Source organism: Vibrio barjaei (assembly GCF_001639065.2).
Lineage (GTDB): Bacteria > Pseudomonadota > Gammaproteobacteria > Enterobacterales > Vibrionaceae > Vibrio > Vibrio barjaei.
This window is the reverse complement of record NZ_LQXO02000053.1, coordinates 346030-403700: the sequence shown is the minus strand read 5'-3', so window position 1 is coordinate 403700 and position 57671 is coordinate 346030. Positions and strand designations below refer to the sequence as shown.

The following is a 57671-nucleotide window of genomic DNA, read 5'->3' as shown; positions in this document are numbered from 1 at the left end:
ACTGGTGTCGATTCGCACTCGCAAATGATGCCACTTGGTGTGGTGGCCGGGATTTCGCCATTTAACTTCCCTGTAATGGTTCCTATGTGGATGTTTCCTATTGCTATTGCGACAGGAAATACCTTTATCTTAAAACCGTCAGAGAAAAATCCGTCCGCGCCACTGTTTATTGCTGACCTTCTGAAACAAGCGGGATTACCTGATGGTGTGTTTAATGTGGTCCAAGGGGATAAAGAAGCGGTAGATACGTTACTGCAAGACCCAAGAGTCGAAGCCGTAAGTTTTGTTGGTTCTACACCGATCGCAGAATACATCTATTCGGAAGGCGCGAGATACGGTAAGCGCGTTCAAGCCTTAGGTGGTGCGAAAAACCATATGGTGGTCATGCCTGATGCCGATATTGACGGTGCAGTGAATGCGTTGATGGGGGCAGCCTATGGGGCCGCTGGAGAGCGCTGCATGGCGATTTCGGTTGCCGTCGCAGTGGGTGATGAGACGGGGGATGCATTGGCTCGTCATCTTCAAGATAAGTTAGCAACGTTAAAAGTAGGACCCGGTTACGGTCAAGCGATTGAAAACGATATGGGACCTTTGATTACCAAAGAGCATAAGCAAAAAGTTTGCGGATACATCCAAAAGGGTCAGGAAGAGGGCGCGGCTTTACTTGTTGACGGTCGAGATCTAGAACTAGCTAAGTCCAGCGATGGCTTTTTTGTTGGTGGTACCTTATTCGACCATGTGACTACCGATATGACTGTGTATCAAGAAGAAATATTCGGTCCAGTGCTTTGCATTGTTCGAGTCAATACCTATCAGGAAGCCCTGCAAATCATCAACGATCATGAATATGGCAACGGAACAGCCATCTTTACTGCAGATGGCGATGCCGCGCGAGACTTCTCTGCCAATGTTCAGATCGGTATGGTTGGAGTGAATGTGCCCATTCCGGTACCAATGGCATTCCACAGTTTTGGCGGTTGGAAGCGTTCACTGTTTGGCCCTTTGCATATGCATGGTCCTGACGGCGTACGATTCTTTACTCGAATGAAAACCATCACCACACGTTGGCCTGAATCGGATGTGAAAGTCGGTTCAAAGGACAGTACACAGACTCAAGCCGAATTCGTCATGCCAACTATGAAATAACGCATTGACGTGAGGAGGTGTGCGGTAGGTGTGCCTAAATTTGGGCAGTGCGCCAACAAGATAAACTGTCTAATTTTGGATTGATTGGGTAGGCGAGCCTGTCCTCTTCATGTTTTTTAAGCGCTCACTTTTCTATGAGAAGTGAGCTTTGTTTAGTGACCATAAAAAACAAGGAGAAGGCGATGAAAGCCAATCGCTTCATAAAGTCTTTTGAGACTTGGCGTCGCCCTGTTGTGAGCAGTGTATTAGCGGGACTATGCAGTACCTCGTTTATTGCTACAGCAAATGCTGCACAAGGCCCCGGATTGGGTAACCTTACCTACGGCTCATCAGAGGCGTTTACTCATGTATCGAGTCCACTCGTTGACGATACCACCAACTTTCTTCCCCCCGATTATCCCGGCAGAAAACACTATGGCGTAAACGTCATGACCATGCTCAACGGTTATATGGTCGGCGTATTTGCACCTGATAGTGGTGGTGGTCCGGGAGGTTGGATCGCTCTGGATGTTTCTAATCCCAAAGCCATGCAACTTGTTAAAACAGTATATGAACCGGATCTTGCCAATCTAAATCGCACTGGTGATGGGTTAAGAACGGCGGAGTTTAGAGAGCCGCATTCGTTTGGTTTGGGGGAGAACAACACCATTGCGATCCAGACGGGGAAAGGGATAGAAATCTGGGATTGGTCTGACGTGACTAATCCTGTGCGTTTGTCGAAACTGGCGATTTCTGGCGTGAACTTCGGTGATTACAATAACGTCTCTTGGCAGCTTTTTTGGCAAGCTCCCTATCTTTATATTGCTCGCGGTAATGCAGGGTTAACCATTGTTGATACCAGCGACATGAGCAACCCAACTTTGGTGAAAACGGTGCCGAACTCGGAGCTGGGCGGATTCAACATAGGACCACTCTTTGCGCTGGGTAACCGAATGTTCATTTCCAGCATGGAAGGAACGGCGGGTTTTTCCATGCTAAACATAGATGATCCTGTTAACCCAACCTTAGTTAAGACGGTTAATCGCCTGCCAGAGAAGTACTATGCTTCCTGTTGGGATGGCAAATATGCGTATTTCGGAGCGCGAAGCACCAATGACTATTTGCGTGTCTATGACACGACCACTAACCCGATGACGTTAGTTAATGAAAAACTTACCGGATTCGAGAATCTTTATTGTAACGTTCAAGACAACAAGTTGTTTCTGGGTAACCAAGACGATATTGCGGTATTAGATGTCAGTGATATCAACAATATACGTGAACTAGGGCGCAGCTCATTGAATGCCACAAGCAGCAACACTGACCATGGTCAGGTGTTTCCATTTGGTAACTTAGTTTGGGTTGGGAACGACCATGGTTCTGGCAGTGGTTTGATTGCACATCAAAGTATGCCGGACAATGTTCCTCCCTATATCTCTGCGGCGAACCCCGCGATCGACGCGACACTGCAACCTTTATCGACCCGTATTGGTGTGGCGTTATCAGATAGCGTGTTGATGGAATCTGTCAATAGTAGCTCGTTTACTGTCACCAAAATCGGTAGTTCAACGCCGCTTCAAGGGGAGTACAGCACCAACCTCGGATTCATCCACTTTACTCCCTCCCAAGCACTCGAAGCGGACAGTATTTACGAAGTCGTACTTGAAGGTATTGAGGACTTTGCTGGCAATCCGATGGCACGTACTGAATATCGCTTTGCGACGGGTTCGCAAGTCGGCCACGATGTGAGCTTGTCAGCCAATGATAAAGTGACGTTAGGCAGCAGTGTTAATGTGTCTGCTTCTACGACCCCTTTACTGGGTGGCAGTCTTCAGTATTCTTGGAACTTTGGCGATGGTAGTGGTTCGACACCGTTTTCGACCAGCGGAAACGCGAGTTATACCTACAATCAGCCTAACCATTGGTCTGCAGTGGTGACGATTAAAGAAACCACGGCGGATGGTGTGTTTGAGAGCAGTAAATCGGTACCCATCACAGTATATCGTCAACCAACGACAGTCTCGCCAACAGCATCATCAACCATAGTGGAAGCCAATGGTCAGGTTGTTGTGGTTAACGAAGACAACGATACCGTCAGTGCCATCGAAGACACAGCGCCGTACGGCAAATTATGGGAAGCTGCGGTGGGTGATCAGCCGAGAACTCTAGCGGTGGCGCCTAATGGCAATTTATGGGTAGTTAATCAGGCGGATGCTAGTATCACAGTGCTGACAAATACTGGTCAGTTTGTGGATACGATTGTGCTACCAAGAGGTTCTCAGCCATACGGCATCGCTTTCTCACCAGATAGCAGTAACGCGTTTGTATCACTGCAGGCAAGTGGTAAGTTGCTTAAGATCGACCCAAGCACCAAAGCTATAGTGGCATCAGTAGATGTTGGTCATAGCGCAAGGGGCATTGCGGTTGACAGTTCATCATCACAGGTTCTGGTGACACGCTTTGTTTCGCCTCAAACTAACGCGGAAGTTGTCGCGGTTGATGCATCTAGTATGACCATCGACCAGAGTTATCTTATCGCTAAAGATACCACGACAATTGATGGCCCAGATAGAAGCCGAGGCATTGCTAACTACCTTGGTTCCGTCGCAATTTCGCCGGATGGATATAGTGCTTGGCTGCCATCTAATAAAGCAAACGTTGATCGTGGTCCCTATTTAGAAGGTGATGAAACCAAAACGCTGACGTTTGAAACGACGATTCGAGCTGTGGTTAACCGACTCGATCTCAATTCGAAAACAGTGATGGATAATGCCTTAGATATTGATGATCGTGCACAGCCCAAAGCGGCCGTATTCAGCGATATCGGCGACCTAATTTTTATTGCAGTAGAAGGTCAAAATAGCATTGAGATTCGCAACACCTACAACCTAAACAGAGCAGGGGAGATTTTTGATACTGGTCTAGCGCCAAGAGGGCTCGTACTATCAGGGACGACATTATTTGTTCACAACTTTATGTCAAGAACGGTGTCTGTGCATGATGTCAATGCGTTTTTGACCGATCGAGGTGACATTCCAACCTTGGCACAAGTCTCTGTGGTGGCGAATGAAACACTGCACCCACGAGTGCTACGCGGCAAACAGATCTTCTACAACGCAGCCGATGCAAGAATGACTCAAGATGGCTACATATCTTGTGCCAGCTGTCATGCAGATGGCGATAGTGACCATAGGGTGTGGGATTTTACCGACCGTGGTGAAGGGTTAAGAAATACTATCTCGTTATTGGGTAAGACAGGCACAGGCAATGGTCGAGTGCATTGGACCGCGAATTTTGACGAGATACAGGATTTCGAAAACGATATTCGCTACGCGTTCGGTGGTCGTGGGTTTATGGTAGACGCCTTATTTGGCCTGTCAGAAAACCCATTAGGAACATCGAAATCAGGTAAAAGTGAAGACTTAGATAACCTCGCGTTTTACGTCAGTAGCTTAAATCAATTCCCTAAAAGTCCACACCGAGATTCTTCTGGCGCGTTAACAGCTGAAGCCCTAACGGGGCAGGCGCTGTTCACCTCAAAAGGGTGTGACACTTGTCATGCGGGAGTGTATTACACCGACATGCAAAGGCACGATGTAGGTACCATTGATGCCTCTTCAGGGCAAGGTATCGGAGCTCCATTAGTGGGTACTGGCTTTGATACACCGAGTTTGATTGGTCTTTGGGGTAGCGCGCCATATTTCCATAACGGTCAAGCGGCAACGCTGGATGATGTGTTACAAATTGGCTTGCAGCATAGTGTGGCGGATAACTCAGAGCGCGCTGCATTGGTGGCTTATCTAGAACAGATTGAATACGAAGGCCCCGATATAGTGGTGCCCGAGCCACCGCAAGCAACATCCTATACCTACCTAAGTGATCTTTCGGAAACCAGCGCAACCAATGGGTGGGGACCGATTGAAAAAGACACCAGTGTCGGTGAAAACGCTGCGGGTGATGGTCAAACGATATCCATTGGTGGTAGTGAATTTACCAAAGGACTCGGTGTTCATGCTCATTCAGAGGTGACGTACAGCCTGACGGGTGGCACTTACGATCAGTTTACTGCTTTCATCGGTGTTGATGATGAGACGGGCAGTTCAGGTTCCGTCGTGTTCGAGGTTTGGTTGGATGGCGTGATGGCTTATCAAAGTAGCGTATTACGAGGAAGTGATGTTGCCGAGTACGTGCAAGTGAACATTCCAAGTAGCGCGCAGGAGCTCAAGCTAGTGGTGAGTGATGCGGGCGACGGAGTCGGTAGTGACCATGGTTCTTGGGGAGACGCTAAGCTTCGCACACCAAGTGAAGGGGGCGGTGCCGCTGTTCCTGGGCTGTTTTATGGCACCGTTTCGGGCAATATTAATGAAACCGATGCTAACCCGAAAACATCCATAACAACCTCATTAAGCGAAACGGAAGATACGATTGCTGGTAATACGACCGAGGTGTTTACCGGTTATATCTACGATGCCGACGGTCAGATTTCTTTCAGTGAAAACAATGATGACAAAACGCGTCTATGGATTGATGGACAGTTGGTGCTAAGTAGTGACCTCTGGAGTGATCGGGTCTCGACTGGCAACTTAAACTTATCTCCTGGTTGGCATCAGTTTGAGTTGAGGCTAAGTAATGGCAATGGTGGCAGCGGACCTCATACTGGATTGGCTTTTGCCTATGACCCAGACGGTGGCAGCAATTGGATTCATCCAGCCGATAACGGTTCGGGTAATCTATTTATGACTGAGGATCCAGGAAGCTCGTCCACACCGCCAGCGAGCGTTTATCTTAGTGACTTACAGGAAGACAGCTCGACCAATGGCTGGGGCTCTATCGAAAAAGATATGAGTAATGGTGAGCGAGAAGCGCAAGATGGCACCACCATTTCAATAGGCGGGCAAACCTTCGCCAAAGGATTGGGGGTACATGCGAACTCAACGATCACTTATACCATCTCTGCCGGTCAATACAGTCGCTTTACTGTGAGTGTTGGTGTTGATGACGAAGTGGGTAACTCTGGCTCGGTAGTATTCCAAGTAGAACTAGATGGCGTGTTGTACTATCAAAGTGCGACGTTGACCGGTTCAGATAACGCAGAATCCGTTTCTGTTGATATTCCAGTAGACGCTACGACCATCACACTTAAGGCGAATGATGCCGGAAATGGCAATGGTTATGACCACGCGAGTTGGGGGGATGCGAAACTATTGCAAAACTAGCTTGAACAGGGCTTGCTCCGGCAAGCCCTTTTAATATCTGTCACTTAGGCTTTGTACACGGTTGCACTTAATCAGTAAAAGCAATAGGCTATTCAAAGCATATCGAATACCGTATCAAGGATGAATGTAGCTCTATGACAAGCTCTAGTTCGGCAAATACTACTAAAGGTTCAACCCTAGACCGAGTACTACAAGTGCTCGCCATCGTGGCTCACAGCCGTGGTCAACTCAATAGAGAATCTATTGCCGAACAACTGTCTATGCCAATTGCGTCTGCGAACAAACTGATCAACCAGCTTATCGTTTTAGGTCATCTCCAAGAAAATATCATTGGTCGCGTTATTGCGGGGCCGAACCTGCAGTCTTTATCTCATGATATTTTGAAGAACCAACGCTTTTCTGAACAAAGAACATCGGTGTTGCAACGCCTTGCTGACACGATTGGTGAAACGTGCGGAATTTCAGTGCCTAATGGCATTGAAATGATCTACTTTGAGCGTGTGAACTGCAACTGGCCACTGCAAATCAATTTGGCAGAGGGGAGTCCGGTCCCTATTGCAGCTTCCGCATCGGGTAAGCTTTATCTCGCTTCATTGGACACTTCAATTCGTGAAAACGTCGTACAACATATGGGGTTAACCGAATACACACCAAAGACCATAACTAATGATGGTCTGTTTCTTGAAGAGCTGAGCCGGATTGCTGAACAAGGGTTTGGTGAAGACAATGAAGAATTTGTCGACGGTATGGTGGCGATATCGGTGCCTATTGGCTCCGATGCATTAAGTTTTGGCTATCTATTTTGCCATGCACCGAGCTTTCGTACCTCGTTGGATACACTGAAAACACATCTCCCAGAATTACGCTCAGCTGCGCAAGAAATTTTAGAGTTTACACTCGGCGAGCTAAAGACCGAGTAGTTTGATCTTTGCCAAAAATTACCGTACGGCATTAATTGTTAGTGAGAATTTGTGATTGGTTGAGATATTAATTTTCATCCGTCTCGAGTATGTTAATACTTCCAATCCAAGGGAGCATTAGGCATTGAAAACCAGCAACGCAATGTACCAACCTCATATTCAGCAGCATTTAAAAGACACCACAAAGTTCATTAATGGGTATCTAAAATCAGGCAAAGGAGATTTGACGGCGTCTTTAAATGGCCAAAACCAAATCAAGATCCGCAACGCTGAAGGAGCGGTCGTCAAAACCTATGATGGCGAGAAAATTGCGGAGAAAAAAGCAGGTGTTGATACCTACGTATAAGGAATAGTTCTAGCTTGAAGGCTAGACCTATTTGAGTGGCTTTGAAGTTCGAAGACTTACTTTACATCTGTTCGCTTGGTTGACTCCACATACGCGCTCAGCGTAGGGACCTGTTATTGATGATGTGGACTCTCCAATGCCTTGCAAAGCGTTCGGAGTCAGTGCACGTGCAAACCAGCATTCCAATGGCGCCTGCGTTCTTATTGGTGATAGAACGTTTTGCATGGTCGACAGAAAGAGGAGCTCCCTTGCAAGTGAGATTAAGTTTGCAAGGGAGCATCAGGACTTATCGAAAAGGCAGTTTCCTTATAAGTCTTGATTCTTTTTGTTTAAAAGTTGTACTGAAGACGTACGCGAGCGCCGTATTCAGAGACATCGCCGCTTACTTTGTCAGCTTTTGCGGAGGTGTAATAAGCACCAGTAGACGCTGTCAATGAGTCCACTAAAAAGTCTTTGTGCTCATAGCCAGCGTAGGTAGTGAATAGATTTACATCGCCGACGCTACCATTTTTCACTTCGTTATTGGCTGTTGTATAGAAAGCACCAACGCCGAAGCCATACGCCGCAATGTTAGTACCGAATGTGTGCAGTTTTGTGTCTACACGGGTATTGGTGCCTTTCAAAAGCGGCTTTGATGTCTTGTATGCGTAACTCAGATTTAAGCTCGCTAGGCCAAATTTAACATTGGCTGTCGTTGCTAAACCAAGTTCATCTTTGTCTTTAGAAGCATTGTCAAAACCTTTCTCAAGACCTGCTGAGATTGAGAACGATTTGCTTGGAGTTACTGTTAATACAGGACGTAACGCAACATTGCTGTTCTTATCTTTTTCGTTAACGAAAACAACGTTAGTTTCAAATTTAACTAAATCATTACCAGCGTAAAGCAACGCTGCACCATCAAAACGTCCACGGTATTTGTTACCACGATAGTGACCTGCGAATAGCTCGCCATCGACTAGACTGGCTGTATCAGCATCATCTACGAAAATATCGATTTGAAGAGGGGATAGGTCTAGCGCTTCGAAACGCCCCAACTGCGCGCCAACATATGCATTACCCACGTTCTTAAGGTCCAAATAAGCGTCATCCATAGTAACGGTGCCGTCTGTTTTCAGCAGCGGGTTAACACGAGCTTTTACTTTATACCCATTTTGCTCAACAATATAATCGGCAGTAAATGATAGGCGCCCATTAGTATTAAACGTTGTTTTGTCCGATTTTAGTTTTGTTGTCGAACTCTTTAGGTCAACAGATTGTTTCATAGCATTCATATCAATACGCATATTACCGCCAAGAGTTAATGTACCTGGGCCGGCTTTTATGTCTGCTGCCATTGTTCCAAATGACATAGTCGCACATGCAATACTCACTGCTAATATATTGAATTTCATAATTTACCTTTTGTCCTTTCTTGTGTTTTTATTTAACGATGATTATTTTTATGTGAGAGGCGTTTATTGACAAGCTGCTAGTATTAATATTTAGACTTGAGCAGTTAAATTGCCTTTTTAAGGTGGGAGGTTGTATTTGAATATAATTTCTCTGTCAGGTGGGTTATTTACAATGTCATTTTCTATGTTGATAATGTATTGGAATGTAATAAAGGATAGATAATATAATTAACGAGGCTGCTATATCGCGAGATGGTGAGAGTCGAGGTATTTAATTAAAATAGGTCGAGAATCTCATTCGTAGAGATTTAATAATGAGTTGACGACAATACTAAACGTGATAGGAAACGATAGTAAGGCGATCATCTAAAAGGTGATCACCTTAAGCGTTAAAGCAAAACACAGGTTATTTGTTTTCTTGCCGATTTTCCAACACCTCGTTTAATGTGGCTTCAATCGACAAGCAGTCCTGTTTAACTTGCCATGCCTCATATTTAGCTTGTGCCTCGAGTATGCTATCTATGTCCAGCGCGAAGAAGCAGCACAGTCTCATAGCTAGTTTAGGAGAGAGTCTCGTATTTCCGCATAAGACCATTGCAAGTCCACCATGACTTACACCGATGGACCGAGCCAACTCTCTTGTACTGAGGTTATGTTTTTCCTTCAATAAAGCAAAAACATCGACAGCAGATTTTGGTGGAAAGCTCATAAAGTAACCTTGGTTTTATCTATGTTTATTTGTTGGTTTAGCATTAAATAAACCAACATTGGTTCATTCTTTCTGATAGGTTTAATGAAAAGCAATATTGGTTTACTTAGTTGTTTACCGCAGGTGTTGTATTTCAATTGACATTTTTATATGCAAGTACAAACCTAGGGTAACAGTTTTTGCATAGTGAAGAGCCCAATCTTTTAGTGTGCAGTATCGACCTTTGTTGCATATTAATTGGGTTGTCTTCAAGTTTCTATTGATTGCCTCATTTGTTAATGCTCTCTAATGAAAGAGTGCATTTATTTTTTATGATATATAGCATATCAAGATGATAAATATATTATTTAGACTTGAACGCCATTTTTGATATTCACTGTGATAAGGTTGGTAAGATAATTGTGGGTTAAGTCTATCTAAGTAATTAGTATGTAATTTCTTGTTCACCTAATGTATGTGATTGTAATTACTTTGGTATTATTATCTAATTATCTAATTATCTAATTATCTAATTATCTAATTATCTGTGTCTGAGAGTACCGTCTACTCGTCAGTTAATAATTAATGACGAGTAGGAGAGCTAATATATTCTACGAGTGTCAACGGATTGGTCCGAAAAACGTATTGTACTGACTGACCGTAGCGTATTATTACCATCTCGTCCTAAAAGAGAGTCTCTAACAATCACAACATCATCCTGATAGTTGATGTTGTAATCATTCTTTTCTCCTGAGAACGTAACGGTGGTATTGGAATTATTGCCTGTAATGTTATTGTCAAGTTTATTGACGATCACTTCGACGGGATGGCCTCCTGTCAAAGTTATGTCTTTGAGGTAGCGAGAGTGGTTGGTATAAAGCAAGTCTTCACGATACTGGAGACTAAACGTTCCTTTAAAATTAGGGTCTAGATGGGCGTTATAGGTTAAGTAGGGATGGAAGAATTCTGTCATTAACTGATAGCCCTTTGGATCACGAAGTTCAACTTCGTGTCTAGTTCCAGCAACGTAAAATCCCCACATTCCCCATCCGCCGGTAAACTTGTTCATCATCCTAAAAGATTGCTTCGGATAAGCACCCCACAAGCCGTAATATGAGTCTAGAACAGATGCTAGATACTCTTGAGTTAGACTGTTCTCTGCCGTTAGCTCGTCGATCCAATCTTGTACTTCTGGAGTCATAGCCCAAATTTGTTTGGCATAAGCATTGATTTGAGCATTGCGTATTTCAGTCTGGTACTCAGGGAGAACCCCTATGAATTTGTCATACCCATCTACGCCGATTCCATAATCATGAACGAGGTGCAATATTTCTTCAAAAGTCGCGTCTCGGTGCTGGTAGTTTTGCGCCATGTACCAAGGTCCGCCCTCAACTTGAATTTCCTCTTCATATAAAGGCTGCCCCTCAAGTTCGGCAGCATTATTAGTGCCATCATCTCGTCCGTTTAAAAGGAGTAAAGTAGCACCATTCTCAGCCATTCTATTCGCAACAGCACCCTTATTGCTTCCATACTTAGATCCGGAAAAGTCGGTAAGATAATGAACAAGAACCGATTTGGCTCGAATTATCTGTCCGTCAGACAGCTGGTCTTGAGCAACAATGTGAATCGACTTTCCATTAGGTGCAACAACCGAAGTGTAACGATTAAAGCGTAACTCTGACGAAAACTGTTTTTTCAGTTGTAACGGAACTTCAGTAATACCAAGTGCTTCTTGTTGTGTTGAAATAGAAAAATCAACACTGGATGAACCCGCGTTGACTGCGTTGATATTGAGACAAACTACGGTCATTGCTATAGGAAGGGCTTTGGGATATTGCAAAGTCATAAAAATGGCTCCATAAGAAGTCGCTTGATGCAGCGAGAGGCGGTAAATACGAGCAGAGTTCTAGGCTAAGAAACAAAAACTATTCTGAAGGAACTATCTTTAGCCTATAAATCTGACATACCGTCCATTCTATCGGAAGGGAGGTGAAACAGAGGTGAAATGGTGGCACTCTCGTTTTTTGGAACATTCGGTTCGGCCTGTTGCGAGTACATGACATTATGTTGGCAAGTGAAGAATAGCAATGAAGCCTGTCTCGGTCTTTTTAGTTTCCATAAACCAACCGAGCTTATCGCAAATTCTGAATATTAGATCTTGTCCCAAACCAAATCCGTCTGTTACCTGCAGCTCATGGTCCCCCGTAGTGGTATTTTCAATGATGACGGTGTTGTCTTTGCAGTAAATGCGTATAAGCCCTGCGTGGGTGTATTTGAATGCGTTAACCAAAAGATTACTTATAACGATTCGTATCGGGGTTTCCGGTAATTCTAGTACTGGAGCGTTACTATAATCAGTCTCTAACGACACATCAGAACCGTTAATGAAGTGATAGTACTCGTCGACCAGTTCATTCAATAAAGCGGCTACTGAAATTTCCTTTTGTGGTGGAGGGGTGTTGTGTTTACGAGAAAGCCAAAGCATTGTCTCAACGACTTGTTGCATATTTTGACTTGCTCGGTCTATGCGCACAATCGCGTTTTTTGATGCTTCTGGTAGCGCTATTCTTTCCAATATCTCCATATTAGCTCTGATGATGGCCAGAGGGGTGCGAAGTTCGTGACTGGTATGAGACAAAAAGTCCTTTTCCCGAGCGAGTAAGCGGGCATTTTTCGATAGTGCTCGTTGCAAATATGAAGCGACGCGATTGTATTCCTGAAAAGTAAAATCGGGAGTGGGGTTTGATTCTAAGTTCTCTGATACTAGTTCAGACCAATGAACCAGTTGCTCTGTTCTTTTTCCTATTCGATAGCTATAAAACCAAAGTGCCAACAGCACTATAGAGATATAACCACCGACGATTAGCAAGATAAAATTGAATCGGCTATCAAACCATATATCGATTGTGTCATTGATTAGGTGGTAGTCATATTTCGCGATGACGTATACCGTTCTTTCGTCGTTGCGAAGAAACCTAAATATCCCTAAAGTGATTTCCTTCTCTGGGTCATCGGAAAAAGTTTCATCCACTGAAACCACAGTGAATTCATTGTTGGAAAGTTGAACATTTTCCAAAATATTCGTTCCTTCCACACGAATAACGGGGAGGTCGTCTAGGTAGAATCGAATCACATAAGAACTTGGCAACTCGATATTGGGGTCTAACTGGTAAGCTTCTGAGTAGGCTCGCCACTCCGTTAACATTCTCATCTTCACGGAATCTTCAATGCCGTACTCAAAGTAGCGAACTAGCAGCTCGAAAAGCATGAAGGCAGTGATAATCGTGATTCCAAGAAAAAACGAGGTGAGATGGTTTTTTAATGGAAAGCTCTTATTAAGCATTGCTGGTAACCTGAATTCTTACACCTTGGCCCACAACAGTTTCGATGAGTTTAATATTATGATTCTTATCAACTTTCTGTCGAAGTTGATAAAGTTGAACCTTTAGGTTGTTGGTTTCAGGTATTTCATTAGGCCATAGCGTCTGTTCGATTTCTTCTCTCGAGACCAACTGAGGAGATTTACGCATTAGCAGCTCTAACAACCTAAGATTAAGTCGAGTGAGTTCAACAGGTTGATTTGAACGCGTTACTCGTTTTTGTTTAAGATCATAGGTCAAATCTCCAGCAACGAGTTTAGTTATTTGGCCACTTCGTCTTCTCGATAGAGATTTTATCCGTAAAGCCAGTTCTTTCATCATAAATGGCTTTACAAGGTAATCGTCGGTACCTGAGTTGAACCCAGCCTCTTTGTCTTCAATGGTATCTTTGGCCGTCAACATGAGAATAGGTGTGTCAATACCTGCTTTTCGAAGGTTTTGGCAAACCGTAAAGCCGTTTACCTTGGGTAGCATTAAATCAAGAAGGATGACATCGTAGTAATTCTCGCTGGCTAAATTGTAACCACTCTGTCCGTCGTAGGCGTGATCGCATTTTATGTTTTCGTATTCCAAGTAATCTGCAACCGAAGCTGCCAAGTCTCGGTCATCTTCAATGAGCAATACATGGATAGATAAATCGGAATTCATGTGTTCAATAGTCCTTTATCCTGCCGCATTGATGGTTTGAATCGAAAAGCAGCTACGGGGTGTTAGGTACACCGTTTTGAGGAAATATCCTTAAATTGATAGAGATTATACCCAAATATACTTGATAAAACATTAGTTGAGACTATGGCTTTGATGTTTGGCATTTATTCTGCTGATGTCCCATTTGGAGAGCAGGGGCATGTCGAACAGTCGTTTTATTAAGGAGGATCTTGAACGGTGAGGGCAAAGGGGAATGTGAGTAAAGAACTAAAAAAGGCTTACCGTAAACCGGTTACGATAAGCCTAAAGTTATCTATTGTGCAGACTTGTCGCTAGCTACTTGAGGTTGTTCAACCTCAGTCAGTAAGCCTTTAATCAAACTCACACAACCTAAAATCAGAATCAGTGTAAATGGCAGCGCTGCAATAATGGTTATCGATTGAAGAGCTTGAATCGATTGAGTACCACCGATCCACAACATGACCACGGCGATGACGGCTGAGATCACAGCCCAGACCACTTTCTGCTTGATAGGAAGCTCGAGTTTGCCACCTGCAGTCATACTGTCTACTACGATTGAACCTGAGTCCAAAGTGGTCACAAAGAAAACAATGATCAGCGCAACGGCAATCAGCGATAAGATGTTACCAATAGGGTACGCATCAAGCATATAGAACAAGCTAAGTGAAACGTCTCCGATACCCTGAGCGGCACCAAGTATACCCACATGATCAACGATCTGTTGAATCGCGACACCGCCAAAGAAAGACATCCATGCAGTGGTGACAAGAGTAGGGATAACTAGTACACAAAATAGGAATTCGCGAATTGTTCTGCCTTTTGAAATTCGTGCAACGAACATACCGAAGAATGGCGCATATGCAACCCACCAGGCCCAATAGAACACAGTCCAGCCATGAAGCCATGTGGTGTCTTCACGGCCAGCGCTTTGGCTTAGTGGAAGAATATTTTTCACATAACCAACTACTGCGGTCGAAACTGAATCCAATACCGTTGTGAAGTTCAAAATACCGATAAAACCAAGGAAAACGAATGCGATAATCATATTGAGATTACTCAATACCTTAACGCCGCCGTCCATTCCACGAACAACAGAAACAATAGCCAAACCCATAATGGTCAGGATAATGGCAATCTGAAGCAGAAGGCTGTTTTCTAGTCCGAATACGTGACTGATTCCACTTGCAGCTTGTGAGCCGCCCAGACCAAGTGATGTTGCAAGGCCAAATAGGATTACCAGAACAGCCATTACATCGATAACGTCACCGACTCTTCCCCAAACTCGGTCACCAAGTAGAGGGTAGAATACCGAACGCATTGAGAGCGGAAGACCTTTGTTATAGACAAAGTATGCTAGCGATAATGCGGCCATCCCATAGATAGCCCAAGCGTGAAGTCCCCAGTGGAATACGGCAGCACCTAAGGCTAGTTCTCGCCCTTCTGGTGTAAACGGCTCAACACCTAGCGGTGTACCAAACCAATTGGTATAAAAGGCGGTCGGCTCTGCTACGCCCCAAAAAATCAAACCAATACCCATACCCGCTGCAAATAACATGGCGATCCAGGAAATGGTTGAATAATCTGTTGTGGCATTGTCGCCACCTAAACGAATTTTACCGAGCGGAGATAAAGCAATCAGCAAGGCAAAAATCAGAAGAATGTTTGCGCCCCACATAAAGACAAAATCAAACTTTGATAGTGCAGCGGATTTAACGGCATCGATGGCTGCTTTTGCGTCTTCTGGGGAAAGTACTAAGAGAGTGACGATGAAGAGGATGGATAAGCCCGCGGAAGCGGTAAACACTGTATTGTGAACATCCATGCCCCATTTAGTGATGTTGTCTTGACCGACTTGATAATCTGTAGAATCTATACTGTATTTTTGAGATTTAAAACCCATAATTATGAGGTTTACATATTCGTGTGAACGAATATAAAGACCAACTCCATGTTTAATTAATAACTGATTAGAATTCGAAATTCTTCCAATTAACATTATGTTAATCAGTAGTTTATGATGAAAGTGTCCGTTTTACATCTAATCCTGAAGGACGGATTTTAACACAAATAGGACACCTTTTGGGCGCTATATTGAAAGAAGTCATAACAAAGGGTATTTCTCTTATAGATACTTCTCTGTTTAGTGCTAAATGGTCGAAACGAATTTCACAGCACTACCTGCTTTAGCGTTTCGGTTGACAATTAATCGTCAAACAAAAGGTTAATAGCAATGCCTAACAGCACTAATCCGAAAATTGGACCAAGTACGCCAAGCGGTGCTCGTTCAATATACGGTAGGTTTTCTGCAATCATCAGCCCCCATTCGGGTGAGGGTGGCTTAGCGCCAAGACCGATAAAACTCAGCGACGTTAAGCTTAGCGTAATCACTGGCATTCTAAGTAGTGCATGTCTCAATAATGGCGGAAGCACATAAGGAAGGAGATAGTACCTAAGTATCTTGAATTTGCTCGTTCCCCATATCGGCGCAAGATGCGTGTAGGGCTGCGCTTTAGCCTCGACGATAAGACTTGAGCAGTGAGCCGCAAGAGGGGCCCAAGACACCAAAACAATGGCAATCATGGCACTGTTTGGATTCATCCCCGTCATTCCAGCAACCAATAAGCCAGCGATAATATAAGGAATACCCTTGGTTATTTCGATTAAACCTTGGCTGTATCGAGTGTTGAACCCAAGAACCATACCCACAACCAAACTTAGCACTGTCGCGACAAACCCTGCCCAAAACGTCGATAACATACCAGACCCAATGCGGGCTAGAAGGTCACGTCCAATGCCGTCGCCACCTAAAGGTGCCTGCAAGCTCGGAGCAGCAAGTCTGATGAACTGACTGCTAAACGGGTCGCGAAACAATGACCAGATAACAACAGCCAGCAACAGTGAAAAGATTAAACCCGCCGTCAATCGTTTGTTATTACTCGAGGTAAACGCAAAAGATGAATGACTACTGATAAGCTTACCGTTTCTGAGACTGTGGCCTAACAACAACTGTTGAACAAGCAAGCTCAAGCTACTGATGAAAATCGAAATAAATAGAAGTACTAACAAACCACCTTGGAGCACTGGTAGATCTTGTGCTTTCGCTGCACCTAAAATTAGTCGTCCTATTCCTGGGATGGAAAAAATCTGCTCGACAGCAACCGCTCCACCGGTCAGGCCGATCATTATCATCGCGACTTGCGGGATCAAACTACTAATTGCACGTTTTAATGCGAAGCGCATGATCTGGAAGGAACTGATGTTCGCACTGAGCCAAGTGATCACCCATGGTTCATTGAGGACGCGCTGCAAACTGTCCCTTAACAGGCGACTCAAAAGACCGCTAGCGGGAATCGCAAGTGCCAGACTAGGCAGCCAAATATGGTGCCAGCTTTGCCACCCGTAGGGGGGGAACCAACCCAACCAAATAGATAGAATAAGGATGAGAACGGACGCTACTACGTATTCAGGTAACGAGATGAGCACCGTACTCAGGCTATTATGGGTTTGCTTTAGCTTTCTTTGTTTCCAGCTAAACAAGGTATGAACTAAGCTAAACCCACACAGTACAGAAGTTAAACCTAGTGCCATCGACATCAGTAACAGAGAGGTCGACATTGTCTGTTGAATACCATCTATGACCGGTGAACCATCGATCCATGAGTAGCCTAGATCACCATGCAGAGTGTCACTAAGCCAGTCTGTTAATCGTTCCATTGCACTACGGTCAAGCTGTAAATCGGCTCTTACCGCGGCAAGTGCTTCCGGCGTTAACATGTGTTGTTGTCCAGCGCGGGCACGCAAAATCGATTGGCTAGGGTCAATGCCAGCAATATCTGGCATCAAACCGACTAAAATGACGACGACGATCAATGAGATAAGTCTTGATAACCAAGGTGTTAGCACATCGAATATTCGTCGAGAAGTATCAACAGACAACATTAAGTTAGTTCACCTTAGTGTTTGCATTGATAAGGCGACGTTCGCTTGGGTCGCGAACAGCATCAGAAACACGAAGACTTTCACCCTGAATGACACGTTCGTGTAGCAGTGGAATGGCAGCGAAATCGTTCAAAATGATCTGTTCTGCAGCAATGATGGCTTGTTGACGTTTTGCTCCTAAAGGCTGTAGATCGGCGTAAGTCAGAGCGTTGTCGACTTCCTCAGAACAGAATTGACCTAAGTTGAACGATCCCTTACAGCCAAAATCACTCATCATATATGCGATAGGATCGCCTGAATCCAAAACTGTCGCTCGAGAAAGAATAAAGGCATCAAAATTACCCGCTAATGCATCGTTTTCAATTTGAGCGTACTCACGGATATCAAGTTCTACTTGGAAGCCTGCGCTTTCAAGCTGCTGTTTGAGCAAAGCGGCGACTTCAGGAAGTTCAGCACGGTCAGTGAAAGTACCTATGACGATTTTCTCACCATTTGCTTTTGTTTTAGCTTCAATTGGTGATGCTTCGGGACGAAGTGGTGCAGCCCAAGCAAGTGCCGGACCTAACAAACCCTTCGCAATATCGGCATGGTTTTCATACACAGTTTTAATGATTTGCTCTCTATCTACCGCGGCGGCGGCAACTTGGCGCAACTCTAATTGACTAAAAACATCTGACTTATTGTTTAAGTAGAGTGTGTTAGTACGCGGCATAGCCACTTCGTGTAAAAGGTTGCTATCAATCGTTGCTATTTGAGATACAGGCACAGCTTCGACAACATCGGCGGAACCTGTGCGTAGTGCTGCTGCACGCGTGAAGCCATTTGGAACATACTCAGCGATGACCGTGTCTATGTGTGCTTTCTCACCCCAGTAATCATCGAATCGTTTTAGCTTGGCACTGGTTGTGCCGTTAATTTCTATTAATTCAAATGGACCAGTGCCTGCACCAGTAGGTACGACTCGACCATTCTCTTTATATGCAGTTGCCGCCAAAATGGCGAGTTGAGGACTTGATAAGCGGCTAGGTAGTAAAGGGTCATTAAATGTTGTCTTGATTTCTACGTGCGATGAATCAAGGGCTCTCACAGTGAGGTCAACACCATCAAGTATACGAGGCTTAGGTGCAGCACTCAAAGCCTGTTGCAGTGAGTTAACCACTGATTCTGCGGTTAGCATGGAACCATCGTGGAATTTCACACCCTGGCGAATAGTGAAGTGCCATGTGAGTGAGTCTATCTGCTTCCAATCGGTAGCCAGCATTGGTTCAACCTCGGAAGCAGGGGAAAGATTGATTAACGTTTCCGCAGTACTCCAACGTGATAATTTGAAAGCGTCGTCAGATAATGGTGATAGTCCAGTGCGAGGTGGCTGCATCATTGCCACACGAATCTCGGATTTGACGCTTGAGTCACTGTTTTCAGTTTGTGAATCAAAACAGCCAGTTAACGGTAGAGCGAGCGCAAGCGCGCATGCCAATTTAATTGAGTGAAAACGCATGATTATGTCTCGGTGATGTTGTGTTAAGTATTTGCTTTTGAATGAATTTGGGCACGAATCAGTGCCTGAGTTGTTGAGTGAACAGGTTGTTCCATGATTTGTTTAACAAAGCCGTATTCGACGATCTCTCCTTGATCTAAGACCACTATCTCTTCACATAGCGCGATTGCTGCCTTGAGGTCGTGACTGACAAGAAGTAGTTGCAGGTCATATTTTTGCTTTAGCGAGTTGAGCAGTTCGATTATTCGTTGGCGATTTACTGGGTCTAAGCTACTGGTAGGTTCGTCTGCAACAAGTAACTTGGGTTTTACAATGAGCGCACGAGCGATGGCGATTCGCTGTGCCTGACCTGTTGAAAGCTGTTGCGGGTAGAGTGGCAACAAGTCCGCGGTCAAGCCAACCTCGTTCAGTGCAATTTGTGCGAGCTGTGGGTGGTTCCCCCCAATTTTGAGGTTTTCTAGTGGTTCAATCAGGATTTGTTCGACTGTGTAATACGGATTTAAACTTGTGTGTGGCTCTTGGGGAACCATTTGTACTTCACTGCAGACCCTCAAACGTTCGCTTGCGTTGTGGAGAGGGAGTGTCCTTCCCGCGATTCGAACGTTTCCTAGTGAAGGTGTCCGTAAACCAAAGAGCAATTCAATAAGCGTAGACTTGCCGGCACCCGATGGGCCAACAATGGCAGTGTTTTGATTCTCGATCTGGAGGGAAACATTACTGAGTGCTTTAAATGGTTTTCCACCCAACCATCTAGGAGTAGAGTAGTGGTGCACACTGACATTGCTAAAGCTCACTAAAGTTGAACTTACCTTACTACAACTCATGATAGTCTCTTCGATAATGGCAGTCATTGAAGGAGTCCTTTCAGTGAACGACAAAAATGATGAGAACTGGATTCAAGAGCGACTCGCGGTTCACCATAAGCAGCGACTTTTCCTTCGTCAATAACCAGTAATTTGTCGCAAGCTAACGCACTATTTAGGTCGTGTGTAATCAAAATACCAGCCATATTGGACTGCTTTACGCTTTGGCGAATGAGAGTCAATATTTCCTGTTCAGTGACAGGATCGAGAGCACTTGTCGGTTCGTCTGCAATTAATACTTGAGCTTGGCTTAATAAACCAATAGCAATGCAAATGCGTTGTCTCTGCCCACCAGAGAGTTGGCTAGGATAATTGGTTAATACTATGGCCGGATCAGGAAACCCAAGACGAGCAAGTAGATTAACTATGGTGTTCCGATTTCTAGCGCTTGGCTTTGTTTGGTCTCCGGTGAGAGCGAGACAAAGCTGCTTCTCTACAGAAACTAGAGGATTAAGCGCTTGAAGGGCATCCTGAAAAATGAAGGCTGGCCGTTGTTGTGCAGAACGATTAAGCAATGGAATCTCACAGACTTCACTGCCCGCAATTGTTATCGTACCCGATACGGATATGGTGTCTGGAGTAAAGCCCGCAATGGCTTTAGATAGCATGGACTTACCAATACCTGAAGGACCCATTACGGCCAGCATTTCCCCCGCAGATACGTCAAACTGAATACCTTGAAATAGGATTCGGTCTTTACTGCTTATAGATAGTTGATTTATGGCGAGGAGAGGAGGTGTCACGAAAAAACTCTTAAATAATACGTTATAACATAACAATGTTATCATCACGAGTTAGGTAAGAGAAGAGCAATGCACAGATTACGGTGTAGATTTTCTAGCTGGTGTATCACCAGATTAAATCAAAAAAGCACTCAAAAGAGTGCTTCTTGAATAGTATGGTTTTGTGGTTGGGGCTAAGAAATGGTTTGATGACCACACTTTTGCTTAACTTGACCGATGAATGGATAGAGAAAGACGATACGGCCACAATAAAAAATAGTAAAAGCAAGCCATAAACCGTGGTTACCACATAGTGGAACAGCCAATAACTGCGCCAATAAAAACACCATCAGTGTTGCAATACTGGAGTCTCTGACCGGTCGGGTTGTTCCGGTTCCGGTAAAGATCCCGTAGACCGTTAAGCCGTACCCGGCAACCAAGGGGAATACAATTAGCCAGGCTGCCACTTGGTGATACAAGCTGAGGAGTTCTGTTTGTGTCGTGAACAGTAAAACTAAATGCGATTGGAACATCAGCACCAACAGAGTGAGAATTACGATGAAGCCCGATGTCCACTGGAAATTGAGTGTTAGCACTCGATCTAGCATCTTTGGATTGTTTTGTCCGACGGCTTTACCTGCGAAAACACTAGAGGCATTGGCGATACCGTCAAACATGTAGCTGACGATAAAAGTAATTTGCATAAGAATGGCGTTAACCGCAAGTACGTCAGCCCCTAGTTGAGAGCCAACTCTTGCCATCATGTTGAAGAAAACTAAAATGCAGACCGTTCTCAACATCAAATCAGTGTTCGATGAGACGATCGTTGAGAAGTCGTGCCTACTCATTTTGGCGGAGGAAGTAAGGCGAGTTAGAGACATTCCTTGTGTATTGAATACTAATGTCATTCCAATCGCAAATGTCGTGATCTGTGCAATCAAGCTTGCATAAGCCACACCCGCTACACCAAGGTCAAAGTACAGTACAAACAGGGCATCAAGGACAATATTCAAGACATTGCCAAAGACCTGGGTGTATAAAGTTTCTTTCGCTTTCGCTTGCCCCATCAACCAACCAATAATGGTGTAGTTGAGAAGCACAAACGGAGCACCGAAGATCAAAATACCAAAATAGATATGGGCTTGTTCAGCTACGGCATTTTCGGGCTCTATTATCCAGAGTGCTCCTTGCCAAATGACGGACTGTAGTAGGATAAAGCTTGCACCGACAACAGCAGCAAGAACAAATGGGCGCATCAAACTATTTGTCATCAATGCCTCATCACCTTTACCTAATGCCATTGCACTTTGGCCCGTTGTACTAACTCGGAAAAAACCGAACAACCAATATAGGGTGTTCATAATGACCGTCCCGATAGCAACGCCACCAATCAGCTCTGTGATACCTAAGTGGCCAATCACAGCAGTATCGACGGCACCCAGCAGAGGCTGAGTGACTGTGGAGATAATAAAGGGCAGAGCAATTTTGAAGTAATCTGAATGAGAAATAGTCATAGCAAAATAGCGGTGCACCAGCAAACAAGAATGTTAGTCGCCAATGAGAATTATTTACATTGCGTGAATGGTAGCGAGATTTATTGTGAATGTCATGGATTGATTCATGTGCAGTTACCAAATGCTCAGGAAACAAGCACCTTAAGATTTCAACCTGCCTGAAGCAGACTCAGGCAGGTTTTACAGCGGGGCTATTGCCGATTACTTAAAGCAAGGTAATACATCCTGCTCGAAATAGGGTTCTTGGTTTACCCAAAACATATAGTTAACATGAAGAAACGACTGAGCGAATGAGTGGAGGGCAGGAACAAGACTTTGTCGGTTATCCACGACGTCAGTATTGTTGGTTTGGCCAATGTAGTTACCATCTTGTATCGCGATACCAAGTGGCACGGTATAGTTATTCTCATGCATCATTGCTAGGGCGTGATTTAATTGTCCGCGTTTTCGCATCATAAGGTCAGGTGCGCCAAGGCCAACGCCTATTTCTTGTCCATATTGATAAATACTCTTTAAGTAACCTTTATCTTCCCATGGTAGCCATTCACCAACCATAAAGTTAGCGTATTGCATCGTGGTGGAGGTTGGGAACGCGTGTTTCATGGCTCGCATATTATCCTTGAGTCCTTCGACATAACTCGCTTCAGTGAAGCTTGGATCTTTCTCAACGCCAATAGCGGTTTCTTGAAGGTTGATGCCTTCAACTTTTCCATCAAACTGTTTTCCTAATGCGTTGAGGAGTTTCGCGAAACGCGCTCTTACTTTGCTGTCCCACCGTTTTGCCACCCAACCCTCTGGCTCACCGTCGTCTGTGTATTGGTAAACCGCACCACCATCGTATTCATCAGACAATAGGTAGCTAGGTACGCCTTTGTAGCGAGGATCAAACGTCGCGTCCTGAAGCTGAATAAAGAGCTTTTTGCCATGTGCTTTTAGATAGTCATAATCGGCTTGAATCATAGAAAAGTCGTACTGATCTTTCTCTGGTTCTAACATTGCCCACGAGTACATGATTTGCGCACCCGAAAAGCGAGTGTTGTTTAGCAATGGGTGATTGTGTATGGCTTCTCGATCACGCGCAAAGTACACAAAATGCTGAATATTGTCTTTTGGAATCGGGCATTTAGCAGAGATATGGTTTTTATATTCGTTGGCATAACGGTCGACAGGGTTGTCCCATTGTGCCTGTGCATGACCAGTGATGAGTAATGCAGCTAAAAAGCAGAGCTTTTTCATAATCTGATGAGTTCCTTGAAATGGCGAGATAGCGAACGTGAACAGCTAACGAACTTAGTGAAAAAGAGCTAAGTTTGGTAATTACTATGCCCCCAGTTTAAGGAAGCTTTAGCTATGTGACTGTATGATTAGGTAAAGATGAGTCACACCTTGCTATTTACTTTCCGCCAGCTCTTTCATTTCCTGATATACGGCTTCTAGGCTCTGTTGGGCGACACGAAGAATAGGGAGGTAATTTTCGAGATCGGCAACGGTTTTACGGCTCTTTGGACAATGACAAAATAAGGCTGCCATAAAGTTGCCAAATTGGTCATAAAGGGGAAGTGCGATCGCCACCATACCATCAATGAACTCTTCATCATCCACGCTGTATCCTCTGCGTTGAATAACGTTTAGCTCCTTTTTTAGGCTCTGCTTGTCGATAATGGTGTTTTTCGCACACTGGCTCAGTTCAATTTTACTCAATACTCGACGTAATTGAGGTGGCGTCAAAGTACTTAAATAAAGCTTGCCACTGGCGGATGCCCAAAGTGGAGTGGGAAAACCAACCGGAATGACAATCTGCAACGGCCAATTAGTTTGAATTCGGTCGTAGTAGACCATATGCGGGCTAGGGTCATCATTCGCCAAGGCCAAACCACAGGTTTCCTCTAGCTTACGAGAAAGGCCGTGCAGAATAGCTTGTCGTTGCAGTTTATGCTGATTGGTCCATCTTACATCTAATGCAATAGACAGCATTTGTGAACCCGGATAGAAATGACCGCGTTCATCGGATTGGATGTAGTTTGCGTCATCGAGTTGCTGCAACAATCGGTGGCAAGTAGGCTTGGGAATCCCTGACTCGAAGATAATATCAGAAGCTGAGATAGGACTCTTTGCTTCGCCAATTCGTTCAATAACGTTGATAAGACGATCGACTGAATTTACTTTTTCCGACACCATAGATTCCTTTTAAAAGCTCACCCTAAATAATATCCAATACCACTGCGTTAACGCAGTCATGTGGGCAGCAAGGCTTTATATTCCCAAAGTATTTTACGAGTTTCAACTGGTTAAAGAGACATTGACTTGATTTGAGTGGGGCAAAACGTCGGTATTAACCCGATACTCTTCTCGTCCTTGAGTTGGCGCATCGAGAATAAAGAGTTCTCCTGAACTGGGATATAACACCGACTCTTGAGTGGTGAGTTCATAGTCTGCCGTTGTGACGAACAAGGTATTGAAATCTTCGCCGCCAAAAGTACAGCGCGTAGCGTGCTTAACCGCAAGATTGATTTCACCAAGTTGTGTGGCATGACCTATTTTGCTCTGTGACGGAGTGTAATAAGAAATGATGCCGCAGTCCCAATGACAGATATACAGGTTTCCGTGGCGATCAACGGACAGCCCATCAGGATAGCCCTTGCACTCATCGAGCTCAACAAACACCGCCTTTTCAATTATTTGGGTCATCGAATCATCGAGTTGATATTCATATACTTTTCTTTGGAACATATTTGAACAGTAGGCGCGTTTGAGTGCTGGGTTAAACGCTATGCCGTTGGCGACGCTGAATCCAGAATCCATTTCAAGCGCGGTGTTCGCCGTTAGTCGGTAAAGCTTGCCATCAGGAGCTTCAAGTTGCTTGTGGTTCATTGAACCAAACCATAAATGACCATTCGGAGCCGTAACCGCATCATTTAAATGAAGCTTAGTTGAACCAAAGCAAGGATCAGCGATAGGAGTAAAATCGTCAAAACTCGAAGTACAATAAAACAGTCCCTGTTTGCTAGCACATATCCAACCATTGCCCTCACATCGTGCAATCGCCGTGATATCAAAAGGTACGTGAAAGACTTGGGTACTCTGGCTGTGAATTGAATACTCAAAAATCTCACTACCTGCAGCTTCGACCCAGACGAGACTATTGGTGTCGGGTTTCCAAATAGGCGACTCGCCAATGGTTGTTCTAATTCCTTTTACTGAATGCATTTTAACTATCCATATTGATACATTTTGTATCAATATAGTTTAATTTATAGTTCAAAGAACGTTTTCTTTCAGGAATATGTGAAATGACGCAGCGGATTAACGAAAACACAATGACTTAGCTAATGAGTGGGCGCAATGCACAAGAAATATCCGTTATAATTTCGATAATTAGCTCGCTCAACAAGGTAAGCATCCGTTACCTTAACGAGTACGTATAAAGTATCCAAACCCAAATAAGGAATCTGGATGGAAAGCTCGATAGTGCCAAGAGCGATGGTTTTACCAAGGCCGGTAGTTGTACTTAAAGATGCGGTCAAAACGTTTATTGACGGCAAAGAATCTCATCACGTATTGGACAGAGTGAACTTGTCGCTGGCGGAAGGAGAGAGCATGGCACTCACTGGCGCAAGTGGTAGTGGCAAGAGCACGCTATTGAATATTTTGGGTGGTTTCGAGCCAATGACCAGTGGGACCTTAGAGTTGGCTGGTGAATTGGCGCAAACGTGGAACGATAAGCAATGGGGCTATTTTCGTCACCACAAGCTTGGCGTAGTCTTTCAGCAATTTAACCTGCTAACGCCGTTAAATGTCCGACAGAATATTGAGTTTCCTTTAAGTTTAAACAAACGGAAGTGGAACGCTTGGTGCGACTATTTAGTCGCTAAATTGGATATTCAACCACTGCTCGAACGCCATGTTTCTGCGTTATCAGGTGGTCAGCAACAACGAGTGGCGATTGCAAGAGCGTTGGCGCATCAACCCGCATTGCTTTTGGCAGATGAACCCACCGGAAACCTTGACCAGAAAGCGGGCTTGGAAGTGATGCGACTGTTAGAAGATATTACCCGCGAAGGAAATACATCTGTTTTGCTTGTCACTCACAGCGAAGAATGTGCGGCGTTTATGCAGCGACGTTGCCGTCTAGAAAACGGATTGCTTTATGAAACACCGTAAAGGGACCCATCTACGAGTCGCTCTGTCCATTTCTGCTGCTCACTATCGTCAAGCGCCTTTACAGGCACTCGCTATTCTTATTGGCATTCTCTTGGCAGTGACGTTATTTGTGGCCGTGCAAGCGATCAATTTAAACGCCAAACGCAGTTACGCGGAATCGGCAGAATCGCTTAGCGTCAAGGCGAGTTATCTAGTCATTCCAATGCCTGGACAGCGCTATCTTGCGGAATCGGTGTACTTTTCATTGCGTCAATCTGGGTTGAGTCAATCGTTGCCAATACTTGAGGGTCGAGTGAGAGATGATACTGGGCGACGTTATTCTATCCAAGGAAGTGATATTGTAGCGGCCGTCACTTCGCGCTCTCGATTACAGTCAGAAAGTGATGATGTGTCTTTATCTAATTCAGCATTGCCTATGGCGAATTTGATGAATGGCGAACCTTTTGTCATTGTAAGCGAAACTCAGTATCAAAGGATGGGCGGCACTAAGACTGCGGTTTTGGACGACGTTGCTATCCAGTTTGTTGTCGTACCCGACGAATGGCAGTTGGGAAGTCGCTTGCTGGTGGATATCAGCTTTGCCCAGCGTTTGCTGAACAAACAGGGGCAGCTTAGCTACATTGCCATACTGGATAACAAGGTGGCTGACGATACTAAGTGGCAGGCGTTGATATCAGGCAAAGCACAATGGGTTGCCAATACAAAAAGCTCAGACCTTGGTTCACTGACGGAAAGCTTTCACCTCAACCTCACAGCAATGAGTATGTTGGCATTTCTGGTTGGGCTATTCATTGCCTACAACGGTGTGAAATACAGCTTACTGAAACGCAATCGGCTGTTGGTGCAAGTGCAGCAAGCGGGACTCACACCTAACACGGTTTTCTTGGCGCTGATTCTAGAGCTGGTGGTTTTAGTTACTGTAGGTACCAGTCTGGGGTTTATCTTTGGTATCCAATTAAGTCATTGGTTACATCCCACGGTAGCACTCACCTTAGAGCAGCTTTACGGCGCAACGTTATTGCCTGGCACATGGCAATGGCAATGGTGGGCTCAGGCATTGCTACTTACGTTAGTAGCGGCATTGTTCGCTTGTTGGCATCATTTTAAACAGAGGGTACAACAACCCTTATCCTCCCACGGCGGATTCTATCAATCTCCGGAACAGAGCAATGAAAACCGCTTGATGATCGTTGGGCTGATATTTGTTGTGGTGGCACTCATTGGCCTTTGGTTGAGTAGTTATTTTCGCTTAACGATGTTTTGGCTGGGTGTGTTTATTGTCGCGATTCCAATGTTACTGCCCAAGTCTCTTAGCCTGCTAGCTCGAATAGCAGAACGTAAAACCTCTACTGGGTTGGTCCAGTACCTATTTGCGGAATTGCGGGAACTGATTGCACCTTTGTCTTTGGCTATGATGGCGCTGTTGTTGGCTATTACCGCTAATATAGGAATGAACACTTTGGTGGGCAGTTTCGAGTCGACATTGAAACATTGGCTAGAGCAGCGCCTGCATGCGGATATTTATGTCAGTCCTGCACAAAGTGACATGACTAAAGTCGAGCAGACGTTAGCTCATTTCGACGGCGTGGAAGAGGTCTATAAGCAATATTATGTACAATCTAACGTCAGTGGACTGCCTACGCGATTAGGTACCAAAGACCGTATAACCTTAGAACAAACCATGGTGTTTCAATCAAAAGTTAATGATTTTTGGTCCCGTTTCTATGCTGGGGATGTCGTGGCTATCAGTGAGCCGATGGCAGTGAAACTGGGGTTAGTGCTGGGAAGTGAGCTGCCTAGAGACTTTATGTCTGGTATGACACTGACAGTCGGTGCCATTTTTTATGATTATGGTTCGCCCGATGGCGAAGTGCTTATCTCGCCTGAGTTATGGCAATCACAAGGGTTCTCGATGGTGCCAAGCAGCTTAGGTGTGAAGGTGAGCGGTAACCGCGAAGCTATGCAGCAGGCATTAAAAACCAAACTGAATTTACACTCCAGTCAATTGTTTGATCAGGCAGAAATTAAGGCGATTGCGCTCAATATATTTGCTCAAACCTTTGCTATTACCAGCGCTCTCAATGGTGTGACGTTACTCGTCGCTGTTATCGGCTTATTTACTTCCTGTTTTATGCTACTGGAAGCTCGCAAAGCAGCTATCGCTCGGCTTTATGCACTGGGCGTCAACAAATCGCAATTGTTTGTTATGGTGGTAGGACAAATGGTCACTTTAGTGCTGTTCACATTATTGGTTGCCTTGCCACTGGGCGCATTGGTCGGTTATGTGCTGACTGATATTGTGACATTGAGAGCATTTGGTTGGAGTTTGAACTTTGTTTGGAGTTGGATCGATGTGGTTCGCCTTGCGACCATAACCGTCGCCGTGACCATCGTCGCGACCATTATTCCTTTGTGGCGTTTGGTGATTCGTCCTGTGGTCGCAAGTTTGCAAAGCGAGGTACTGTAATGTTCAAACAGATGATGGCGGCATTATCGGCTCTAATCCTTATTGGCTGCGGTGAACCTGACGCTCCAAGTTTTGGTCAAATGTTAGGCTCCGATGATGGTCAATTTGAAGAGGTCAAAGGTGGTCGCATTCTTTCTTTTCCAGAAGATCATCAAGCCCACAACGACTTTCGCCAAGAGTGGTGGTATCTGACGGCAAACTTACAGGATGCCGAAGGCCGAGAATATGGCATTCAATGGACACAGTTTCGCTTGGCGGTGAGTTCGGAGACACCAGCGAATGAAAATGGATGGCAAAGCCAGCAGATCTTTATGGCGCACAGTGCGATTACTACCCCTGATATTCATCTTGCAGATGAGAAGTGGTCTCGCCAGCACCCAGAAATAGCGGACGTATCAAGCGAACCGTTTCGAGTCTTTATTGATGATTGGCAATGGACTTCCACAACCAACGATCTTTTCCCTGCGACTCTTGATGTCGCATCAAACCAGTTCGGCTATCAATTGTCATTGACTCGAACCGCTCCCTATCAAAAACAAGGTGATGAGGGTTATAGCGAGAAAAGCGCTGACGGAAAGGTTGCATCGTATTATTACAGCCAGCCCTTTATCGACGTTCACGGTACTGTATCGATTAATGGAGAAAGCCATCAGGTATCTGGACAAGGCTGGATAGACCGAGAGTGGAGCTCTCAATTTTTGCTCGATTCTCAACAAGGATGGGATTGGTTCGCAATACGGTTAGACGAAGCAACGAGTTTGGTGGTCTTTCAATTGCGTGATGCTGCGACCGGACAAGCGAGTTATTCCTATGGGCGATTAATGTATAAAGATGGTCGAGGCATTACTTTGACTCAAAACGATCTAGAACTGTCAGCCGTTCAACAAACGATAATTGAAGGCCAATCATACCCGACGCATTGGATACTAAAAGTCGTGTCTCAGGGCATTAACGTAAAGCTTTCAGCACTTAATCCTAACGCCAAAATGCCACTATCCATCCCATATTGGGAAGGTCCAATTATCGTTGAAGGATCTCATCTGGGTAGAGGATATATGGAGCTCACTGGTTATTAATCAGAGCGTTAGAATATCTATAGCCTGCGGAATGGGCGGCTTAATGCTTGCACTTCGAAAGTGGCGACTTGTATCGAATCACTCCAAAAATCTAGAGACCACCCGGCTTTTTGTTTTAGGTGTCCTAAGAATTGAGCCGGATTAGGGAGTTGTTCCCAAACTTGGGGTAAGAATAACGCGCCTTTTTTTCCGTCCTTTAACGTCACACCGCACTGGTGCAAGGAAAGGTGCTGTAGTAAGTCTTGTTCCGAATCAACGTACAGGAGTTCGGGTTGTGTCAGTACGGAAACCTCAATGTTAAGCGCTTCGGCTTGATGTTTTTGAAGTGGGGTAAATCGTCTATCTTGGCAAGCCGCTGCCCAAGCTTTTCTCTCTACTTCTAGTACTAAGGGAATCTGTGCCACTGTTGTGCCAATGCAGCCTTGCAGCTGACTGTTTACGGTTAGCGTGACAAAGCAAGCCCCGGGTAAAGCCAAACTTTCTGGGTAATCTTGTACCAGTACTTTCGGTAGCGGTAGTTCGTTCAAATAGCAATGAATGGTGTGTTCAACCACGTCGAGCAACATAGAAAGCTCGCTATGGGTTAGCGTACTTTTCGATGGATTAGCGGCAGATTGTGTAACTGACATAACCAACGACCCTTTGTTTATCACCATATTCAGTGTCTCCGGAATTAATCAAAGCGAGACGCTGTAACTGGTAATGTTTGGTTGAAATAAGATGGATTACGGCATTAACACCGGTTGAACCGCACGCTTCGTGTGGTGTAATCGTCGTCATGCCTGACTCAATTTTGTTGCAGGTCTGCCGGTCAAGGCGTTGGCAATCAGAATAGCGATGAAAGTGACTAAGATCAGTGCTGATCACCAATAAGGTCTTGCTGTCCCATATTGGCTCAATAAGTTTGGCAATCTCTAAGGCACTAACTTGTCCTGTGACGATGGGCAGCAGTTGAAAGTCATCCAATACCGTTTGAAGAAAGGGAAGTTGGACTTCCAAGCTATGTTCTTGAGCATGTGCTTGATCGTTAATCGATACCATGGAATTGTCGGCAAGTAACTCGACACAATCTCGGTCAATGCTCACGCGGCCAAGAGGTGTTTCAAAGGCACCCACAGAAGGTAATGCACATCCGTGAAACGCGACTCGATGACTAGGACCAACTAAAATCACTCGTGAAAACTGCTGTGCGACAGATTGCAACTGATGGTACGCTAATCCTGCTGTTTCTCCTGAAAATACATAGCCTGCGTGTGGAACAATAAGTCCTCGCAGATCATTCTGAACGTTACATGTCTCTGCGTCTCTGACGTTAGGGCCAGTCAATAACTGGTTTACCTGTCTAGTGAGTTGCTCGGTATCCTTGTTATAAAAACGGCCCGCGACAGCAGGAGGTCTAATCGTCATTTTTCCACTCATATAACATCAAATGTATATACTCATTAGTATAGTTTTTGTACTGAATGAAGGTGTGAGATGGAACCAGTTAACGCCAATCACCGTACACAATTTTGGCATTTGCAGGACGATGGAAGAGTCACTTGCACGGTTTGCCCTCGTTTTTGCACCCTCAGAGAAGGCAAGCGTGGCGCATGCTTTGTTCGTCAAGCCATTGATGGTGAGATAGTGTTGACCACCTATGGGCGTTCGAGTGGTTTCTGCATCGACCCTATAGAGAAAAAGCCCCTCAACCATTTTTATCCGGGTAGTTCAGTGCTCTCGTTTGGGACTGCGGGGTGTAATTTAGGGTGCAAGTTTTGCCAGAACTGGAATATCAGTAAGTCTCGTCAAATTGACACGTTAGGCAGTCAGGCAAGTCCTGAGCAAATAGCCTTAACAGCGACGAAACACCAAAGTGATAGCATCGCCTTTACCTACAACGATCCAGTGATTTTTCTTGAATATGCTGTCGATACGGCGCTCGCATGTAAGGAGGTAGGAGTAAATACCGTTGCGGTTTCGGCAGGCTACATGTGTGAGAAGCCAAGAGAAACCTTCTATACAGTGATGGACGCTGCCAACATTGATCTAAAAGCTTTTACTGAGCGTTTCTATCATAAAGTGTGCAGTGGGCAACTTGCTCCGGTATTAGAGACGTTGAAGTATCTTAAGCATGAAACCGATGTTTGGCTTGAAATTACCACTCTGCTTATCCCTGACGAAAACGACAGCTCAGCTGAAATCGATGCCATGACCCAGTGGGTCATGGATAATTTGGGCCCAGAAGTGCCACTTCATTTCACCGCATTTCATCCAGACTTTAAAATGCTCGATAAAACCAGAACACCAGCTGACAGTTTAGTCAGAGCGCGAAACATAGCGCTTAACAACGGTCTTCACTACGTCTATGTGGGCAATGTACACGATGAAGCTTGCAGCAGTACCTATTGCCCAAACTGTCATAATAAAGTGCTCTCACGTAACTGGCACCAACTCGGCGATTGCGCGCTAACTAGCTCTGGAGTTTGCCACCACTGCGGCCACCAAATCGCAGGACGTTTCGCGAAATGCTCCAAGCCGTGGGGAAGAAAGCGGATACCAGTTCAAGCGAGATAAGATACATTGCTATGCGGTCACGATGGATAGTCCTCGCTTCTTGGCGATGAAGGCGAACGAAGCAATAAAGGCATAACACAGGACGGGAATGAGGTAACTAGTAGGGACATCAAACCTGGTGATTAGCATTGCTTGAATCATAGGGATAATTCCGCCACCAATACCGCACATGATGAGAATCGCTGACGCTGCACCACTTGCATCACCGAGTCCTGAAACCGCTCGAGAGAATATGATTGGATACATAAATGAATTGCACAGGCCAATCATTATTAGGGCGACTCCGCCGAAAAGCGACGGCGATAAGATAGCAACTGAAAGTAATATCATCGCGATACACGCGCCAGAGAACAACGTGTTCATCGCGGAAATACGTTGGGCAAAAATGCTGTATCCAAAACGACCAAGCAGGGAGCCAGCCCAGTATAAGCTCATTAATGTCGCTGCAACTGGAGCACTGAATCCTCCAATGTTGGGGTCAGAAAGATAACTTATCGTGACGGTACCAATCGACACCTCGACCCCAACGTAAACAAAGATAGTTGCAGCACCAAAAATAAACTGAGGCTGGTGTCGTAAGGTAGCTAGGTGACTTAGAATTTTCACGCTCTCCACGCTTCGATAATCGGTTATCGACGAGGAGTACAAAGTACAGGCAAGCAAAACAAGCAATGCGGATAAAACTAGGTAAATGTTGGATAGTCCGATGGAAATCATAGCGATACCAAGAACAATAGGACCGATGGTTGTACCTAACGAATTGAACGTTGAAGCGATCGTTAACCTCTTAGTTTCGTTCTGTGCGTTACTGGTTCTGATGATGTACGGGTTAGCGACAACCTGCAAAGCCGCGACTCCCATAGCGGTGATAAAAACGGCACTTAACGCGAAGACAAAACTTTCAGCATAAAGGCTGATACACAAACAGAGCGAGCCCAAAAATGTGAGTATGAGCGCAACCGTCAGGCTTAACTTATACCCTTTGCGTGCCATTAAAGCAGAAGTAGGAATGCTTATGGCAAAAGGAGCAAAATAAAAAGCCAGTTGAACAAGCATTGACTGTTCGTAGCTTAGTGAAAATGTCGATTGAAAATAGGGGACTAATATACTGTTTGCAGAAGTTAGTAGACCCCAACTGAAAAACACAGCAGATAGCAAAATTAAGGATTGAGATGATTTGGAAGCCACTGAAATATAGGTCCACACTTCTGTGGACCTCCTCCGACGAATACTGATGGTTAATTGCTTATCAGCAATCAGGTAAGAACAAGCTTTAGGCGTTGATTGCGTTATTCAAAATGTCGATGACTTGCTTCCGTTCATGAGCTTGCTGCAAAGAGAGACGGAAATCTTCATGCATGAGTTTGCGTGCTATTTTCGAGAAAATCTTCATATGTGAATCCTTACCCTCTTCAGTGACAGTAAGCATGATAATAATATCTACATCGACATCCTCACCCCAAGAGATAGGGGTGTCTAAGGTGAGAACTGAGACACTATTATGCGAGACACTGGAAGATTTACAGTGAGGAATCGCTACTGAAAACCCCAGTGCGGTTGAAAACACGGCTTCTCTGTCCCAAATCGCTCGTTCAACCTCATTTGCACAACCTGTGCGCTCGTTAATCTCTAAGTTATCGCAGAGTAGCTTTATGGCTTCTTCTTTCGATGTAATAGATTGTTGAGTAAATACGAGCGCTTCATCGAGTGTTTCTTTGCTGTCACTGCTGTTGTAAAACGCTGCGACACGCGCTTTCACTTGCTCGCTATTAGTTAAGGTAAGTACTTCATTAACTAAAGTTTCACACTCGTTTACGGTAAGTCGAGTTAAGGCACGTTTACTTGCGGCTATTTTCGAGGCTGCCATAGAAAACTGTGTGAGTCCACAACCCAGTAATAAGGGCTGCGCGATAGGGTCAGCAGCGAACTCGCCACACAGACTAACCTCTAACTTGGCCGCTTTTGCCGAACCAATCAACTGCTTTAGAAATGCGATAAAGGCAGGGTTGAAGTGGTCGTAAAGGCCTGCGATGGTTTTATTTCCTCGGTCACATGCAAAGAAGTATTGCGCTAGGTCGTTACTACCAATAGAAATGAAATCGATGAACTCAGATGCCTGTTCGAAGATGTAAGCAATGGAAGGAACCTCTGCCATTGCACCAAGACGGATATCGCCTAACTGATGCCCTTCATTGGCAAGTTCGATAGTCAGTTCGTCAATGAGCTCTCTGCACCAGATGATTTCATTAAGGTTAGAAATCATAGGTACCATGATAGACACTTCACCAAAACAACTGGCTCTAAGTAATGCGCGAAGCTGAGAACGTATAATGGCGTCATATTGAGGGTACATTCTGACAGCACGATAACCTAAGAAAGGGTTGTCTTCTGCTGGAAAACCCATATAAGCACAAGGTTTGTCACCGCCTATATCGAGGGTTCGAATCACCACCTTGTTTCCTTGGCTATGTTTCACAACATCTGAATAATGTTGGAATTGCTCTTCCTCAGATGGTGGAGTAGTGCGCTCGCAGAACAGCATTTCAGTTCGATATAGCCCTATGCCATCTGCTCCAGACGAATAGATACCTTGAGCTTCTTCGCTTGAGACTATATTGGCGAGAACGTTAACCTTTTCTTTATCGAGTGTCGTTACTTTAAGATCCTTAAACTCCTCGGTTTGAGCCGAAAGTGTGTGGAGTTTTTTGCTCTCTAGTTGATAGAACGCATCACAAGCTTCGTTACTCTCTAAAATCAATGCGCCACTAATGGCATCAACAACGAGCCGTTGGCCTTCGATAATCTGTTTAGTAAGGTTTTCTATTCCGACTAAAACAGGAATATTAAAAGAGCGAGCCAAGATGATGGTGTGAGAAGTGCTGCCACCTTCACCCATCACAATACCTTGAATTAGAGCCTTCGGAAGAGCAAGAAGCTGGCTCGGGGTGAGTAGCGTGTCCGAGACCAAGATAGTTGGTGCTGTGATCGTCGGCATTTGACTCAGGTCTTCATCGCGCACAATGCTAGCAAGTTGAAGCGCGATATCTTTGATATCGAGCGCTCGTTCTTTCAAATAGTCACTAGCGCTGTTTTCGAGTGGCGCACATAATTTGTCACATGCGTTTGCGATCGCATCAAGAGCGTTTAACGCTTTATTTTGCATCATTAGAGCACGACTTAGCTCTTCATCTTGGGCAATCTTCAAGTGTGCTTCGAGTATCTCTTTACAATCGCCTTCAGAGCCAGCTTGCTTCTTCAAAAGGTTTAATTGTAACGCTTTCAAAGCACTCTGTAATTCACTCTCGATACAAGATGACGTCTGGCTCGGTAATGAAGCGGCCATTTTTCTGAGGTCAGTTTGTTGCCAGAGAGTAGCACTAGCCTCACCCAAACCGACTGAAGCAACGGTACCTCGTACATAACGAGGTGCTGCACGCATTAAACCAACGGGAAGAGGTTGTTCGCTTAATTGGACACTCTGTGTGTCTATCGCATTGTCGATATGGCTGAGTTCAGTATCAACAAATGCTTGAAAAAAGAGAAGTGCCTCGTTGGCGTCTGAGCCAGTGAAAATAAACTGGCAATGATCGCCTTCCAAGATATCGGCACTAATCATAGACAAGACACTTTTCGCATTAGCAGTTTTATCTTTTGAGCTGTTGACTAAGAGAATGTCGCAGTTGAATCGATTTGCTCGTAGCTCAATTTCTTTGGCAGGTCGCGCATGTAAACCATTTGGTAGTGGGCAGATAAAATTAAGATTAGTCATTGTCGTTTCTCATAGTGCTTTGGTTGCAAGGCTTATTGTTACTGGTCGGCATGGTGGTATGTCTGCCGTTTTTTCTACTGGGCTACGTTCGTCTAGTTGAACATTTTGGTATGAGTAAGGAGTTTGAATATCGCCAAATTCGCACGAAGATAAAGTAGGGTTGAAAGCACGTAAAATAATTTGTTCTGAGTGCTCAGATTTCTTTAATGTACTGAAGTGCAGAGAATTGTTCCATTCGACCAGGCTTTGTGATTCTGGGACGACAAGCGTTGTAGGGTTGAGTCTGAACCTTGCCCAGTCAGTGCCGACATGGCTGATGACGGGTGTATTGATACACTCAACGGTTTGCCAGTAGTCAGCTTCCTCTTCACTACAGAAAGGAACCAGAGAAAGAGAGAACTGATGACGGCCTTGAATTTGAGAGTCAGGAGCAGGAAGGACCATACCAGAGGCACGACCTGGTCGATAAGTGAGATTTGCTTGTCCAAGCCAGCCAACGCTGCGTAGTAGGGTAATAGCAATAGAGTTAGGTGTGTCTTGATGAAACTCGTATTCGCGTAATCCTTTTGTGACAACACCTAACCCTCGCAACGCATTACGATGTAGCACCATTGATTGCATCGGATAGTTAGCAACGGGCGCTTCAGTCCACGATTCTTGTTGCCAGATATCAAGCTCACTCGGTACGTTCTCTCGAGTGACCAAGCCAAATGGTTGGTCTGCCATGTGTTGTGAGCACTCAATGCCAGTAGGGAAGTTGATTTGTAAACGGTGGTCCAAAACGCAGTTATCTAAATCAACGTCTACATCAATGGCAGGACGATCATTACGTAGAGTGATTTTGAGAGAAATAGGAAGTCGAGTTGAAGCGACGTGTTGCTTTCTCTCATCAAGGTTTTTAGGAAGCACCATGGAGAAATTTAATGTCATGGTTGACGTTAATACGCCTGTTTCTACAGACACGGTGTGTTCGGCGCTCTTACTGCTAATTACCCAATCATTGAGGAGTGGAGAAAAATTGTAGTTGTCACCTTCGTCAGAACCATCACAGATTTCGAACAGGTTCGGGTATTGAGCACCATTCCTATGGTCGACAAGATGCAGTGTACCGTTAGTTTGGTATTCAAGCGTGAACCATTGGTTACTGATTACTGATTCTTGGCGGCGGATTGTGTCAGAGTTAGTTGCACTTAGCTTATCTTCTTGAAGGTAAATCGTTGTATAACCACATGCAGGGATATCCTTAACACTCACCATCATGGAGATTTTTCTATACCAAGTTGTTGTTGTGTTATTCGACAGTTCCTGAATGATCGTCGACATATCTTGTTGAGATTCGTCAATGATTTGATATTGCAGTTCGTTACCTTGCCTATCGACGATTTTAAATTGGTCAGATGGGGTGTAGATGGTAACTTCAACCAAACTGTCACGTTTCTTCGGAACACTATTGAAGACTACGATTTTTGTGCCATCGACAGAGGCTTGAATACCTTGCGTTAACTTTCTGAAGTTGAGTTCTAACAATTGCTCAGCGGTTTCGATGCCTGACAAAAGACGATTAAGAACCATTGCATTTACACGGTCTGAGTTGCAACCACCGATACTATCGTGTGCATGACTTTTCATGGCTTCACGCCAGATCTGATTAACGGCATTTTGTGGGTAAGGCAGTCCATTGGTGTAGTTTAATGCCAGCAAAGGCTCCAAATAACGACTGACTAGGGTTTCTAACTTTTCGTTCGCGAGCTTAATATCCATTCGTGTCGAGAAAATGCCACGATGAATTCTCATATACTTAGGATCGAGCATTTCACCTTTGAAGCAATTTAGAGTGGGCGCCGATGTAGCAAGTGCATCGAAATAGTCATCGAAAGAACTGTTCACAAAGTGAAATTCATCTTGAGTTTGGTTGGCATGATCAAGAAGGTTAACTACCTGAAACTCAAAAGGTGATTGGTCATTGCCATTCGGAAGCATGACGTGCTCACTCGCTGCGAACTGGCATTGCTTTCGTGCATTGGAAGTAATAGCTTCGGTAAAACTCATAGGGTCAGTAGGTAACCATTTTGAACACCCATAACCCCATGGAAAGACTGCTGTTGTTATCTCACTCCCATCTTGGCTCTGCCACTGAAATTCTGTATTGGCGACGAGTCGTTCAGACCAACCACGCCATAGAACTGCTCGATCAATATTGAATTGATTTAATAGCATTGGTAGTTGTTCTGTTTGCCCAAAGGAATCAGGAACATAGCCGATTTTCATCGCTTGTCCATATTTCTCACAGTCGCTCATCCCAAGCAGTAGGTTACGAGTGATTGACTCAGCACTGACGGTGAGAAAGTCCGTTTGAGTATACCAAGGGCCAATCAATATTCTTTGGTTTTTGATAAGTTTTTCTAATCTTTCTTTATGTCCTGGTGCAACTTGAAAATAGTCGTCTAATACAACGGTTTGAGCATCTAATACAAAAGGTCCGATATTATTATCTTGTTCCAAATTAGACATTAAATCGTCCATAAAATAATAAAGTAGTGCTTTTGAATCGTTCTCAGTAAAATACCATTCGCGATCCCAATGGGTATGCTGAATTAAGTGAATAGTTTTCATAAGGCGTGATTAACCCCAGAGCATGGGCTCTAATAGTTTTATAATGAAGGTATATCTCAGGGCTAGGTGACTAGCCCTGAACTAAGAAGTATTTGTTTAACGGGAAACGGTAAATTTGGGTGCGTTTTCCGTTTTGTCTTGCTTTGTAGTTTGTTCTCCATTGAAAACCAACAGGGAACCTACAGCAATGATGGCCGAGCCCGTTGCTATTGCTAAGACGTAAACAAACCAGCTTTCAACAGCAAGCCAGCCGTAGAAACCTGAGATTGGCGCTTTGTTTACAGCTCCTAAGCCTACTGCCATAGCGGCACCAACGGCAGAGCCCAAAACGTTTACTGCAATGATCTTTGGATTAGCCAGTGCAAAGGGAATAGCGCCCTCTGACACACCGATTAGCCCCATCAGTGTTGATGCTTTCCCTGCTTCTTGAAGTGATGCAGGAAAGCGAGATTTCCAGATTAACGTCGCAACACCAATACCAATAGGCGGAATAATAATAGCGACTTGGGCTGCTGTATTTGGGTCATAAATGCCAGAAGCCAATAGAGCCATAGCCGTAGTGACTGCCGCTTTATTGATTGGACCTCCAAGGTCAAAGCCGACCATGCCACCGACTACCGCTGCAAGAACGATTTTGTTTCCGTCAGACATCGAGAGTAGCCATGTTTCTAGACCTCTATTCAATGCCGCCATTGGGTCGCCGATTACGTAAGACATTAGTGCGCAAACGAGCAGAGTACCGCCAACAGGAATAATAAAAATTGGTCCGGCAGAAGCTAGTGACTTTGGTAGCTTAATTTTGGTAGCTAGATATTTTACGATGTAACCAGCGAGAAGGCCCGCGGCAAGCGCCCCTAGGAAACCAGTACCGATTTTACCGGCAAGCAAACCACCAATCATGCCTGGTGCTATCGCTGGCTTATTAGCGATAGCAAACGCGATGTATCCTGCAACAACAGGTAACATTAGCGATAATGCCATACCACCGAAGCCGTCAAAGTCGTGAAACAGTCTGACTAGTTGATGTACCGATTCAGAATGACTGCCATCCCAAATGTTATCAACACCATAAAACGAGGCACCGATACGAGCAACTCCCATCAGTACCGCGCCGGCAATGATGAAAGGGAGCATATATGACACACCGGTCATGATGGCATTCTTAATTTCAGTACCTACTGATTTTTGTCCTGCATTGAACTGGCTCATAATTACACCTCCGCTGTTAGCGCCTCAAACAAAGCAGAGCCGTGCTTAATCGGATCTGCTACTTTGCATTCAATTTTAGGAAGTGAAGCGAAACGCTCTACACCATTTATTGCCACATCAGCTGCGATAATAGCAGCGTCAGCTCGCGCAATATCTTCAGGTGTAATTTCGTTTTCAGCTCCCATACTACCTTGAGTCTCGACTTTAATTTCAAGTCCCAATTCCTTGGCTTTAACTTCAAGCGCTTCAGCGGCCATATAGGTATGAGCTACGCCAGTAGGGCAAGCGGCAACGCACACGATGAACATAATGTAATCCTCTTTTTATTGTAAAAAAAAAACACACAACTGCGATAACGCTAGTTGTGTGTTTTTTTGATGTTTCTATCAACTAATGTAAGAAAAGCGTAGGCTTTCTCAAGTACAGAGTACTGACATGCTTTTAAAATCTCTGTAAATCCTACAATGGCAATAAAGCTCAATACAAGACGTAGTAGACGAGCGTGTTGCACAGCGTACATGTATTCATGGTTGAATCGAGTTGTTGCCATTGGAAGAGAAATTGCTCTAAATGGAGGGATGAGTTCGGCGCTCTTAGTCCATAAGTTAGAGTATTGCTCTGCAAGATTGAGCTCGTCTGTTGCGAGTTCTGATTGAGATGCGTTTGTCAGTTTATCTACGGAATCAATAGATTGTGGTATGAAAAACAAACAAAAAGAACGAAGTGCAAGCAATACCAGCTTGATGCACTCCGTAACTTTTAGTTTAAATTTCATTGTTGGTTTCATTTTATCTATCCAGTTCCATATTGATGGTTATATTATATTTGAATTCAAAGTATATCCGTGATTGAGATCTCAAATACAATTTAGCTTTAAATAATTACTCTGCTTTCAATTAGTAAATACATTTTAATAATTTTTGTGGATTAGTTTAAGTAATGGATTTTCTGGGGATGTGTGATTGATTTGAGTCCGTTAGTCGATAAGACTTTAGTCTCGTTCCCTTGAAGAGTTGGGGTATAGCGACTAATTTTGATCATATCTAGATACTGCATAAGGAAATGCATATGGATATTGTCGTGATGCTTACCAGTGGTCAGTTTGGCGTGTTAGAGGACTGCGAAAGCCTTGAGTTAGAAGGTGAGATGGTGGAGTGTTGGGTCGAGGCTGAGGAGAGCTTCGAGTATCGTTCTGGACAAGTAGAAAGAGTGCTCTAGATGAAAAAGTGGATACTACCTGTGATTTTGGGGTTGCTGGTGGCTTACGATTGGTCTTTTTCAAGGGATGCGTTGGACAGCGAAGACTTTGTCGCCTCCTTTGATAAGCAATCCCCCGATGAAAATGACGTGAAATATCATTTGGATACTTTAACGGCTAACAAAAGCCAGTTAGATGCGGCATTAACCTACTACTATCTAGCCATTTTAGTGACTGAAAAAGATACTGAGATGAAAAAAGACCGTGTTGCGTTAGCTAAACAGCTGGGTGAAAAGCGGCAGGACGTTATTGATAGTTATCGGTTTTCAGAAAAAAATGTTGCTACGTATGATCAGGTTCTTAAGTACGTTGCCGATAGTATTACTTCCGACGAAAAGCGATACAACCGTTGGTACCAGATTCAATTGGCGGGGCAGGGCGACGTAAATCAACGTCTTGTTAAAGTCAATGACATGCACGCCAGCTACTCTCATTGCCAACTTGGTACCTATTGTTAAGCACGAATAAGGCCGTCATCGACGGCCTTATATAGTTATGTGTGTTAAAACGTGGCTTACCTGAGTTATTTCTTAACTACTAGATTAAGGACGAGCAACAGCGCGATAGGAAACAGTGAGGCAATTAACATCCATGCCCAGCCTTGGGTATAGAGAACGAATCCCGCTCCTAAAGAACCTGCCGCTTGAAATCCAGTAATAGAGAAATCGTTTACGGCTTGCACTTTGAATCGCTCACTAGGCGTGTATGTTTGAGGTAATAATGTTGTCCCTCCGATAAATAAGAAGTTCCAACCCACACCAAGCGCTACTAACGCCCACCAGTAATGGTGTACGGAATGCCCTAGTAGAGCGATGGCAATACAAGTAAGGAATATAATGCAACCTAAGGATATCAACTTGTAGAGACCGATGCGTTTAATGATCAGCGGAGTGATTAATGATGGTAAGTACATTGCCATGACATGACTCTGAATGACCCATTTTGCGCTTTGGATATCATGTCCATGACCTGACATCGCAAGCGGTGTCGCGGTCATTAAGAAAGCCATAACCGCATAAGCGGTAAGTCCAGAACCGATAGCGAGCCAAAGTAGAGGCTGTTTAAATAGAAGTGAAAGGGTGCGCGCTTCACCTGCCTCGTTACTGTTATCGTGTATCTCTAGGGGTTTCATTGCGATAGCTAGAATAAGGGCACCAACGATCTCTAAAGTCCCTAGTGCCGCATACGCCCGAGCGTAATCAGACTCAAACATTGGGATAAACTGGCCTAAATTGAGCAGTTCAGGACCAACCCATGCTGCTGCAATGCCACCTACTAAAACCAAACTGATCACACTGGCGTGTTGAGAGGGGTTTGCACAACTCTCTATTGCTGCGAATCGATATTGACCGACGTAAGCTAACTGAGTACCAAGAATAAAAGTGCTCAGTGAGAATCCCCAGAAACTGCCATTATCGATGTTCCAAGCTGCAAAGAAGGCCGCGATGCTGCTTACTAGCGCAGCGATGACAAAAGCGCGCTTTCGACCGATTTTTCTTTGGATACGAGCTGCGGGAAAGATATTAAGCGATACGCCTAAAATCAAAGCAGTGACCGGAAAAGTAGCGAGGGTTGGGTCACTATGAAGACTGGTACCGACAATGCCTCCCAAAAATACATTTAAAGCGCCTACAGAGAGGACAAAAGGCTGGACAGTGGCAAGTAACCAAGCATTCCATGGCAGAGATCTCATGATATTTCTTACTAGTAGCACATTAGTTTAGCCTCTATGGTGCAGGAACTAGCTAGAAAAGCAATCTATAATTTTTTTAAAAATCGGTTATTTGCTCACCTTATAAAATTCTTCGATGAAAATTGGAATATTTAATCTAGATTATCGACGATTGACAATCGCCTAAAAAATACTTTTGTTTTTCGTGAGTTATTTTGATCTATTTGTTATTAAAGTAATTGTTCTTATTTTAATGTATTCTATTATGTTATTTAAAGTCTAATTGTTGTGGTTAATATAATCTGTCGATAAGTGTTTGTATTGTTTTTTATATATGTGATTTTGCTTCAGTGGAATTATTTTAAATCTGGTTTTTGTGTTTGAAATATATTTTGTTGGTACTAGTTTTATAAATGCGGGCTAGGGAGTAATATAAGGAATAACTATGGATGGTTTATCATATAAACAGGCGTCTAAATTTCTTGATACAGCGACTATGGGAATTAAGAAAGGCGATGTTGAAGCGTTATTAGTTAATGATGATAGAAACGGTTGGATCGACCAACAGATTAACCTCAGTTACACAAACCATGTTTCACAAACGTTAGTGCAGCAGCAACAGCGTGGTCAAACAACCCTTACTCAGGAAATGAGAGTCTGTGCTTGGTTTGATCTTGCACTGCAAGATGAGGCTCAGTTACGTCAACGAGTTGCTTTCGCACTCAGTCAAATTCTGGTTGTGGGCGACCGCGATGCGCAGTTGGCACCGTATCCGTTAGAGTTAGCCAACTATTATGACATTCTGACAACATACGCTTTTAGCGACTACAAAACGCTGCTTTACCATGTCACACGCTCACCCATCATGGGGCATTACTTGACTATGGTGGGTAACCTTCCCAAGTCTCAAACTGGTGTGAATCCAGATCAAAACTATGCACGAGAAATCATGCAGTTGTTTACGATAGGTCTAAATAAGCTTAATCCAAACGGAACACTTTATTTAGACCAGCAAGGTAACCCCGAAGCTAATTATGACGATACCGATGTAGAGGATATGGCAAGAATATTTACTGGTTGGTTTATGTCTAATAGCAGCATGAATGCTCCAATGGAAGCGAACGATGTATACCACGATATGGAATCAAAAGAGGTTTTAGGAGAAAGTTTTCCGGCTGGTGTTGGAGCGGAGCAAGAACTCGAGCACGTGCTGGATGTATTAGTCAAGCACCCTAATACCGCCCCGAATATTTCTACCTTGTTGATTAAGCGATTTGTCACCTCTAATCCGACTCCGGCCTATGTAGGACGAGTCTCATCCGTGTTTAAACAAACGGATGGAGACCTAGCGGCAGTGATTAAAGCAGTGTTACTTGATGACGAAGTAAATGCCGAAGGAAGTTTGTTTCGCGCGAAACTTCGTGAGCCCATATTGGCCATGACCTATCTGTATCGTGCCTTGGATTGCAAACCGGGGGCAGGCGCAACTATCACACCAAACGCCATGCTATATCAAGACACTTTTGGTCAATATCCACTGGGTTCACCTTCGGTATTTAATTTCTACTCTCCGGATTACCTACCAATGGGCGGTCTTGGCGAGCAAGGGCTAACTGCTCCTGAGCTTGAGATCATTGATTGGAACCAAACCGTTAAAATGAGCAATATTGCTTGGAAACTGGTTACCGATAATGGTTATAAAACTAGCTCAAATAGTTCTGGAGAACTCTATCCGGATGTGTCGGATTTCGTATCGGCATCTGGAGACTACTCACAGCTTATAAATTTAATTGCAAATCGATTCTTTGGGGGAGAAGTTCCTGCAGATTTAGCGCCTCGATTTGAAGGTTTATGGAATGCGAAAAGCGATAATAATAAACCCTACTCGGTATCAGCCATGCTTTATTTTGCATTTATTTCTCCCAACTTTATGGTTCAGGAGTAAAGTACTATGAAATTAACAAGACGTAATTTTATTAAAAGCACTCTTTATAGTTCTGCAGCAACTTCTATTCCATTGACGTTATCATTGCCGTCGAGCGCTTTAGCAAATGAAGGAAGTGATTATAAAGCCCTGGTTTGTTTATTTCTCTATGGTGGCAATGATTCTTTTAATATGCTTGTTCCAAAAGATGGAGAAAATTTAAATAATTATAGAGATTCCCGGCCAGATATTCAGTTATGGGATCATGAGGTGTCGAAAATTGGTCATATTATGGACGACAATCAGCAATCTTTAGCCCTCAATGCTGCTATGCCCAAAATATCCAGTTTGTTCGAGGCCAAAGTGGCGACAAGTATCGTTAATGTTGGTTCATTAATTGAGCCCACGACCAAGGAAAACTATAACAGTGTCAAACGCTCTCCCAATTTGGGGGCGCATAATAAGCAGCAACTGGCATGGCAGCGAAGCTGGGAGACAAGTCAATATCATCCTTACGGTTGGGCTGGAATGATGATGGACCTACTTGCGACAGGGGCTGAATCCATTTCACCTAATCTGTCTTTCAGTGGCAACGAGCTAATGAATGGTTCGGGAGTCCAAGATCTTAGAGTGAGTTCATCGGGAATTCGTGCAATGTCCTCTTTGTCGGTAAATTCAGTAAACAATAATATTACCAAACTACTTGCTGATAACAATGCATCGGAATTTGGTAAGGCATACTTGCAGAGCTTCCAAGACATCCTAGATTTTCAAGATACATTGGGAAATCTGCTCGACCAATACCCAGAAGACCCGAGCATTCCTTCTAGTTATCTTGGATCTCAATTCAAAATGGTTAAAAGGCTTATCCAATCAAGTGGCGGTCTCAATCAAGCACGTCAGGTATTCTTTGTATCGCTAGGTGGGTTCGATAATCACAGCAATCAGCGTGGTAAACACGATGGTTTGTTGACTACGATTGACGATGCTGTTTCCGCATTCTATGCCTCACTTGAGGCTGATGGATTGCAAGATAGCGTAGTAACTTTCACTATGTCTGACTTCGGTAGAACCATTCAAAATAACAGCAATCGAGGCACAGATCATGGGTGGGGAAGTAACCAATTGGTCATAGGCGGCAATGTAAAAGGCGGCAAAGCTTATGGTCGCTATCCAGAGTTTGTTAAGGATGGTCCAGACGCAATAGGTAACAAGTTCATACCTACCACAGCGTCGGAACAGTATGCTGCGACATTATGTCGATGGTTTGGCTTATCGGAGTCAGGAGTTGATTATATATTCCCAACTTTGTCGCCAGACAAGGAAAATCACTTTCCAAGTCGTTACTTAGGTTTCTTAGGACAGGATTTAACGGAAAGCGAAAATCTAGCAATCGTCGGTGTCGCAGCCTCTGTGACACGAGTGGATCATACGCCAGAGATGGCTATTGATGGTGACCCTACGACAAAATGGACGGCTAAAGGCGAAGGAATTCATTTTGATATTACGTTGTCAGAGACATCTAGCCTTGATGTGCTACGTTTTTCACAAGCTAAGGGCGATGTAAGGCAGTACTTTATGGATATATCGGTAAGTAGCGATGGAGTGCAGTTCACTAAACTCATGAGTTATCAAACTCCGGGAGATACAACTGGTTATGTGGACGTTGAGCTTGGTGGTCAACAGGCTCGTTTCCTAAGAATTACTTGTAACGGCAATAATGACCCTGTGAACAGCAAGCTACTCAAATGGAACAACTTCCAAGAAATTGAAGTATGGGGTAAGCCTGTTTAGATTATTACAAATAGCTGAGGGCCCAAATCAGGGCCCTCAGTGAATTCATCGATGAGGTCGAGATCAGTGACCTACGGTTTTCGAAAGTAAGTTGACGACAAGAACACCAGATAGAATAAGCCCGATTCCGACAATTGCCGCTAGGTCCAATTTTTGTCCGTATGCAAAATATCCTACCGTTGCCACTAGGACGATGCCTGCACCGCTCCAGATCGCATAAACCACACCAACCGGCATACTTTTAACGGTGACAGATAGCAAAAAGAAAGCCACGGCATAGCCGATACCAACTACTAGGCTAGGAGCCAGCTTGGTAAATTGTTCTGTCTTAGGAATAAACGAAGTTGCGATCACTTCAGTCACAATGGCTATTGAAAGTGCAATAGCTGGAGGCAGAGAAACAAGAGTTTGAAACATACTGCATTACCACCAAACAAGTGAATACGAAACCGCTCGTATTCTGATGGGCGAGAGTATAAATAATTTCAAAAACTTTGGTAGTGTTGGTTGGGTAAATGATTATTACACCAAAGAGATAATAGATAAGTGAGCGCGGCCATGACAGACCGCGCCCACGTAGTGTTATGCTTGCTGAGCTACAAGTGCCTTTCTCTCAAGTAATTTAGCAATCGCAGTAACACCAGCAATGTACATAGCGCCACCAAGAAGAGCCACTGCCATCCAAGAGAAGCCATGCTCAACAACATGGTCTTTGTGAAGAATACACATTACAACATAAGCGAACGTAATATAGCTAAATGCAAAGTGAGCAATTGGCCCCATGCCAATAGTAATCAGAACAACACCAGCAACGTAAATGTAAAACGCATTCTCACCTCCAACGATAGGCGCTAGTGCTCCCAAGGTTGCAGGTATAAGCATTCCCATAGCGATACCTACAATACCAGCTGCGAAAATGTTCTTAAGTTTGCTTAGGTCAAATTTTGCTTCAAAGAAAAAGATAAGCGCAAGAAATGCAGGCCACTTATCGTGAATGCCTAACTTCTGAAGAATAACCGTACCGGCTACGATCCAGATTGTTAGCATTAGCGTTTTTGTCATATGTGCTGAATTGAATACTTGATTCATTATTGGATTCTCTAAATAGGGTGTTCTAGGAGGTTGGGCGCGGATTCTATCTAGAGTGAAGGACAGCGTCACTAGGTGAAAAAAAGGTTCTATGCGAACAGGTTAGGAGTGGATGACCAACCTATTAATTGAACACATTGATGTGCAATTATTAGGCAGGGGCTATATTTTGTTCTAATACTGATGTCTTTAATAATAAAATTTGAGAATGGCAATGTGAGTTATGCTGGCGTAGGAAGAAGGAATACCGAACCTATCGACATGTCACGAAGGCTCGATATTTCCGAGAGGAGTCGACTTTAGTTAAAGAATATCTATGGTTATTTCATCAAACTTATAAACCTTGCCACCAAACTGTTCACTAAAGAAATCTGCATCACTCTGCTTGCTAAAGCTAGCAAGTGTTTTACCCATTGCACCCTTTTGGGTCGACCCTATAACGTACCACGCTTGTTTGCCATCGATGAAGTAATCGTCCTCTGGCTTTTGCCATGGTGTTTTACTCATATCGTGCACAAATATCTGCTCAATCTGTCGTTGGTTCTCTGGCTGTAATAAGTAGCTAAACATATCTCGTGTTGAACAGAATCGTACTGTATTTTCTTCACCTTTTTGGTAGGCCTGACCTTTAGGCCCAGGATAATTCTTAATTACCATTCCACAGACATGACATTCATCAGCGGCTTCGATAGCTTGAGCTTGTTTGACCATCTGTTGTTGCTCTGACTCACCACATCCAAACAGAATCAGTGCCATCAGAGTAACAAACATACATTTTACGACGTTCATAATACGGAATCCTTGTGTAGGGGCTTTATAGGTGTTTTTGTCGGAAGATAAAAAGAGAAATGGTCAATGGAACCGCTATCCAAGCAAACATGACCATCAGCAAATTCAAAGTGGATAAGCTGCTGTTTATGGCGACAGCTAATACGCCATTGACATCGCTATTGTGTAGTGCGGAGAGGTTAATTAGACGGAAAAGATCGGCAGGGTTTAACAACATAATTTGAACTAATACCTGCTGATCAAGGACTTCATAGCCACCTACCAGAATGCCCAGCAATATGAGATCAAATATCAGTACAAAGAATAGCCAAACTAACAACGCCGCTCCCGCAGCTTTGGATTTCTCCGATACCAGCAAGCTAATTAAATAAGCCAGTGTGATGAAACAAAGACCTAACAGGCTTGATGTGACGATAAACAATGTAAACGCACTGGCGATAGACTGATGCGCTGTCGTGGCGCTAAGCAATACTCCGGCTGATCCGAAACCCAAAATGGTTGATAGCGTGATGATACTCCCTTGACCTATAAACTTACCGAGTAACAATTGAGCATGGCTGATAGGGTAGGTCATAAGAAGTAGCAAGGTTCCTGATTCCTGCTCTCCAACAAAACTGTCATAGCACAATAACAGTGCAATCAGTGGAATGATAAACACAGATAGACTAGATAGGCTTGCAATCGTGGTTGAGAGTGAAGGGGTAGTGAGTTGACCTGACGCTACGCTTCCATAATAGCTTATGCCGATAGACAAGAACGCAAAGATCAATGTAATCGAGATGAACCAGCGGTTTCGTAAGCCATCTTGAAACTCTTTAAGAGCAACAGCAAAAATAGGGTTCATGACTTGTACTCCTTAGGCTGGTTCGCTTCTGAAGGTAAGTGAAGAAAATGCTGGTATATTTGTTCTAGGTTAGCGGGCTCCATTTGAACATCGCTTAGTGACTCATAGGTAAGTAGCTCGCGTAATACCTGAATTTTATCTTTGTTGGGTACTGAAAGCTGATTGTTTGATGTAGCAAAGGACGACAAGAGTTTGTTGGAGTGAATAGCACCGTTTAGACCAGTTGCTCTTATCGTTGTTGGCAACTTCGCTTGTGTTCTTAGCTCATCAAGTGTTCCGATGGTGATAGCTTTGCCTTTAGACAAAATCAAAGCTCGGTCAATGTGTTGTTCTACTCCAGGAAGCACATGAGAGCAGAGAAGGACACTTGCACCACCTTTCTTTAATCTATCTACGCTTTGGTAGAACTCTTGGGTAGCAATAGGATCAAGCCCTACCGTTGGCTCGTCAAGTAATAGCAACTTGGGTTCACCTAAGAACGCCTGAGCTAAGCCTAATCGTTGCCTCATTCCTTTGGAGTAAGTTTTGACTGGTCGCTTCGAGGCGTCAGCTAATCCAACTTGGGTCAGCAATTCCTTTACCTGACCTAGTGGTGCAGATTTCAAACGAGCGAAATAGGTGAGTACTTCCAACCCAGTAAGCTGCTCATAAAAGCTAACATTTTCAGGCAGATAGCCAATCTGTTTTCGGCTCTGCCACGCTTGTTTCGTCGAGGGGTCTGTACCAAATACGTTAACTTCTCCTGCTGATGCCTCAATAACGCCAAGAATGAGTTTCATCGTAGTCGTCTTACCCGCGCCATTGTGACCAAATAGTCCGAGGACTTCGCCCGGTTGAATGGAAAAACTGAGATTATCTACTGCGTGGAGAGACTTATATTGTTTGCTAACGTTATGGAGCTGAACGATGGCTTTACTCATAAATGGCTCTCTTGTATTGGTAATGAAACAGGGTGGGACAGCTGTTCTAGTTCTGTGGAAATATCTAGCGGTGACATCAATGGGAAGGAATCTTTAACACCCGATGGTTTTAGTACAGGAAACTGTTTTTGAATCCAACGGAGCAAAATGATCGCAGGGCTATCGAGAAGAACTTTTGACTCGGGATACTTCCAAACGACTTTATCAATACCGTCATTTGGTTCAAAAGGTGTGTCTCCTCTTGAGTTGTTATCTAAATCCCAACCAAGGTAGTTGCTCCAGTAATTTCCCTGTCCTTCTATGCTCCATTCTTGCTCTTGAGTGGAAACGTATTTCACTTGTACAGGATTGTTGATAAAGCTGTTGCCACTGACTTGAACGTTTTCAGAACCAGCGGTTAGGTGGATACCTATTTCGGCCGTATCAATAGTGTTGTAGCTGATTTCATTGTAACCAGAGTTATAAACAAACAGTCCTTTGCCTTCTCTCCCGATAACCTTGTTTTCAGGCTTGGTCCATATGTTTTTGATTTGGTTGTAGCTAATGGTGGAATGAGTGATGAAATTCATTAACATGCCATAATCTTCGTTATCACGGCTGGTGTTACCTAAAACAGAAAGCTGTTTAGAGCTCATTAAGGCGTAACCCGCCCGTGTATTGTAAGCAAGATTACCGATAACCCTATTGCTATGAGAATACATATAATGAATACCGTATCTCAGATCATGCATGGTGTTGTTACGGAGCTCAGAGTGTTGGCTTGAAATAACGTAAAGCCCATCGCGAGTTTGCGAGATGGTGTTATTGCTGACATAGGCGTGTTTTACAGTAGATAACTGAATGCCGTTGCCTCTGTCTGCCGAGCGAAGTGAAGGATTACCGACAACTATATTGCTGCTAACAGTGATGTTTTGAGCTCGTTGAATCCACATTCCAAAGCCATCACCTTTAAGCTTATTATTGATAATAATGAGGTCTTTGACCGCTTTATCGGAATAAATGCCGGCATTTTGGTCTGTAAGATTACCTCCCCAGTTGACGATGTTTAAGTTAGAAATCTTGATGCCTGAGTCTGTGAGCGTTAGAGCGTTGCCTTTTCCACCCGCGTCAATAGTCGCACCCTCGTTACTGGTAAGAGTGAGTGGTTTAGAAACGGTAAAGTTCCCCTCATAGTGTCCTTGTTTTAAAACAACAGTATCACCTAGCTCGGCTCGATTCAGAATTGCCTGTAAATCATTATTTGGATGTACTGCTGTTACTGCGGAGAATGCAAAACCGTGATAGATGAGCGTAACTATGAGTAGCCAAGAAGTATGCTTCAATGAATCCATCCTAATGTTGTGATAATACTAGGTAGCTCCCTCAGCAGTGAGGGAGCTTGATGAAGTCGCGGTTATGCCTCCACTAACATTCGACCTCGCATTTCCATATGGAGCGCGTGGCAGAACCAATTACAGTAGTACCATTGAACTCCTGGCTTATCTGCGACGAAAGTAATAGACGCAGTTTGTTGAGGGCTGATTTCCATTTGAACGCCATGATTTGTCATACAGAATCCATGGGTGACATCTTCTATGGTATCGAGGTTTGTTACTACCACAGTGACAGTATCACCCAACTTGACCTTGAATTCGTTCATACCAAAGGTCGGTGCTACTGACGTCATATAAACACGAACTTTATTGCCATCTCGAATAACTTTGTTATCTGTCATAACGTTGACACCATCACGTTTGGCCATCTCTACGGTTTCGGCAAAGATAGGATCGTCACGGGACCACAGTTTGCTTGGTTTGACTTTACTACGGTGAATAATGGTTCCATCATGAGGTTCAGCGAAAGTTGGTCCATCATGTACCAACTTCATTTCTTCACCCGAAATATCGATAAGTTGGTCGTTCTCAGCTCTCAACGGGCCAACAGGCAAGAAACGGTCTTTAGAGAACTTACAGAGAGACACAAGCCATTTACCATCCGCATCACGAGTCTCGCCACTAGATGTACTGTTGTGTCCAGGCTGATAGTGGACATCAATTTTCTGTTTGATGTAGTTAACTTTTTCACCGTTGTAGGCTTTGATAGCTTCTTCTAAGTTCCATTTTGCAATTTGACTATCTAGGAAAAGGGTGGTGTAGGCAAAACCGCGATTATCAAACGCAGTATGCAGTGGACCAAGTCCAAGTTCAGGCTCTGCGACAATGGTATCTCTTGGTTGGATCTTATCGTTAAACAAGTCGTCAAGTTTCGCGGTGGCAATGACAGAAACGGTTGGTGAGAGCTTACCATTAGCGATAAAATACTTACCGTCTGGTGATGTGTTCATACCATGCGGTGATTTAGGAACAGGAATGTAGCGAGTTAGGGTAGAACCTTTGCGTCCATCAAGTACGGGAACATCGTTACCGTTATAGGTTTTGAACTTGCCAGCTTTTAACGCTTCTTCACAACGGGCTAAGCTGAAAACCACCACATGATCGCGCTCGGCTGTTATCATTTCGCCTAAGTTCATTCCCATTTCTGAGTTATAACAGGTTGAAGCAAAGTACTTACCGTCATAATCGGCATCCGTGTTATCGAGGTTGCCATCGACCATAACCTGAAATGCCACTTCCATTTTCTCCGCATCTATCACATTGAACAGAGAACGGTAGGTGCTGACATCTTCCAATGTCGCTTTACCGTCGTTATTCATTGGGATCTCAAATTCGCTGTTGCAGATAACGTATTTGGTTTCGGGTACTTTCTGTACACGAAGGCCATGAATCGCTTGAACATTAGGAATGGTGATCATTTTGTCAACTTTCATGACGTCACAGCGAATACGAGCAACACGGGAATTGGCTTTGTCATTAATAAAGACATATTTACCGTTATAACGACCATCGGTCATACTCATGTGAGGGTGGTGGGAGTCCCCTGACATGATGTGTGCGCTGTCACCTTTAATTCGTTTACTTTCGTCAGTAAACCCCCAGCCTGTCGCACTATCGGTATTAAAAACGGGGATACGCATAAGCTCGCGCATAGAAGGGATACCGAGAATACGAACCTCACCGGAGTGACCACCACTCCAAAATCCATAGTATTCGTCCATTTCGCCGGGCTCAACATATGGACTGTTTCCAGCTTCTGCTGCTTGAGCTTTAGCCATGGAAGCAAACATGGCGGCAGACATAGGGGCTACGGCAACACCTAATCCTATTGCGGCACTGGTTCCAAAGAATTTCCGTCGGTCAACATTGACCGGCAAATTGTCTTTATTGAGGTTTTTGTTGTCATCGCTCATGTGAGTCTCCATTCATTATGTGTAGGGCTGATACATGTAGCTGCCTGCAACGAGTACTGCGACACCTCGCCACTTAAGGGATTTCGGTCACTGGGATATCAGCATTTCTCTGTTTCCGTTGTTTATATGCCTGTTTTTTCAATGGTGGACATTTACCATCGTTGGAATAGGTAATTTGGCAATCTAGACAGTAGTGGCATTCGCGCATATTAATTTCACCATTGGGGTGAATTGCCTGAATCTCGCATTCTTTCGCGCAAATTTTGCAAGGTGAGCCGCATTCAGGGCGACGCTTGAGCCAGTCAAATAGACGAATACTGTTAGACACTGATAGTGCAGCCCCTAACGGGCAAAGGTAGCGGCAGAAGGTTTTGCGATTGAAGATATTGACTGAGAGCAACAGTACTGCCCACAAGACGAATGGCCATTCACGGTCGAACTTTAGAAGGAACGTTGTTTTAAAAGGTTCTATCTCCGCAAATTGCTCGGCAAGTGCAAGAGAATCCAAAGAGAGTGCAAACAGACCAAGCAATATTAGATACTTAATTGCCCAAAGTCGTTCATGAATAGCCCAAGGAAGTTCAAACTGAGGGACTTTTAAGTAGCGTGCACATTGGTTGATGAGTTCTTGAAGCGCACCAAATGGGCATAGCCAACCACAATAAACTGCACGCCCCCACATCAATATAGTGACGGCCGCAGCACACCAAAGAATGAAGATAATGGGGTCGAGCAGGAACAGATCCCATGAGAATTGTGTCATCAGCGCATTTAGGAAGGTGAATACGTTTACCACAGAGAGTTGACCACCCCAAATCCAGCCTATAAACACGACGGTGATGACCAAGAAACCATGGCGAAGACGATGCATAAGTGTTGGGTGCTGAACCAAAAGATCTTGGAAGAAAAGTATGAGTATTAATGTGCTAATAAGTGCAAAAAGTACGATGACTTTTACTTTATTCTCGAGCCAGACCTGTTCCGTCAAAGACAGTTCTGGTTTGATAATAATGGGTTCAGGCGTATCAACGTATTCAGGCAGCGGTGCATAGTCACCTTTAAAACTGGTAAACACACTGTCAATAGCACCTAATTGGCGGCGTACAAGTAACTCAACTTGCCAACTCGCACCGGGATCGAATTCATGATGTGCTTGTACCCTAAAAATCGACATTTCATGAAACTTTGGTGCACCGGGTATGTACAGATCCAAAACCCGACGGTGGTCTAAATCACGAAAAGAAATCTCGTTATCGTTTTGATGAACTTGCAGTCGATCAAAAATACCACCTCGGACATAACCAGAACCTTTATATGAGTAACCATTACCAAAAATCGCGATTAGATGTTCATCTGGCTTTAGATCTTTGATTAGCCATTGGTATTCCTGTTCGCCAAATAGGTTTTTACCGATTGTTGGGATATCAGCTAATGTGTAATAAAGCTCAGCAAAAGTTTGCTCAGTTTCATCATCTTTAACGCGTTCAACATTTTCTGCATCGGTATCATTAAATGCCTCTTGAACGGCTCCTTTGCGAATTAATAGTTTTCGAATTGAACCGTCTCCAGTCAGCTCAAGCCAGTTTTTCACAGAGTAGAGGTCGCGTTTTATAGTGGATTTTGGCTGAATAATATTGCTAAGGGGTTTCACTATTCCGAGTGATTCGGCAACTTTCGTGGCAGCTTTAGTTATAGCGACATTCATTACCATTACTGTGACTGTAGCGCCGGATAGACCATCGATAGGAACATAGTTTGCGTTTTCTTTACCACCCACTTTAATGCGGTCTTTGACCGATAACCCGACATATTGATCGCTAAACTCCCATAATTTGCTTTCAGGAATACCAGCTAAAATGATGGGCTCATGATGCTCTAGTACTTTTGATGCCAAGTACTCACCGTGAGGATCGATGATAACAAGCATATTCACGGGTTCGCCAGAATAGGCAGGAATACTCGCAATATCATTGGTCTCGAAAGCATACCCGATAATATTGTCATCCTTGCTAATCGTTCTGACTAAAGGCTCGCCTTGTTTGTCAGAGATAGATGTGAGGTCGGGGAACATTTGCTGTATGAGGGGGATTGGGTCTTTTGGCGGACTAACAAATAATGCAAAACTGTCGAAGCTTACGAAAAGAAGTGCAAGTAACTGGCACACTAGAGCTCGGGTAAATTTCCTCTGCATAAGCGCTCCCTAGTCATCCATCCTAGTGTTTACCAACAATTAACAACAAAATATTTTGTGCGTTAGTGTTAGTAGAGATGCGGTTAGACTAGAGGTTGGTTAATAGCCTGTTTTTGATTTAAATCAATATTGAATAAAATGAAAGCTATCAATAGATGAAATGTTGCATGCGTTCACATAAATGTAAAAAATATTTAATGGCATAATCGGTAGAATCAGATGAAGTCTACCGATTATGGATGGAAATACAGACTAAGGTGCTACAAAGTACATATCTTTAGCGTAGATATTGCCCTTCGGGTTATTAATAGGGAAGCCCTTCAGAGTGTTTCGAACCAGCCGAGTATGCTTGTAATAGTAAAGCGGAATCATTGGAGCGGCTTCGGCGAGTATGGTTTCTGCTTGGTTGAACAGTTGGTAACGCTTGGCTTTATTTGCGGTTACGCTAGCACGTTGCATTAGCTCATCAAACTTCGCATCACAGAAGCCACTTTCGTTTTCAACGTGATTACAAGTGTAGGAAGCTAACACCGAGGATGGTTCAGCATAATCTCCAAATGACCATGAACGCGCTATCTCAAAATCTCCTAGAGATTTAGCTGAAACATACGCTTTCCATTCCATGTTTTGCAGGTGAACTTTGACGCCAAGCGGTTTCCACATGGAGGCGAGGGCCAATGCTATCTTTTTATGGTTTTCACTGGTGTTATAAGTCACCGTAAATTCGAGTGGTTTGTCTTTGCTATATCCAGCTTCCGCTAACAACTGTTTTGCCATTTCCAAACGTTGTTGCATGCTCTTATCACTGTATGCCATATGCGGGGCATCGTAATTTGGAATGATAGATGGAACTGGTGTATAAGCAGCGACTTCTCCTTGACCAGTGATCTTCTCAACCAGTATGTTGCGGTCGATAGCAACGGTAAGGGCTTGTCGAACTTTGGCGTTATCGAACGGCGCTTTTTGGGTGTTGAAAGAGTAGATGTACGAACCAAGTAGTGGCAACCCTTGGATTTGAGATGGATCTTCTTTAATCAAACGTTGATATTGCTCCAACTGAATTCGGTTGGTCATATCAATCTCACCTGATTGATAACGCACAAGTTCAGCATTTTGAGAAGCAAGTCCAAGATAGGTCACGCCATTAATGACAGTGTGTTGGTCGTCCCAATATTGTGGGTTACGTTCCACTTCAACGTACTCATTAGGTACCCACTTAACCAACTTATAGGCACCATTGGTGACCATGTTTTCTGGACGAGTCCACTGGTTACCGAACTTAGTTACTACCACTTTAGGAAGAGGGAAGAAGGTCTTCACACTCATTAAGCTTAAGAAATACGGTGTTGGTTTGGTCAATTTTACTTCAAGTGCAGTGTCTGTCAGCGCTTTTACACCCAATTCAGAGGCTTTAACGTCTCCCGTTAAGATAGCGCCAGCATTAGCGATGTTGGCGGTCTTGAAATAGTGGCCTGTGTTGTTACCAGTACTAGGATCTACCGCGCGTTGCCAAGCAAAGACAAAGTCTTCTGCTGTTAGCGGTGAGCCGTCAGACCATTTAAGATCTTCTTTTAGTTGGAAAGTCACCGTTAAACCGTCGTCGGAGACACTCCAAGACTTGGCTTGGCCGGGAATCATATGCCCATTTTGGTCCTCGATAATTAACCCTTCAAACATATCATTGGCAATAATGTCGCCCGGCATGCCTGAATTAACGAAGGTTGGGTCGATAGTGCTAGGCTCGGCCCCATTTCCTCTAACAAGATATTGCTCACTTGCTAA

44 protein-coding genes (2 of these 44 only partly in view) are annotated in these 57671 nt (G+C 44.2%); 12 read left to right on the top strand and 32 right to left on the bottom strand.

The window, feature by feature from the left end; translation table 11 throughout:
* The 4 genes from AWH66_RS22405 to AWH66_RS22390 form a co-directional block, all read left to right on the top strand.
* Positions 1-1146: the 3' portion of a CoA-acylating methylmalonate-semialdehyde dehydrogenase gene (locus AWH66_RS22405; RefSeq protein ID WP_063603388.1), read on the top strand. Its footprint begins 378 nt before the window's first position; 1146 of the gene's 1524 nt are visible here — the last part of the coding sequence; its start codon lies beyond the left edge, outside the window; it ends in the stop codon at positions 1144-1146.
* A 182-nt stretch (positions 1147-1328) separates the two neighbouring features.
* The gene (locus AWH66_RS22400; RefSeq protein WP_063603389.1) at positions 1329-6341 is read left to right on the top strand and encodes an NPCBM/NEW2 domain-containing protein; all 5013 of its coding nucleotides are present in this window, start codon (positions 1329-1331) and stop codon (positions 6339-6341) included.
* A gap of 134 nt (positions 6342-6475) precedes the next feature.
* The gene (locus AWH66_RS22395) at positions 6476-7261 is read left to right on the top strand and encodes an IclR family transcriptional regulator (protein WP_038226601.1); all 786 of its coding nucleotides are present in this window, start codon (positions 6476-6478) and stop codon (positions 7259-7261) included.
* Positions 7262-7385: 124 nt separating this feature from the next.
* Positions 7386-7607, top strand: coding sequence for a hypothetical protein (locus AWH66_RS22390; protein ID WP_063603390.1), 222 nt, complete (start codon positions 7386-7388; stop codon positions 7605-7607).
* A gap of 329 nt (positions 7608-7936) precedes the next feature.
* On the opposite strand, the gene AWH66_RS22385 is transcribed toward AWH66_RS22390, so the two are convergent.
* From AWH66_RS22385 to AWH66_RS22320, 14 genes are all read right to left on the bottom strand, one after another.
* Positions 7937-8998, bottom strand: a complete 1062-nt coding sequence (locus AWH66_RS22385) for a carbohydrate porin (protein WP_063603391.1) — start codon at positions 8996-8998, stop codon at positions 7937-7939.
* A gap of 406 nt (positions 8999-9404) precedes the next feature.
* Positions 9405-9707, bottom strand: coding sequence for a helix-turn-helix transcriptional regulator (locus tag AWH66_RS22380; protein ID WP_063603392.1), 303 nt, complete (start codon positions 9705-9707; stop codon positions 9405-9407).
* A 580-nt stretch (positions 9708-10287) separates the two neighbouring features.
* Entirely contained in the window at positions 10288-11496 is a 1209-nt protein-coding gene (locus AWH66_RS22375) for a hypothetical protein (RefSeq protein WP_240495651.1), read from the bottom strand.
* 252 nt (positions 11497-11748) lie between these two features.
* Positions 11749-13029 carry a sensor histidine kinase gene (locus AWH66_RS22370; protein ID WP_063603394.1) on the bottom strand — a complete coding sequence of 427 codons (1281 nt, stop codon included), beginning with the start codon at positions 13027-13029 and terminating at the stop codon, positions 11749-11751.
* Positions 13022-13714 carry a response regulator transcription factor gene (locus AWH66_RS22365; RefSeq protein ID WP_063603395.1) on the bottom strand — a complete coding sequence of 231 codons (693 nt, stop codon included), beginning with the start codon at positions 13712-13714 and terminating at the stop codon, positions 13022-13024. The genes AWH66_RS22370 and AWH66_RS22365 overlap by 8 nt, the downstream gene beginning before the upstream one ends.
* A gap of 313 nt (positions 13715-14027) precedes the next feature.
* Positions 14028-15635 carry a BCCT family transporter gene (locus AWH66_RS22360; RefSeq protein ID WP_006070473.1) on the bottom strand — a complete coding sequence of 536 codons (1608 nt, stop codon included), beginning with the start codon at positions 15633-15635 and terminating at the stop codon, positions 14028-14030.
* A gap of 302 nt (positions 15636-15937) precedes the next feature.
* Entirely contained in the window at positions 15938-17674 is a 1737-nt protein-coding gene (locus AWH66_RS22355; protein WP_063603396.1) for an ABC transporter permease subunit, read from the bottom strand.
* A 4-nt stretch (positions 17675-17678) separates the two neighbouring features.
* On the bottom strand, positions 17679-19172 hold the full coding sequence (locus tag AWH66_RS22350) for an ABC transporter substrate-binding protein (protein WP_063603397.1): 1494 nt from the start codon (positions 19170-19172) through the stop codon (positions 17679-17681).
* A 23-nt stretch (positions 19173-19195) separates the two neighbouring features.
* Positions 19196-20023, bottom strand: coding sequence for an ABC transporter ATP-binding protein (locus tag AWH66_RS22345; RefSeq protein WP_063603398.1), 828 nt, complete (start codon positions 20021-20023; stop codon positions 19196-19198).
* Positions 20020-20778 (bottom strand): ATP-binding cassette domain-containing protein, encoded by a 759-nt coding sequence (locus tag AWH66_RS22340; protein ID WP_143081559.1) that lies wholly within the window; start codon positions 20776-20778, stop codon positions 20020-20022. Before AWH66_RS22340 ends, AWH66_RS22345 begins: the two co-directional genes overlap by 4 nt.
* A 173-nt stretch (positions 20779-20951) precedes the next feature.
* Complete coding sequence (locus AWH66_RS22335; protein ID WP_063603400.1) at positions 20952-22271, bottom strand: MATE family efflux transporter; 1320 nt, start codon at positions 22269-22271, stop codon at positions 20952-20954.
* Between the two features lie 201 nt (positions 22272-22472).
* A complete protein-coding gene (locus AWH66_RS22330) occupies positions 22473-23507 on the bottom strand; it encodes a hypothetical protein (RefSeq protein WP_006070467.1) in 1035 nt (344 codons plus the stop codon).
* A gap of 153 nt (positions 23508-23660) precedes the next feature.
* Positions 23661-24449 carry an IclR family transcriptional regulator gene (locus tag AWH66_RS22325; protein WP_063603401.1) on the bottom strand — a complete coding sequence of 263 codons (789 nt, stop codon included), beginning with the start codon at positions 24447-24449 and terminating at the stop codon, positions 23661-23663.
* Positions 24450-24551: 102 nt separating this feature from the next.
* Complete coding sequence (locus AWH66_RS22320; RefSeq protein ID WP_063603402.1) at positions 24552-25478, bottom strand: SMP-30/gluconolactonase/LRE family protein; 927 nt, start codon at positions 25476-25478, stop codon at positions 24552-24554.
* A 246-nt stretch (positions 25479-25724) separates the two neighbouring features.
* On the opposite strand from AWH66_RS22320, the gene AWH66_RS22315 reads away from it, so the two are divergent.
* The 3 genes from AWH66_RS22315 to AWH66_RS22305 are packed head-to-tail and all read left to right on the top strand — an operon-like array spanning position 25725 to position 29975.
* On the top strand, positions 25725-26432 hold the full coding sequence (locus AWH66_RS22315; RefSeq protein ID WP_171393821.1) for an ABC transporter ATP-binding protein: 708 nt from the start codon (positions 25725-25727) through the stop codon (positions 26430-26432).
* Complete coding sequence (locus AWH66_RS22310) at positions 26419-28899, top strand: ABC transporter permease (protein ID WP_063603403.1); 2481 nt, start codon at positions 26419-26421, stop codon at positions 28897-28899. The genes AWH66_RS22315 and AWH66_RS22310 overlap by 14 nt, the downstream gene beginning before the upstream one ends.
* Positions 28899-29975 (top strand): lipocalin-like domain-containing protein, encoded by a 1077-nt coding sequence (locus AWH66_RS22305; protein WP_006070462.1) that lies wholly within the window; start codon positions 28899-28901, stop codon positions 29973-29975. The genes AWH66_RS22310 and AWH66_RS22305 overlap by 1 nt, the downstream gene beginning before the upstream one ends.
* Positions 29976-29992: 17 nt before the next feature.
* Here AWH66_RS22305 and amrA read toward each other — a convergent pair whose 3' ends face one another.
* On the bottom strand, positions 29993-30604 hold the full coding sequence (gene amrA, locus AWH66_RS22300; RefSeq protein WP_006070461.1) for an AmmeMemoRadiSam system protein A: 612 nt from the start codon (positions 30602-30604) through the stop codon (positions 29993-29995).
* Positions 30579-31382, bottom strand: a complete 804-nt coding sequence (gene amrB / locus AWH66_RS22295; protein ID WP_063603404.1) for an AmmeMemoRadiSam system protein B — start codon at positions 31380-31382, stop codon at positions 30579-30581. The genes amrA and amrB overlap by 26 nt, the downstream gene beginning before the upstream one ends.
* A gap of 69 nt (positions 31383-31451) precedes the next feature.
* On the opposite strand from amrB, the gene amrS reads away from it, so the two are divergent.
* Complete coding sequence (amrS, locus tag AWH66_RS22290; protein ID WP_063603405.1) at positions 31452-32531, top strand: AmmeMemoRadiSam system radical SAM enzyme; 1080 nt, start codon at positions 31452-31454, stop codon at positions 32529-32531.
* Between the two features lie 9 nt (positions 32532-32540).
* Here amrS and AWH66_RS22285 read toward each other — a convergent pair whose 3' ends face one another.
* The 6 genes from AWH66_RS22285 to AWH66_RS22260 all read right to left on the bottom strand — a co-directional run bounded on the left by AWH66_RS22285 (position 32541) and on the right by AWH66_RS22260 (position 40897).
* A complete protein-coding gene (locus AWH66_RS22285) occupies positions 32541-33677 on the bottom strand; it encodes an MFS transporter (RefSeq protein WP_240495658.1) in 1137 nt (378 codons plus the stop codon).
* A gap of 127 nt (positions 33678-33804) precedes the next feature.
* Positions 33805-36300: a phosphoenolpyruvate--protein phosphotransferase gene (ptsP, locus tag AWH66_RS22280; RefSeq protein WP_063603407.1), complete on the bottom strand. Its 2496-nt coding sequence runs from the start codon at positions 36298-36300 to the stop codon at positions 33805-33807.
* 9 nt (positions 36301-36309) lie between these two features.
* Positions 36310-38913, bottom strand: coding sequence for a glycoside hydrolase family 38 N-terminal domain-containing protein (locus AWH66_RS22275; protein WP_063603408.1), 2604 nt, complete (start codon positions 38911-38913; stop codon positions 36310-36312).
* A gap of 96 nt (positions 38914-39009) precedes the next feature.
* On the bottom strand, positions 39010-40122 hold the full coding sequence (locus AWH66_RS22270; RefSeq protein WP_063603409.1) for a PTS fructose transporter subunit IIC: 1113 nt from the start codon (positions 40120-40122) through the stop codon (positions 39010-39012).
* A gap of 2 nt (positions 40123-40124) precedes the next feature.
* On the bottom strand, positions 40125-40430 hold the full coding sequence (locus AWH66_RS22265; protein WP_031494346.1) for a PTS fructose transporter subunit IIB: 306 nt from the start codon (positions 40428-40430) through the stop codon (positions 40125-40127).
* 50 nt (positions 40431-40480) lie between these two features.
* Positions 40481-40897 carry a hypothetical protein gene (locus AWH66_RS22260; protein WP_143081558.1) on the bottom strand — a complete coding sequence of 139 codons (417 nt, stop codon included), beginning with the start codon at positions 40895-40897 and terminating at the stop codon, positions 40481-40483.
* A gap of 293 nt (positions 40898-41190) precedes the next feature.
* Here AWH66_RS22260 and AWH66_RS26025 point away from each other — a divergent pair, with 293 nt between their 5' ends.
* Together AWH66_RS26025 and AWH66_RS22255 are read left to right on the top strand one after the other, a co-directional pair.
* On the top strand, positions 41191-41340 hold the full coding sequence (locus AWH66_RS26025) for a hypothetical protein (protein WP_006070452.1): 150 nt from the start codon (positions 41191-41193) through the stop codon (positions 41338-41340).
* On the top strand, positions 41341-41838 hold the full coding sequence (locus tag AWH66_RS22255) for a hypothetical protein (RefSeq protein WP_038226653.1): 498 nt from the start codon (positions 41341-41343) through the stop codon (positions 41836-41838).
* Positions 41839-41903: 65 nt separating this feature from the next.
* Here AWH66_RS22255 and AWH66_RS22250 read toward each other — a convergent pair whose 3' ends face one another.
* Positions 41904-43073 (bottom strand): MFS transporter, encoded by a 1170-nt coding sequence (locus tag AWH66_RS22250; protein WP_063603411.1) that lies wholly within the window; start codon positions 43071-43073, stop codon positions 41904-41906.
* Between the two features lie 424 nt (positions 43074-43497).
* Between AWH66_RS22250 and AWH66_RS22245 the strand changes: the two genes are divergently transcribed.
* Positions 43498-44997, top strand: a complete 1500-nt coding sequence (locus AWH66_RS22245) for a DUF1800 domain-containing protein (RefSeq protein ID WP_063603412.1) — start codon at positions 43498-43500, stop codon at positions 44995-44997.
* Positions 44998-45003: 6 nt separating this feature from the next.
* A complete protein-coding gene (locus AWH66_RS22240) occupies positions 45004-46770 on the top strand; it encodes a DUF1501 domain-containing protein (RefSeq protein ID WP_063603413.1) in 1767 nt (588 codons plus the stop codon).
* A 63-nt stretch (positions 46771-46833) separates the two neighbouring features.
* Here AWH66_RS22240 and AWH66_RS22235 read toward each other — a convergent pair whose 3' ends face one another.
* The 9 genes from AWH66_RS22235 to AWH66_RS22195 form a co-directional block, all read right to left on the bottom strand.
* Complete coding sequence (locus tag AWH66_RS22235) at positions 46834-47187, bottom strand: SMR family transporter (RefSeq protein ID WP_006070447.1); 354 nt, start codon at positions 47185-47187, stop codon at positions 46834-46836.
* Positions 47188-47352: 165 nt separating this feature from the next.
* Positions 47353-47859 carry a hypothetical protein gene (locus tag AWH66_RS22230; protein ID WP_062459191.1) on the bottom strand — a complete coding sequence of 169 codons (507 nt, stop codon included), beginning with the start codon at positions 47857-47859 and terminating at the stop codon, positions 47353-47355.
* 303 nt (positions 47860-48162) lie between these two features.
* Positions 48163-48648: a nitrous oxide reductase accessory protein NosL gene (locus tag AWH66_RS22225; RefSeq protein ID WP_062459181.1), complete on the bottom strand. Its 486-nt coding sequence runs from the start codon at positions 48646-48648 to the stop codon at positions 48163-48165.
* A 25-nt stretch (positions 48649-48673) separates the two neighbouring features.
* Positions 48674-49492, bottom strand: coding sequence for an ABC transporter permease (locus AWH66_RS22220; RefSeq protein WP_063603414.1), 819 nt, complete (start codon positions 49490-49492; stop codon positions 48674-48676).
* Positions 49489-50412 (bottom strand): ABC transporter ATP-binding protein, encoded by a 924-nt coding sequence (locus tag AWH66_RS22215; protein WP_063603415.1) that lies wholly within the window; start codon positions 50410-50412, stop codon positions 49489-49491. Before AWH66_RS22215 ends, AWH66_RS22220 begins: the two co-directional genes overlap by 4 nt.
* Positions 50409-51734: a nitrous oxide reductase family maturation protein NosD gene (locus AWH66_RS22210; protein WP_240495650.1), complete on the bottom strand. Its 1326-nt coding sequence runs from the start codon at positions 51732-51734 to the stop codon at positions 50409-50411. Before AWH66_RS22210 ends, AWH66_RS22215 begins: the two co-directional genes overlap by 4 nt.
* A 71-nt stretch (positions 51735-51805) precedes the next feature.
* A complete protein-coding gene (nosZ, locus tag AWH66_RS22205; RefSeq protein WP_083400107.1) occupies positions 51806-53698 on the bottom strand; it encodes a TAT-dependent nitrous-oxide reductase in 1893 nt (630 codons plus the stop codon).
* 73 nt (positions 53699-53771) lie between these two features.
* Positions 53772-55889, bottom strand: a complete 2118-nt coding sequence (gene nosR, locus AWH66_RS22200) for a transcriptional regulator NosR (RefSeq protein ID WP_063603418.1) — start codon at positions 55887-55889, stop codon at positions 53772-53774.
* A gap of 252 nt (positions 55890-56141) precedes the next feature.
* Positions 56142-57671: the 3' portion of a peptide ABC transporter substrate-binding protein gene (locus AWH66_RS22195; protein ID WP_063603419.1), read on the bottom strand. 93 nt of this gene lie beyond the right edge of the window; 1530 of the gene's 1623 nt are visible here — the last part of the coding sequence; its start codon lies off the right edge, out of view; its stop codon occupies positions 56142-56144.

Coding starts and splice junctions, on each gene's coding strand:
- AWH66_RS22400 (WP_063603389.1), top strand. CDS start 1,329: ATGAAAGCCAATCGCTTCATAAAGTCTTTTGAGACTTGGCGTCGCCCT.
- AWH66_RS22395 (WP_038226601.1), top strand. CDS start 6,476: ATGACAAGCTCTAGTTCGGCAAATACTACTAAAGGTTCAACCCTAGAC.
- AWH66_RS22385 (WP_063603391.1), bottom strand. CDS start 8,998: ATGAAATTCAATATATTAGCAGTGAGTATTGCATGTGCGACTATGTCA.
- AWH66_RS22380 (WP_063603392.1), bottom strand. CDS start 9,707: ATGAGCTTTCCACCAAAATCTGCTGTCGATGTTTTTGCTTTATTGAAG.
- AWH66_RS22375 (WP_240495651.1), bottom strand. CDS start 11,496: ATGACCGTAGTTTGTCTCAATATCAACGCAGTCAACGCGGGTTCATCC.
- AWH66_RS22370 (WP_063603394.1), bottom strand. CDS start 13,029: ATGCTTAATAAGAGCTTTCCATTAAAAAACCATCTCACCTCGTTTTTT.
- AWH66_RS22365 (WP_063603395.1), bottom strand. CDS start 13,714: ATGAATTCCGATTTATCTATCCATGTATTGCTCATTGAAGATGACCGA.
- AWH66_RS22360 (WP_006070473.1), bottom strand. CDS start 15,635: ATGGGTTTTAAATCTCAAAAATACAGTATAGATTCTACAGATTATCAA.
- AWH66_RS22355 (WP_063603396.1), bottom strand. CDS start 17,674: ATGTTGTCTGTTGATACTTCTCGACGAATATTCGATGTGCTAACACCT.
- AWH66_RS22350 (WP_063603397.1), bottom strand. CDS start 19,172: ATGCGTTTTCACTCAATTAAATTGGCATGCGCGCTTGCGCTCGCTCTA.
- AWH66_RS22345 (WP_063603398.1), bottom strand. CDS start 20,023: ATGACTGCCATTATCGAAGAGACTATCATGAGTTGTAGTAAGGTAAGT.
- AWH66_RS22335 (WP_063603400.1), bottom strand. CDS start 22,271: ATGACTATTTCTCATTCAGATTACTTCAAAATTGCTCTGCCCTTTATT.
- AWH66_RS22330 (WP_006070467.1), bottom strand. CDS start 23,507: ATGAAAAAGCTCTGCTTTTTAGCTGCATTACTCATCACTGGTCATGCA.
- AWH66_RS22325 (WP_063603401.1), bottom strand. CDS start 24,449: ATGGTGTCGGAAAAAGTAAATTCAGTCGATCGTCTTATCAACGTTATT.
- AWH66_RS22320 (WP_063603402.1), bottom strand. CDS start 25,478: ATGCATTCAGTAAAAGGAATTAGAACAACCATTGGCGAGTCGCCTATT.
- AWH66_RS22315 (WP_171393821.1), top strand. CDS start 25,725: ATGGAAAGCTCGATAGTGCCAAGAGCGATGGTTTTACCAAGGCCGGTA.
- AWH66_RS22310 (WP_063603403.1), top strand. CDS start 26,419: ATGAAACACCGTAAAGGGACCCATCTACGAGTCGCTCTGTCCATTTCT.
- AWH66_RS22305 (WP_006070462.1), top strand. CDS start 28,899: ATGTTCAAACAGATGATGGCGGCATTATCGGCTCTAATCCTTATTGGC.
- amrA (WP_006070461.1), bottom strand. CDS start 30,604: ATGTCAGTTACACAATCTGCCGCTAATCCATCGAAAAGTACGCTAACC.
- amrB (WP_063603404.1), bottom strand. CDS start 31,382: ATGACGATTAGACCTCCTGCTGTCGCGGGCCGTTTTTATAACAAGGAT.
- amrS (WP_063603405.1), top strand. CDS start 31,452: ATGGAACCAGTTAACGCCAATCACCGTACACAATTTTGGCATTTGCAG.
- ptsP (WP_063603407.1), bottom strand. CDS start 36,300: ATGACTAATCTTAATTTTATCTGCCCACTACCAAATGGTTTACATGCG.
- AWH66_RS22275 (WP_063603408.1), bottom strand. CDS start 38,913: ATGAAAACTATTCACTTAATTCAGCATACCCATTGGGATCGCGAATGG.
- AWH66_RS22270 (WP_063603409.1), bottom strand. CDS start 40,122: ATGAGCCAGTTCAATGCAGGACAAAAATCAGTAGGTACTGAAATTAAG.
- AWH66_RS22265 (WP_031494346.1), bottom strand. CDS start 40,430: ATGTTCATCGTGTGCGTTGCCGCTTGCCCTACTGGCGTAGCTCATACC.
- AWH66_RS22260 (WP_143081558.1), bottom strand. CDS start 40,897: ATGAAATTTAAACTAAAAGTTACGGAGTGCATCAAGCTGGTATTGCTT.
- AWH66_RS26025 (WP_006070452.1), top strand. CDS start 41,191: ATGGATATTGTCGTGATGCTTACCAGTGGTCAGTTTGGCGTGTTAGAG.
- AWH66_RS22255 (WP_038226653.1), top strand. CDS start 41,341: ATGAAAAAGTGGATACTACCTGTGATTTTGGGGTTGCTGGTGGCTTAC.
- AWH66_RS22250 (WP_063603411.1), bottom strand. CDS start 43,073: ATGAGATCTCTGCCATGGAATGCTTGGTTACTTGCCACTGTCCAGCCT.
- AWH66_RS22245 (WP_063603412.1), top strand. CDS start 43,498: ATGGATGGTTTATCATATAAACAGGCGTCTAAATTTCTTGATACAGCG.
- AWH66_RS22240 (WP_063603413.1), top strand. CDS start 45,004: ATGAAATTAACAAGACGTAATTTTATTAAAAGCACTCTTTATAGTTCT.
- AWH66_RS22235 (WP_006070447.1), bottom strand. CDS start 47,187: ATGTTTCAAACTCTTGTTTCTCTGCCTCCAGCTATTGCACTTTCAATA.
- AWH66_RS22230 (WP_062459191.1), bottom strand. CDS start 47,859: ATGAATCAAGTATTCAATTCAGCACATATGACAAAAACGCTAATGCTA.
- AWH66_RS22225 (WP_062459181.1), bottom strand. CDS start 48,648: ATGAACGTCGTAAAATGTATGTTTGTTACTCTGATGGCACTGATTCTG.
- AWH66_RS22220 (WP_063603414.1), bottom strand. CDS start 49,492: ATGAACCCTATTTTTGCTGTTGCTCTTAAAGAGTTTCAAGATGGCTTA.
- AWH66_RS22215 (WP_063603415.1), bottom strand. CDS start 50,412: ATGAGTAAAGCCATCGTTCAGCTCCATAACGTTAGCAAACAATATAAG.
- nosZ (WP_083400107.1), bottom strand. CDS start 53,698: ATGAGCGATGACAACAAAAACCTCAATAAAGACAATTTGCCGGTCAAT.
- nosR (WP_063603418.1), bottom strand. CDS start 55,889: ATGCAGAGGAAATTTACCCGAGCTCTAGTGTGCCAGTTACTTGCACTT.